The sequence below is a fragment of the Eudoraea sp. genome (assembly GCF_039969275.1).
In the GTDB taxonomy this organism is placed as follows: Bacteria; Bacteroidota; Bacteroidia; order Flavobacteriales; family Flavobacteriaceae; genus Eudoraea.
The window spans coordinates 519,042-576,712 of the sequence record NZ_JBDVOC010000007.1 but is presented as its reverse complement, the minus strand read 5'-3'; the positions used below and the strand labels follow the sequence as shown (position 1 = coordinate 576,712).

Below are 57,671 nucleotides of genomic sequence, written 5' to 3'. Positions count from 1 at the left end.
GATGATTTTTCTTTAGGAGATTATTAATGAAGAAGTAAAATTGGGATTAACTGAAAAGCTATTCTATGATAAAAGTCATGAAGTTTACAAGCTTAATCAGTTAACACATTGATAATAAGAAACATACGATTTTATCAACAAAAAAATGTTAACAAATTAATTAAATATTTTCTATCAATAATTTTTAATTGTGCTGTCCATTGTACGAGCCAAAGAGGGGTAGCCATGAAGTAGAGCAAGCTCACTTCATCGCAGAAATGTTGGATATATTTTGTGGTATCTACTTACAAAATATAATAAAAAGTTCATTTTGAGGTTATTATACAGGTGAAAAACCCGAATCAACCATAATTTAAAAACAAATAATATTATGAAAAGAATAAAGATCGCAATTTTAGCCATAGGAGTACTTGGATTTACTGCCTGTAGTAGTGATGATGATGAGGTAGTTGAGAACTGTGAAACATGTTCCCTTACTATATTAGATGAAGAAGTTATTAGTGAATATTGTGACAACGGAGATGGTACAGTTACAATAACTACTGCCGGTGTGGAACAAACAGAAGAATTAGAAGGAGCAACCTTTGATCAATTCATTGCGGCCTTTGAATTATTGGGGGCTACTTGCAACTAATAAAAAGAGACCGCTGAAGTAGAGCAAGCTCACTTCATCGTAAAGAGAGATAAAAGTCCAGCTAAATACTGGACTTTTTTGTTTTTAATGACCCTCTGCGAATACAAAACATTATCAGAAGATGACCAATGGGATATCGAATTCTCAAAATATAGCTCCTTTATTTATTTCCCCTTAACATCATACTTTCTTTGTAAATCACCCCAGCGTTCCTTGTGGATTTCCTTCATCAAACCAACATTAATCAGGTCAAAAGCGGGGTGGTTCTTCGGTAGCATAAAACTTTGGTAGTTCTCTTTCAAAGTAAAGGGCAGTAGTTTCACCTTTTCATCTAATGAAAGCCGATTGATGTAATATTGCAAAATAGTCCGGTCGTATAGCAGTACATCATTTTCTTTTTTGGCAAGTGCTCTGAGGGCAAGAATTGGCGAGGCATAAGTCTTATGGATAGGGATATTCTCTTGCACTAAATAGGACTCTCCATTGGTAGCACCCACTACGGAAATATTTTTCACCAACCGAATATCCTCGGAATTTTTTATGTCGGTTTGTAATCCGCTTATAGTTAGAGTGGAAGCTATGCCAGCAGTGAAACTCGAAATAATGATCACTGCAGTAAACATCCAAATAATGGCAATCGCTTTGCCCATATTCGACTTGGGAGCTTTATCGCCATATCCCACTGTTGTCATGGTTACCGCTGACCACCATAGACCGTCAAACAGGCCTAACAGACCAGGACGGAATTGAAATTTATTGTGCCTTCGTTCAACAAGCCATAGAAAAAAACCAAAGACAAAAATTACAAAAATGAGTAACAGTATAATTTCCAAAAAAGCCAGTGAGAAAATATTACTGACAAAAACGGTTAAGGGGGAGCGATTTAAGTAGGGAATAGCTACTCCAATACTGGAAATGAAATAGGGCTGCGTCATGTCAAATTTATTAACCCGCGAATCATTCACATCCATAGGATTAATAGTTAGATCGATATCCTGGTACTCAAGCCTTTTTAAAATACCGATGAAATCTGAATATAGTTCATATCGAAAAGTCAGATCGGCAGACTGTGCTATATTTTCCCATAACTCAATACTCAGGCCTTCAAAACTATTATCTTCTGTTTTTATTACAAAGGGTGGATTATGATAAATCCCTACGGTAAGTGTATCTCCTTGGGTAAAGGCCTGTAGGTTATTTACCCCCAACAAGAATATGATTAATATATGAAACCATTGATTCTTCATACCTCTTTCGTTATTTCCTCGTGAATGGAAAAGTGGATAAATTGGGCTAAAATTCTAAACATAACTAAATCATTAGGGTCGAAATGATTTTTCTGGATACTGTAGGCACATAATACGACCGGCTGATCATTTTCTAAAGTAAAAGGAATAAACAATAAGGAACTAAAACGGTAGGCAGCCTTTTCTTGAATATACATTGTATGCTCCTTATTGAAGTCGTTAATTAAGACTTCCTTACTGTTTTCCATAGCCCAGCATGTTAAACTGGTTTTGGTGTTGAAGGATTTGCTTCTAAAGGTATAACCACTTCGTTCCTGGTTGGAAAAACCCTTGTGTACGATTTCATTTTTTTCCTTAAATGCAATTTCAAAAGCGTTTATATCTGAAGATTGTTCAACAGCTTTACCCATCGCTGTGATAATATCGTTCCAGGATGCCTTTTTGGGAATTTCTTTGATGAATAGTTCAAGGGCATGGATATTCGAATTTGCATTTTCCAATTCTGCTTGCTGCTCTTCAAATTCCCGAATCTTTTGATGGAGTTGTGCTTCCTTCATCGCTAACTTTTCATTGGAGTATTTCAGGACTTGCTGTAATCTGTTGAAACGTCGCTTTACATAAAAACGAAAATAATAGGAAACGAATAAAACTAGCAGACCAATGGAACTATAAATAAACCAGGTTTGCAAATACAAGGGCAGGAATACGTTTAACTGAATTTCCAAAGGCTTACTCCATTGGTAACCTCCAGGTTGTCTGGCTCTTAATTCCAGGTAGTAATCACCTGTTTCAAATTGGCTTAGCCTTAACGAATTGTTATTTCCGTTTGATAGCCAGAGCTGTTGTTCCAACATGATCTGTCTATCTTCTTTGGAAAGCAGTCTGTATTGGTATTGAACATTTTTAGCAGGAAAGGACAAATTCGTAAAGTGCACGTTGAGATCATCATTATTTTTTATTTTTAATACCTCATTAAAGCCTTCATTAATTTCCCTTTGATTGATAATGATCTTTCTAATCCTTGGCGGATTGGAGTAGGGAAGGGTTGCCGCAGACATACGTGAGTATACCAGGCCTTCAGACGTGCCTGCCCAAAGGCGTCCCTCAGCATCTGTAGTGATACATCGGTAAGCACTAATAACTGCAGGTAAACCTTCTATTTCACCTAAAATGGTGGAAGTATTTTGTTGGTGAAAAACCAGTCCTTTAGTGGCAGTGGAGATCCAGATATTATTATTGGAATAATGTGTTACTCCTCTCACCTCTTCCTGACCTAAAATATCATTTTGTATCAGTGTAATTTTTTCAGCATCGTAGCGAAGCAAGCCATCTGTGGTAGCCAACCATACAACACCACGATCGTCAATGGTCAAATCATGGGCTTCAAAATTGAGTATAGCTGAAAAAGGAAGGTTAGGACTAAGGTTTACAAATCGGTCTTGATCTGGATCAAAGCGATACAAATAGCTTTCTTCACCTATACCTACGGCATATATTTCGCCCCGGGAACCTTCTTTGATTGCAAGAACCCTACTGGAAAAACCTTTAGTCTCATCATAATACTTGATTTCTCCTTTTGCATTGATCATTGCAATGCCATTAATGGGTTTATTCAAAGGGGCCTGGCAAAACCAAAGGTTCCCTTTACTATCCGGATAAAGATTGAAAATGGTCTCTCCTCGATCATGAAAATCATCATATCGTTTAACGATCTTGTTATTGGCATATTTTAATAATTCAACTTTTGGCGTAGCCGTTGTTACCCAAATGAATCCAGCTTTGTCCTGAGCAACCGCAGTTGCCTGCAAATTATCATAGATGGGCCTGGCGACGAATTCATCTTCATGGGGAGAGATTTCGTATAAATAATTAATGGGTGCCCAGGCTTTACCTTGCTTTCCCATTGAAATACTGATAGGATTATTCAAGGGTAAATTTTTAACGGTTTTGAAAAAGCGTTGTTGGAGCAGCCAAAGTCCGGTTTCCGAACCAACCCAAAGTTTATCATTATTACCTTTGGTATCTGTGCTTACATAAATTTCATAGATATGTCCAAAATCCAATTCTTGTACCCTGTGAGCTTCATTGGCACCATAAATAGTTTGAGGAGGATTGTCTAAATTAGATACTTTAAATAACTTTCCCTTCCGGGTCCCGATGAAGTATTGATCATTTTGATCCGCATACATAGCAGTAATCAGATCATCATCCAGCTCAATTGTTTTAGTTGGCCGGGGCTTATTTTCTTTAATGGTATAGACATGAATTGCATCGCTTCCCACCAGAAGGTAATCTTTGTGAATCAATAAGGTATTCCCATTTTTAATGTTCAGCTTTTTTTCAAAAGTATTAGTGGCTTTATCAAAGTAGAATAATCCATCCAATGGACTCAGCACCCAAATGCCTCCCTTTGAGTCTTCATGTATCGCAAGCTTTTGTGCTTTATTCGTTAAGGAAAATGGATAGGTTTTGAAATCTCCTTGCTGCAATCTCCCAATGCTGTGGTTGGATTGAGTAAGCCATATATCTCGATCATTACCCAGAGCAAAATCGTTGGGATAAAAAGGAAGCCCGGCCGTTTCGTCGATTGTGCCTTCTAGTAACGGAATTACCTTAGGTTGGTAGAGTAAATCGTCAATTTGATAGATACCCATATCATTTACGAACAGCAGCTGATCTTCACGTTTATGAATCTGATGAATGAATTGACTCTTGGTATGCATGCTATAATTGTCAAATTGGATTCCATCAAATCGATACAAACCATTTTGGCTGCCAATCCATATAAAGCCCTCCTGGTCCTGAAGAACAGTCGATACTTTGTCAAAAGGGGCTCCAGAGTCAGAATTGTATTGAACATAGCCATACTGTTGTGCAGAAATATGAAAAGATATGCCGCACAAATAAAGGCAGAGAATTACTTTGTTCAATTTTGTTAACATTAGAAACTAATATAGGAAAAAATTAACCTCTATCAGCATAAGATCTGTGATCATTCTTTCATTTTATCATTAGTTAATTGTTGATCAAAATTAGGGCCAACTGTGTTTTGTTACTCATCTTTTTTAATATGGATTTCTTCAATTTCTTTGCCCAAAAAATAGCCGACAACAATTCTATGGGTAATCATTTCAGAAAGCCCAATAAGCTGTTCCTGATTTAGATCAGAGATAAAAGTCCATCAGAAATGTTGCACTTTTTTTGTTTTTAAGGCACCCTTTTTTTTTGACTCTTACTCAAAAAAACAACTTACTTCATCCAACGTTTTTCTTTGAATTTTAGGCACATAAACTTCTTCATTGGCATATCCCACCGGAAAGAGAATATAGGCTTTTTCGTTCGCTGGCCTCTCCAATATTTTGGCTAAAAAATTCATGGGACTTGGTGTATGGGTTAATGTAACGAGTCCGGCGTTATGAATTGCGGTAATCAACATCCCACAGGCAATTCCAACGGATTCATTTACGTAGTAGTTGTTTTGTTTTTCGCCCTTTTCATTAAATTCATATGTTTTTTTAAATGCAATAATCAACCAGGGTACCGTTTCCAGAAATGGTTTATTCATATCTGTTCCAAGAGGTTCAAGGTCTTTTTTCCATCGTTCACTCATTCTGCCCTCATAACTTTTCTTTTCCTCTGTTTCTGCTGCTGCTCTAATTTTTGATTTCAGAATCTTATTGGAAATAGCACAAAACGTCCAGGGTTGTTTGTGAGCTCCTGAGGGTGCGGTGGAAGCCGATAGAATTAGATTTTCTATTACAGATTTAGGTACAGTTTTGTCTGAGAACATCCTTATAGAACGGCGTTTGTCTAACCATTGATAATAAGTTTTGCTACGGGCTAGCATTTCTTCCTGGGTATATTGATATGGTTGCTCAAAGGATATATGCTCATATCCATTGATTAAAACGATTTCTTTTTTAGTCATGATGCCATGTTTGGGTCGTTGTTATTGTCGGTGAATAGCCCTAATATGTCTTTTTTTTATTTACATCTAATCCAACAATAGTTCGATTTACAAAATAAATCGGTTTCATTTTCTAGTTCTCTCAACACCATTGATTTTAAAGGACCATGCATATTTGTTGCCGGTGGTACTAATGGCATCTTCAGGTATAATTATTAAAAGCCCTTCTTCTTCTGAGTAACTGTAGTTAAGAGGGGCACCATATCCGATTAGTTCTATTTTGCCGCCTTCGTTCGGTTTCACATATTTCAGAACAAGATCTTTTTTTGGAACTTTTAAAGAAATGGCATAAATAATCTGTTCTTCTCTTTTTTTCGTAAAGCGTATGTCGTCACCTTGCTTAAAATGTGTTTTAAGTTTTTCTGTTCCATATACTACTTCACCATTGGTACGAAGCCAATCACCAATTTCTTGGAGTCTTTCTAAACTCGGTTCAGGAATTTCGCCTTCCGAAGTGGGTCCTACATTTAAAAGATAGTTACCTCCCTTTGATGCTACATCAACCAAATTATGTATCATTACCTCTGCAGATTTCCAGTTATGGTCGTTTAATTTATAGCCCCAGGTATCGTTCATGGTCATACAGGACTCCCAATCAACATTGGCGGTCCCTTCCAATATCTCTTGTTCCGGAGTGCCAAAATCGCCGGCATAAACGTCATCTTCCTTATTCATGCCTTGCATTCCCTGTCTTCCTTTATCAACCCTATTATTGATGATTACACTCGGTTTCAACTCCCGAAGATATTGGTACATTTCCTGCCCCATTTCATGGGTATATTCGGGTATCCATTCCCCATCGAACCATATTATTTCAGGGTCATAATTCTCTAAAAGTTCCATTACTTGTGGCTTTAAATAATTGGTGTAATACTCCGGGAATTGGGAATTCATCTTTAGAGAATCCTGTGTGTTGTATTCAGGATAGTTGGGACCCTGGGCTTGTGGATGGTGCCAATCCATTATTGAATGGTAAACTCCAAACCTTATGCCTTCCTCCTTACAGGCCTCTGAAAGTGCCTTTAATATATCCTGGCCATATGGGGAGAAATCTACAATGTCATAATCAGATACTTTTGAATCCCATAGGCCAAAACCATCATGATGTTTGGAGGTGATCACCACATATTTCATCCCAGCTTCTTTCATTGTCCGGGCCCATTTTTTTGCGTCGAATTTCTGTGGATTGAACTGCTTTGCATATTCTTCATACTCAGATATCGGAATTTGGGCACTGTTCATTATCCATTCTCCGATATTATCCACTTCTTTACCATTATGAATTCCGGCAGGCACCGAATAGGGACCCCAATGGATGAACATTCCAAAACGAGCATCGCGCCACCATTTCATTCGTTCATCAAATGAATCGTTAGATTCTTCCAGGTAATTGATAGTTTTAACCTCTTCATTAGAGTCACTTTTTTTAGCTTGTTCCTTGCAGGACAACATCGCAATAATGATAAAAAACATCACTGGATAAAGAATGTTTTTAGTTTTATGGCTGCGTTTCAAAATAGGTACTTTCATCCAAAAATATTTTACAATGAACCTATCAAAGCTAAAATTTATTTTTAGGATTATCAACTTCTAAGAATCCTTATAGGGATTCTTTTTTATTTGCATCCAAAAGAATTAAAAACACATCCTTACAGGAACACTTGTGTTGCAAATAATATATTAATCATGATTCCAACCTCTAAGGCAATCCGGTTAATTGGAAGACAGCTAATAGCTATAAGATATTTTCTCCTGTATTTTATTGTTTATTTATAAAATGAAGGGATTAACTACCCCCTAAAGACGAAAGATCAGCAGATTTGGCAAAATCCCTTTTTTTTTTTATATTCAGATAAAGGATTTCAAATTATTTAATGCTGGTATTATGAGGAAGATTGTTGTTCTTATCGCTTTAATATTTTCATTTCAGGCACATTGCATAAATAGCCTGAATGAAATTTCCGGGGTTGTGACCATGGGAAACACTCCAATCCAAAATGTATCTGTTCAAGTTCAAAATAGCTTTAAAGAGACGTTTACAGATGAGAATGGTAAATATCTTATAACTGCTGAACCGTCTGAAGTATTGGTCTTCAATTATGCCGGTATGCAAAATGTAGAAATAGTGGTGGAAGATGTTACCACAAGATTAAACATCGAAATGAAAATAAAGGTAGAAGCACTAAAAGAAGTTGTAGTTGCCGAAAATAATATCAATAATCAGGATTACTTAAGGTTAGAATATGCGGTTAATAAGAATATCCTGAGTACCGCATTTGGTTATCTGGATGCAAACCGAGTAGGATATTCTATAAAATTAGTGGATGGGGATGATTTAAATCCGGGAGCAATAGATGTAATAACTGCATTGAGGGGAAGGGCTGCCGGGGTAAATATCTTTGGAGGAGAAGTTTATATTAGGGGAGGGGGACCTCAACTAGGAGGTAGAGCAATTCCTGCAATTTATGATTTAGACGGAATGGTCTTAAGGGAGCTTCCTTTTATAACTGTGGAAAATATTGACCGGATAGCGATAATTTCAGGATTAGCCGGTAGGGTGCGGTATGGTAGTATTGCCAGAGGGGGAGTGGTGGTTATAAATACTATTGGCTCTCCGATTAGGAGAGATTCTGAAACTGCAAAAAATTATGACAGGGCACTCATGCGTAATAATATTTATAATAATGATGCGGTAACTGAAAATCGTAGTAATGCAACCGGTTATTTGAAGGAATTATATTCATGCAAAGAAAATTTTGCTGCCAGGGAAGTTTATCAAAAATATTTGCTGAGATATGCAAACGACCCACATTTTATTATTGATACGTATTTATTTTTTCATGATACAGGGGATAAAGCTTTTGCCAAACTAATTTTGGAGAAAAATATAAATGTAGTAGAAAGAAATCCTATTTATGCCAAAGCCATGGCATTTGCTCTGGATTATACGAAAGAGCACTTTAAGGCCAAAGAACTGTACAAAAAGATTTTTATTTTGAGGCCAGAATATATGCAATCCTACCGGGATATGGCAAATAGCTATAGAGCAAATGGAAATTACAAAAAAGCTGCAAGCATGTACATTCGTTATCAATACTTAATAAACGAAGGTATTTTCTCCGATGATAATTCAGCTATTCAAAAAGTAATAGATGGAGAAATGAACAATCTATTTGTACTTCATAGCACAGATTTTATGGAGGATTCGAATGTAGTTGGTTTCACAAATTATAATAAGAATAAGGGCGAAACCAGATTATTTTTTGAATGGAATGACAGTGAGGCAGAATTTGATTTGGAATTTGTTAATCCGCAACAAAATAATTTTATCTGGGAACATTCGTTAGAAAATTCTTCTAAGCGCATCAAGAACGAGAAAATCGTTGGGTATTCTTCTGAAGAATTCTTTGTTGATGGGTCACTACCGGGAAAGTGGCAGATAAATGTTAATTACAGAGGAAATAAAAAATCATCTCCGGTCTATTTGAAATTAACCAAATTCACAAATTATAACACACCTTCTCAAAAAATTCATGTGTCTGTCTATCGTTTGACGTTGAAGGATGTAAATCAAAAATTAACTGATTTCGATAATTTAGTTACTCTCTCGGTTAATTAAGCAACTTTTTGTTGCTCTTTATTCTATACCCGAGCGCAAGCTTTCCTCTTACAAGAGTAAAAGCACCATTATTTCCAAAATCCAGATTGGACATGTTTGCAGAGACCCCCAGGCTTATATTGGTGTAAAAACGGTTCCATTTATATCCAAAAAGCGCCGATCCATTTAGTTTATAAAGCATAGGATTGCTCGGATTATAGGATGAGGTCTCTGTCTCTACATTTTTAATAGTTAGGCCAATACCTGCTTTTGCAGTAATCCCAATATAAAAGTTTGAGGGGAGTTTATAGAGGCTAACCAAACCACCTAGTATGCCAATTCCGTAATTAGTGAAATTGGTAATCCTAGCCTGTTCATTGAAATAAGGTTCAAACTCCATAGGAATAATAGAACTATCTGCAGAAATCTGATTATATACCAGGAACCCACCTATCCCAAAAGAAAATATATTCTGTTTTTGATCTTTAAGTCCTGATCTTAACAATGTCTGATTGTATTCACCGGCATTGAAAAGGTATAAATAATCAATGCCGCCAGCAATTGATTTTATATCTTCTCTGAAGACGGTCGTATTATTTACGGAATTTTCAACATTAAATCCATCATAGATCTGAAAATAAAAATCGATAACACTTTTATTAAATATAAAGCCACCTCGAAAGTCAAAACGATCCGTATTTTCAGTGTTTTCATCCTTTAAATTAAATGCTATATCGAGAATTAGCTTTCGTGTCGCTATTCCTACACCAACACCAAACAAGTTATTCGGAATATATTTCAAGGCAGCATTATCATTAGACAATTTAAATCCCTGCGCTCTAATATCTCCGAAGAGTCTAACAGACCAGTTCCGAAGATCACGATCAATAAGTAAGGAATCTATTAGATTTGTAGTTCGGACAGAATCTGTTTTATCTAAGTTCTGAGACCAGCAAAGTGCATTAATCAGAAAAAAAAGAGGTAGTAATAATTTTCTTTTGTTAACAAAACCAATCACTGTTTTGATTTTAATTTTGAAAATTATAAATCTCCAAAAGGAACTAATGCGTTGTGGTTTGTTATTGTCATCCATTAAAAAATCTGGAATAATCTAATATTTAGAATGTCTATTAAAGATACTTAAAATAAGTCGACTCTTTTAATTATTTTATTTCTTTAAGTTCCTGTTTCAAGAATTCTAATTATAAAGATGTAGTAGGTCTATTTGCCTTCGTAATTTGTAAACTTAGACGGCTAATTTCGTCTAATCTATTGTGCTATTACTGCTTCAATTTTGAGTGGCAATATCACTGAACTATAGTATAAGAAACAGATGAAAATAGATAAAATTGGTTTTGGGGGAGGTTGTCATTGGTGCACGGAGGCCGTATTTCAATCACTTAATGGAGTTGTAAAAGTAGAGCAGGGTTGGATTTCGGCAGTTGAATCAGAGGACTTCCACGAAGCCATATTACTACATTTTAATTCTGATATCATCTCATTAGGAGAATTGATAGAAGTGCACCTTTATACTCATAATAGCACCTCCAACCACTCCATGAGAAATAAATACCGCTCTGCTGTTTATACCTTCAATAAGTTGCAGTATCAAGACGCTGCTAATATCTTAAGACTGCTACAAAAAGACTTTGAAGACCAGCTAATCACCCATGTATATGGGTTTAAAGAATTTAGAATGTCACCCGAATCTTTTCAAAATTACTACCTGAAAAACCCAGAAAAACCTTTTTGCAAAACCTACATAGACCCCAAATTGAAAATGCTTCTTAGAAGATTTCCAAAGAACTTTATAGAGCCTACTCTGACACCAATACAAATTGGGGAGGAACAAAAGATCAAAAAATAAATTGGAGTTACCTGGTTGGGATTAAAAATTCCTATTTTTGTGCCCCTGTAATATTTTCATTTGCAGAAATTGGCCTCATAGTTCAACGGATAGCCCCGATAGCTATCGGGGGAAGTTTCCTAAACTTGCAGGAAGAATAAGAGAAAGTATTTTTAAATTCGCAAATTATAATTGGCCTCATAGTTCAACGGATAGAATAGAAGTTTCCTAAACTTTAGATCCAGGTTCGATTCCTGGTGAGGCTACGGATGAGTAAAACAGGCCTTTGAGTTAGCAAAGGCTTATTTTTTTGAAATCGGATTAGAATAACCTGGTTACTTGTGGTCCGGTTCAAAAATAAAACCAACTGCATAGCAGTTGGACTTTTGTATTTTCAGTGCGAGTTGTTCTCAGGAACAGCGAAGCTATCTCCTGGTGGGGCTACTATCTTCTTTATTAGCTCGCAGTTTCCAAAATCTTACTTATATTAGTATACATGGAGTGATCTGTGGCAGACACTTCGTGGAACACCTTCTTTTTTCGCTTTAGAAAAAGCTTCATAAAGGACTTATATCGCCAACATATATGAAACTAACCTCTGAACAGGAACAACAATTAAAGCAGGTATACGAAGCTTATTGGGCCCAGTATTTGAAGGGCAATGTTAAGGCTATGGAAGACTTACTCGACAAATCCTATACCCAGGTTGGCAGTGCTGAAAGCGAGGTATTTTCGACAAAAAAGCAAGCTGTTGAATTTTTGAGGAATACGATCGATGAAGTGGCCGGAAAACTGGAAATGCGCAACCGCATCACACAAATGGAGCAGCAGGATGCAATAGTGATGTTCCATGAACGCTGCGAACTATACGCATTGGATGGAAGGCAATGGGTTTTCTATTCCAAATTCAGAGCCACGACCCTATTGACTGAAAGAAAAGATGGATGGAAAATAATACATCAGCATTCTTCTTTCCCTGATTCAAAAACCGAAGAAGGCCAGAATGTGGCCATTGATAAAATAGCCGAAGAGAACAGGGAATTGCGCGAGGCGGTAAAAAGACGTACCGTTGAATTGGAGCAAAAAAACAGGGAACTAGCGATAGAGGCATCACTGGAAAGGGTAAGGGCCCGTGCAATGGCTATGCAGAACTCCGATGAGTTATCCGAATTGGTGGATACTGTTTTTAAAGAATTGACAAAACTTGATTTGGCACTTTCCTGGTGTATGATCAATATTATTGATGAGCCCACAATGTCCAATACAGTTTGGGGAGCAAATCCGGAGATTGGGAAAGCACCTGAATCGTATCACATGTTGTTTGAAGACTATCGTTTTCATCATGAAATGTTTAAGGCGTGGAAAGAGAAAAAAGATAAATGGGTTTTTGTATTGAAAGGGGCTGAAAAAGAAATTTATGATGCCTATTTATTTACCCAAACAGAATTCAGAAGAGTACCCAAACCGGTACAGAAAGAAATGCGTGCAACAAAACAATATGTCGCTTCTTTCACCTTCAGTAATTTTGGAGGCCTGCAAACCGTTGGCGAAGAACCTTTATCTGATGAGAGCCTTGATATTCTAAGTCGTTTTGGAAAAGTGTTTGATCTTACCTATACCCGATTTAATGATCTGCAAAAAGCGGAAGCGCAGGCTCGGGAAGCACAGATAGAAGGGGCATTAGAGCGTGTAAGGTCCCGTTCGATGGGCATGCAAAAGAGTGAGGAGCTCAAAGAGGTAGTAAAGGTAATCTTTGACCAGCTCTCCCACCTGAGCATCAATGCAGAGCATGCAGGTATTGTCGTTGATTACGAACCTAAAAAGGACTTCCATTTTTGGGTCGCTGATAATCAGGACATTCCGGCTAGGATAACAGTTCCCTACCTCGATTTGGTATGGGACAGACAATTCACAGAAGCAAAAAAGAAAGGCAAGGATTTTTTTACGACACAATTGGATTTTGAAGAAAAAAATAGTTTTTATAAAAAACTACTTCCTCACATTGAAGGTATTACTAAACAGGCACAGGATTTTTATTTCAGTTGTCCCGGACTGGCCGCATCAACCGTCATAGAAAAAGACATAGGTCTCTATATTGAAAATTTTTCAGGGACACCATATACCGAGAAGGAAAATGATATCCTCAGGCGATTTGCCAAAGTTTTTCAGCAGACCTATACCCGTTTTCTCGATCTTCAAAATGCCGAAGCCCAGGCACGGGAAGCGCAAATTGAAGTGGCTTTGGAAAGGGTGCGGTCTAAGGCCATGGCCATGCACCATACGGACGAATTGACCGAGGTCCTGGGCGTGTTGTTTGATCAATTCGATTTCCTGGGGATCAACCCCGTCCTTACCCATTTAACACTGTTTGACGAAGAAAATGAAACGTTTACGCTGCGAATCACAACCGGGGGAAAGAACAGGACCATTGCCGAACAACGCATCGATGTGAATGCGGTGGAAAGCTGGAAGCAATCATTTGCAAACTGGAAAAAGAGTAAACTTCATGCCATCGATTGTATTGATTATCCACCGGAAATATTGCCTGCTGTTTGGGAGTTGCTCGATGAAGTAATGAGTGCCCTTCCAGAAGGGCAGAAACTAAGTCCTTCAGATTTCCCGGAAGGACTCTATACCACCCAGGGACATTGCAAATATGGATTTATAGGGTTCAATCATACACGAAGGGCCACCGAAGAGGAAAGGGAGATCGTGATCCGCTTTGCCAAGGAATTTGGACGCTTGTACCAGCGCTTCCTAGACATTCAAAATGCGGAAGCGCAGAATCGCGAAGCACAGATTGAAGGAGCTTTGGAAAGAGTGCGTTCCAAGACCATGGCGATGCATAATAGTGGAGATTTAGAGAATATAGTTATTTCTTTATTTGATGAAGTAATGAAATTAGGTCTGGACAAATCTATGCGCTGTGGAATTGGTATTCTTGAAGATCATGAAGGTATGGAAACCAGATCAGTGAATTCTAATTCCGATGGAACAGTAGAATTAAGGGTTGGGATGCTAAACATGACAATACATCCCATGTTGGTAGGGCTTAAAAAAGCCTGGAAAAATGGAAGCAAAAGGTATTCATATAACTATACAACAAAGGATGTTAGGAAATATTACGAGGCACTCAATAAGGAACCTGGCTATCCATTTAATGCCAATCTTGAAACATTGCCAGATCGAGAATTTCATCAAAGTTTCTTTTATTCTTCAGGGATTATTTTTGCGTTTTCTAAAAATCCGATTTCAGAAGAATCATCTAAAATACTAGCACGGTTTGCTGCTGTTTTTGGACAAACATATAGAAGATACTTAGATCTACAAAAAGCAGAAGCCCAGGCGAGGGAAGCACAAATTGAAGCAGCTTTAGAAAGGGTAAGGGCCAAATCTATGGCCATGTATAAGAGTGAAGAACTCCCGGAAACAGCACAGGTACTTTTTGAGCAATTTTCATTATTTGGAAATATGCCAGACCGAATAAGCATTGGAATCTTTAAGGAAGAAGAAAAATTGATAGAGTTATGGGCCACGGATCAAATTGGGAGTCAGCTCGATCAGAAATATAGCGGTCCGATAGATGAGGCAACAACCATTGCTAAAATGCACAAAGCATGGAAAGAGGGCAATGATTCTATAGTAGTTGATCTTTCAGGCAAAAAATTAAAAGACTGGGTACGCTATATTAAAGAAGATATGAAGATGCATATCGATGATTCCCATATTAAGGGGAGAAGGGTACAGCAGGCTGCTTTTTTCTCCAAAGGCATGCTTCTTTGCACTACAAATGAACCTGTGGCAGAAGAGATCATGCAGTTATTGGTTCGTTTTGCCAAGGTTTTTGACCAAACCTATACCCGTTTCCTTGACCTGCAAAAAGCGGAAGCCCAGGCACGAGAGGCCATTAAACAAGCATCGTTAGACAGGGTTCGTGGAGAGATTGCCAGTATGCGGTCTGCCGAAGATCTTCAGCGTATTACGCCTCTGGTATTTAATGAACTTACTTCCCTGGGAGTTCCTTTTTTTAGATGCGGAGTCTTTATTATTCATGAAAAAGAGAAAAAATTAGAAGTGTATTTATCGGCCCCGGACGGTCATTCCCTGGGAGTATTGCATCTTCCCTTTAATGTAAATTCGCTCACGCAAAACTCCGTAGAAAACTGGAAAAAAAATGAAGTATACCATCAACACTGGACAAAGGAAGATTTTGAAGAGTGGACACAATCCATGATGTCAAAAGGACAAATACAGGATGTGACCATCTATCAGGATGCGGCCGCTCCACCTGATTCTCTGGACCTTCATTTTATACCCTTTACCCAGGGAATGCTCTATGTTGGCAATGCCACACAACTGCAAGAAGGTGATATTGATCTCGTGAGATCTTTGGCAGAAGCCTTTGCAATCGCTTATGCGCGTTATGAGGATTTTACCAAACTGGAAAAGGCCAAAGAAAGTATAGAAACAACACTTACCGACTTAAAACAAACTCAACAACAATTAGTGCAGTCTGAAAAAATGGCATCACTGGGAGAACTAACCGCAGGGATTGCGCATGAGATCCAAAACCCCTTGAACTTTGTCAATAATTTCTCCGAGGTAAGCGTGGAACTCATTGAGGAGATGCATGAAGAATTAGAGAAAGGTGACCTTAAGGAAGCTTTAGCACTCGCAGATGACGTGAAACAAAATCTGGGTAAGATTACCCACCATGGTAAAAGGGCCGATGGGATCGTAAAAGGCATGTTACAGCACAGTCGCAGTAGCAGCGGGCAAAAAGAACCTACCGATATTAATGCGCTTGCAGATGAATATTTTCGGCTGGCCTATCATGGTTTAAGGGCCAAGGACAAGGCATTCAATGCCACTATGAAATCTGAATTTGACGAAAGTATAGGTGAAATCAAAATCGTTCTTCAGGATATTGGGCGCGTGATTTTGAATTTAATCACCAATGCGTTTTATGCAGTGAATGAGAAGTCCACCTCCGCCAAGGCTCGTGCCTCCGCCGAAGCTTCAGGCGACGCGCGGGTGGGGGATAAGAATTATGAACCCACCGTTTCAGTCAGCACAAAAAAAACCGGGGATCAGGTTTTGATTTCAGTCAAGGACAACGGCAATGGTATCCCTAAAAAGGTTATTGATAAAATATTCCAACCTTTTTTTACCACAAAGCCTACGGGTGAGGGTACAGGATTAGGGCTAAGCATGAGCTATGATATTGTAAAGGCGCATGGGGGAGAACTGAAAGTGGAGACAAATGAAGGTGAAGGAAGTCAATTTATTATCATATTACCTGTTTAAATTATGAATGTAAGAAACGTATTCATTAGCATGATATTTATCCTTGTCTTTGCACCTTTAAAGGCTCAGGATACGCTTTTCGTTGATCCAGGCAAATTGGATAGTTTGAAGGTGCTTGTTTTTAAACGCAATCAAAATGATAAAGAAAAAATAAGGTTACTCAATGAGTATGCCCGGATGAGTTTTTATAATCAAGAAATTATTCAGGGTTTTTCCGCAACAATAGAGGCAATTGAATTGTCGGAAAAAATTGAATTTAAAGAGGGAGAGATCATGTATCATGAGACCTTGGCCGCCTTCTTGGGCCCGGAAGATATTGTTTCATATCATCATCAAAAGGCAAGGATGCTATCCACACAATTGAATCAAAATGATTCCTTTACTGAAGTCCAGCCTCCGGATGGCTATCCGACGCCTTATAATGAAATGTCTTATAAGAAACTGTTGAAGGCATTAGAACATTTCAAGGATGTTAAGAACAAGGAAATATTGGCAGCATTATATGACCATCTTGGTTATTACTACTATACTATAAATGATATTGATCAATTTAGATTAACATTGAATAGTATCATAGAGATTTATTCAGATTTGGAAGAATTTTATCCATTATTCCTCTATTATTCTATTTTAGGAAATGTAGCTATCGAAGAAAATGATGTTTTGGAAAAGGATATCATTGAAGCCAAAATTGAAGAATTGGTAGCGTCAATGAAAAATAAAAATGAGACAGGGCCATTAAATTTTCAATTGGCAAATTATTATAGAATTAACGGGCAAAATACGATTGCTATAGAGCATTATTTGCGGTGTATTGATTTTTTTGAATCAATTAATGATTATTTTATGTTGTCGGATGTATATAGTCAAATGTACCAACTGTATTCAGGTTTAGAGATGTTCGATAGAGGAGCTGAAGCGATTGAGAATAGAGTCAAACTATTGGTGGCACATAATTTACCCGCAGATATGTTTAATGCATACAATCAGGTAATGTGGGCCATGTACGATGCTAAAAATTACGACAAAGCGCGATATTATAATCAGCTTAAAAAAAGCATATCCACGCCGCTTACTGCCGAAGATTTCGTGGCAGATAGTTATAGCCTTGAAGGTCATATTCAAATGGATAAGAAACATTATGAGGTAGCCATTTCGCTAATTGAAAAAGCTCTTGACGTATCAATTAGGTTGAAAAGAGTCGGTAATGATGAATGGGAAGCCTATCGCATATCAACTTGCTATTATAATCTTAATGACCATGAAAATGCCCTAAAGTATGCTTTGCTAAGTCAAGAAGTTTTATATGAAGACAATATCAGATTAAAAAAGCGATTAAATTTGACATTTTCTGACATTTATGACGCGCTGGGAAACGAGAACCTGGCATATAAGCATTTAAAGATCTACAAGGATCTTATCAAAGAATCAGAGGATATTGATATTGCAAACGTTCTTATGAAGGCAGAAGTTCGATCGGTGATTGATAGGAATCAAAAGGAAATTGACATACTTGAAAGAGAACAATTTATAAAAGAGCAACAAAACAAAAATCAGCGCTTATGGATCATAAGTATTGCCGGAGCTCTTTTATTTGCCTTAATACTTAGCTCTATCTTATTTCGAAATAATAAAAACAGACAAAGGGCAAATCTAATTCTTCAGCAACAAAAGGAGAAAGTTCAGGAGACTTTGGTAGCGTTAAAAGCAACACAATCCCAATTAATACAATCCGAAAAGATGGCATCTTTAGGAGAGCTCACTGCGGGAATTGCGCATGAAATTCAAAACCCACTTAATTTTGTCAATAATTTCTCTGAAGTTTCTCAGGAACTGATGAAAGAAATGTATGAGGAGATTGAGAAGGGTAATCAGAGAGAAGCGCTGGAAACAGGAAATGATATTGAGCAAAACCTTGAAAAGATACATCACCACGGGCAACGTGCCAGTGAAATTGTAATAGGCATGTTGCAGCACAGTCGCAGCAGCAGTGGACAAAAAGAGCCAACAGATATCAATGTGCTGGCAGATGAATATTTACGGCTGGCTTATCATGGTTTAAGGGCCAAGGACAAATCGTTCAACGTAACTATGGAAACGGATTTTGACGAAAGTATAAGTAAAATCAATATAGTTCCTCAGGATTTCGGAAGAGTAATTTTGAATTTAATCACCAATGCTTTTTATGCAGTTTCTGAGAGAAAACTACAACAACAGGAAGGTTATGAACCCACCGTTTCAGTCAGCACAAAAAAAACCGGGGATCAGGTTTTGATTTCAGTCAAGGACAACGGCAATGGTATCCCTAAAAAGGTGTTGGACAAAATCTTTCAACCTTTCTTTACCACCAAACCAACCGGACAGGGAACGGGATTGGGATTATCCTTATCTTATGATATTGTAAAAGCGCATGGAGGGGAACTCAATGTTAAAACTAAGGAAAATGAAGGTACGGAATTTACTATTATTTTGCCGGCATAGGTCTGGGGGTCCCGATAGCTCCTTCTCCATAGTATTACGAAGGAGAAGCTATCGGGATGAAAGTAGAGACCAAAGAAGGGGAGGGAAGTAAGTTTATTATTCATATTCCATTTGGTAAAAGCAAGTATTAATAGCTTAAGAGCGTATCGACTTAATGATATAATTCTTAACTTACCTTAAAGCTTTATACAGATTATAATAATGGACTTACTTGAACTCAAACGTTTACAAGATCCTTTAAAGGAAAAATACAGAACAAATCCGAATTCTGCTTTGATAACCTTAAGCGCTACTGCCCGCTGTGGGGAGGGGGTTACATGTAAAATTGAAACTGGACAAATGATGGCAGAGGCTGGCTTGCACCCGGCCACTGGAGGTGATGGCCTATCGGTATGTTCGGGCGATATGCTACTTGAGGCATTAGCCGCGTGTGCAGGGGTAACGCTCAAAGCGGTGGCTACATCCATCAACTTTAGTTTTCAGGATGCCTATGTGCAGGTAGAAGGCGATCTGGATTTCAGAGGCACTTTATCAGTTGACAGAGATGCTCCTGTTGGCTTTAGGGATATTAGGTTGCGTTTTCAGCTCGATACTGTAGAACCCCCTGAAAAGATCAAAACGCTGATCAAATTAACGGAACGATATTGTGTGGTCTACCAGACCCTGATCAAAGAGAATGCCATCAGTGTTTCAATAAATAAGTCTTAAAGAAAAATCTTTCAACCCTTCTTTACAACCAAACCCACGAGGCAGGGAACGGGATTGGGATTATCCTTATCTTATGATATTGCCAAAGCGCATGGAGGGGAGCTGAAGGTAGAAACAAAGGAAAACGAAGGATCAGCATTCAATATTTATTTGCCCTTGTAAATTAAAGTAGTTTACCAAATGACAAAAAGCAAAATAGCGATATCACTATGTTTATTTATCATTAATACTATCGTTGCACAAAACCAGCCTATTGTAGATAGTTTAAAAACGATAATAAATCTGCAAAAACAAGATACCATTCAAGTGAATGCATTAGCTTATTTGGCCTATGAACAAACACAATTAGATTCAACGATAAAATACGCACGGCAAGGCCTGCGGCTCGCACAAAAATTAAATTATAAAAAGGGCGAAGCTGATTGCTTTTTTGTTATGGGAAGATCCAACGGTGATTTCAACTGGAATATAAAACAACGTCTGACGGCTTTAAGTATTTATGAGGACATACGAAATAACACCGGCATTGCATTCTCACATTTGTCTTTACAAGGAGCTTATAGGGAAGCACTTGATTACCAGAATGCATTAAAGCATGGAATTGTAGGTGAACAAATAGCTGAAGCGAATAATGTGAAGGGGGTATTTGTATTTGCGGGTCACCGGCTTGCTCCTTTATTTTCAGCGGAAATCAGTCAAACATATTTGCTTATGAATAAACTTGATTCTGCTTTGTTATATGCCCATAAATCTATAGACCAGAATGAACTTTTTAATGGCTCAAAATGGGGTTTTCCATTTTATCTTTTGGCAATAATTGAAACCAGGCAGCAAAATTATACCTCCGCCCTACAAAATTTCCGGTCGTCAATTTCACTATCAATCCGGAATGGATTTCCGCATGATACCTTACAGATATATTCCGGTATGTCAACACTATTTAACAAGACAGAACAGTTAGATTCAGCCATTTTTTATGCACAAAAAGTTAGCCGGTCAGGTTATAATCAGACGGAACTAAAAAATATGGCAGAAGCGCTGACTAATCTTGCGCATGGATACAAATTAAAAGGAAATAAGGATAGCCTATTGAAATATATGGAACTGAGCCATAATTTTAAGGATAGTATTTATAGCAAAGCAAAAAATCAGGAGTTACAAAATATTACTTTCAATGATCAATTGAAACGACAGGAAATTAAAGAGACGCAGCTTAAATATAAAAGCAAAGTGCAGCTATTTGCATTGGCCTTGGGTTTGTTTGTTGTAGTATTGATTGCAGGCATACTTTGGCGTAACAATCTTCACCGAAAAAAAGCCTACGCACTATTACAAACACAAAAGCAGGAAACCGATCTTCAAAAAGTAAAAGTTGAACAGGCATTTGATGAATTAAAATCCACACAGGCACAATTGATACAATCCGAAAAGATGGCGTCACTCGGTGAACTCACTGCCGGTATAGCCCATGAGATTAAAAACCCCCTGAATTTTGTGAACAATTTCTCGGAGGTGAGTAACGAACTGATCGTTGAGATGAACGAAGAAATAGAGAAAGGAGATCTGAAAGAAGCGAAAGCAATCGCGGACGACATCAAACAAAATCTGGAAAAAATAAATCACCACGGTAAACGGGCCGATTCTATTGTAAAAGGCATGCTACAACACAGCCGCAGCAGTAGTGGTGTAAAAGAGCCCACCGATATCAATGCACTCTGCGATGAGTACCTACGCCTGGCCTATCATGGCCTACGAGCCAAGGACAAGAGTTTTAATGCGAAGTTTGAAACTACTTTTGAAGAAGGTATTGGTAAGGTGAATGTCATTCCACAAGATATTGGAAGAGTGATTTTGAATTTAATCACCAATGCATTCTATGTTGTCACTGAACGGAACAAACTCGAACAAAAGGGTTATGAACCTAAGGTAACGGTATCCACAAAAAAAGAAAATGATAAAGTTATTGTTACAGTACAGGACAACGGCAACGGCATTCCCGATTCGGTCAAGAAAAAGATCTTTCAACCTTTTTTCACGACCAAACCTGTGGGGCAGGGAACAGGATTGGGGTTGAGTATGAGCTATGACATCGTGACCAAAGGGCATGGAGGCGTATTAAAGGCAGCTTCCAAAGAAAGGGAAGGAACCACCTTTACCGTGGTCTTACCCATTACAAAGGAAAATAAGAAACCTAAAAAATAAATGCGAATAAACAATAAACCATTAGACCTATGAAAATTTTAGTAGTAGACGACGAACGAGACGTACAATTGTTGTTTCAGCAACGATTCCGAAAAGAGATCCGGAAAAACGAACTTACATTTGTCTTTGCCTTTTCAGGGGAAGAGGCACTTACCTATTTAGGGGAGCACAATCATGAGGCTGTGCTCATCTTGTCGGATATTAACATGCCGGGAATGAGTGGCTTAGAGCTTCTGGAACAAATAAAGAAGAATTACGTAAAGCCCCCGCCAGTGGTTATGATGATTACGGCATATGGAGACAAGGAAAACTATGATACGGCCATGAAACTGGGGGCGGATGATTTCCTCACCAAACCGGTAGAATTTGGTATCTTAAAGGAAAAATTAAAAGCAATACTGTAATGGCTAAAATATTGGTGGTAGATGATGAGACCGATCTGGAAGTCCTCATCAAACAAAAATTTCGAAAACAAATACGGCAAAACGAATACGAGTTTGTTTTTGCCATCAATGGGATAGACGCCCTGGAGAAATTGGACACCCATCCCAATACGGACCTGGTGCTGAGCGACATTAATATGCCGGAAATGGACGGGCTTACTTTACTTACTAAACTCAACGAATTAAACCCACTATTAAAATCGGTGATGGTATCGGCCTATGGCGATATGGAAAACATCCGTACAGCCATGAATCGTGGAGCGTATGACTTTATTACCAAGCCCATCAATTTTGAAGACCTCACCATTACAGTGGAGAAGACCTTAAAACATGTACGGCAACTTCGGGAGACTCTAAAGGCAGTGCGGGAGAACAATATCCTAAAAATGTATGTGGATGAAAACGTACTGAGCTTTATGGACAGCAAGGAATATGAAGCTACAATTATGACCAATGAAAACATTGAGGCCACGGTGATGTTCATAGATGTTTGTGGCTTTACGGCTATCAGTGAGAGCACCGCGGCCGACGTGGTGGTGAATATGCTGAACACTTACTTCGATATTATGGTGAAGGAAATTATTGCCCAGGAAGGATATGTAGACAAGTTTATCGGCGATGCCATTATGGCTGTGTTTAGAGGGGAATATCATTTGGACCGGGCCATTGATGTTGCTTTAGCTGTACGTCAAAAAATCGGTAACCTTCCGAAACCTGAGGGAATTTCGAATTATACTCCGAAAGTATCTATCGGCATCAAAAGCGGTGAGATGGTCTCCGGGAACATTGGCTCATCGAGTTTAAAAAGGTTGGACTATACGGTAATCGGGGACACAGTGAATATTGCGGCCCGCTTACAGGATGCCGCCAAAGAAAACCAAATCATTATTTCTGAAGGTTGTTATGAGGGTGTTAAGGAATCTTTTCGCTGTAAAAAAGTGGGTAGTATTAGCATGAAAAATAAGGCAGCCCCGCTTACGGTGTATGAAGTTCTGGAATAGCCTATAAAATTAAATAATACCGGTTTAAACGACAGAGATAAAGGATAATTTCAATTTCCCAAATCTTCTTTACCTTAGCACCAAAGAAAAATTCCTTATGGAAAAACCAAAGGTCAAAAACGTATTTATACAGGGTGCAATAACTCCTGAATTTATAGCTGAGGCCATTGCTAAACACCAAACCAAGACTCAGATTGGTGCCCATGATATATTTTTGGGACAGGTACGGGCAGACCAAATTGAAGGAAAAAAGGTTGAGGCTATTGAGTATTCTGCTTATGAAGAAATGGCTAACCTAAAATTTCATGAGATCAGGGAGGCTGCTTTTAAACGCTTTGACTTAAGTTGCATGCATATTTACCACAGCACGGGTATTGTTAAGACAGGCGAAATATGCTTGTTTGTATTTGTTTCCTCGCCTCACCGAAAAGAGGTGTTTGAAGCTTTGCATCATGTGGTTGAGGAAATTAAAAAGCAGGTTCCTGTTTTTGGTAAAGAGCTATTTGAGGACGATTCTTACCAATGGAAAGTAAACAGCTAAAGATGGTAGATATTACACATAAAAAAAATACACTTAGAACTGCTGTTGCCCAGGCAATTGTTCACGTAAGTTCTAAAGATACCATTGAGGCCATTCTTAACAAAACGGTACCCAAAGGTGATGTGTTTGCAATGAGCAAGGCAGCAGGTTTATTAGGGGTAAAGAAGACCTCTGACCTGTTACCCGACTGCCACCCTTTGCCCATTGAGTATACAGATATAGATTATGAAGTAGAAGGCCATCAGATTAAAATATTGATTACCGTAAAGACTAATTATAAGACAGGTGTTGAGGTTGAAGCCATGCACGGGGCCAGTATTGTGGCACTGAATATGTATGACATGCTTAAACCAATAGATAAGGGAATTGAAATAAGTTCTATAAAACTACTCCAAAAAACAGGGGGTAAATCTGACATCAAGAATACTTAGAAAGAACTTATTTTCTTACTGCCCAGATTTCATACATGGGTCCACCCTTGCTGTTTTTCCCTTTATGATGCCAGTCATCACCTTTTATTTCATAAGTGAAATTAAGTTTTGCACCTACCCTGGCATTATCACGGGAAAAAAATTGGATATTTTCAGAATAAATCCCATCCTTTGAAGTGTATGTTCCGCCTCCCGTACCGGAAAATTTAAAAGTTTCCGTATCATAGGCAATCCATTGAAAATGTCCATCCGATAAAAACTTCATTGTTTTTCGAGAATTACTTTCTCCGCGTCTTTCCTGCCCTTCATCGGGGCCACGTGTTGCAAAAAGCCACTTGCCATCCAATGGCTGCTTGAATTCAGGGTCTTTCTTAAAGGTTAGATTACTATCCCCAATTAATACCAAACCTTCTTCAACAATTTCTACAGGTAATTCTAAAGATGTGGTAGTATCCTCCTCATAACTAGAATTAAATTCAAGTTTCACAGTTAAGACATCATTCTCTAATTTATAAAAACCACCAACGGTTTTAACAAAGCCTGCGGGCGATTCTGAATAAATTGTATGAATAAAATAAGCGTTGTCTATTTTTAGTTCATGAGTAAGGCTGAGCCCGTTAAGACTGTCCTGGGCATGATATACTCCGGGAGAGATCTGAGCCTGTATACTTGCCAAAGAAAATACCGAAAAGAAGATAATAATCCATTTCATAATTGATTCTTTTAAGGTTTAAAAATACGGATAATTCCTTTGTAATGAGTAGTTTGTCTCAATTTGAAAAAAAACATTTAAAAATTTTGAGAAGGCAGGTGCTTTAACATTTCTACCGTGGTATTTTCAAGGTCGAACTGCGGTTCCCATCCCCAATCTTCTTTTGCTTTAGAATCATCGATGCTTCTTGGCCAGGATTCTGCGATTGATTGTCTGAAATCGGGATTATAAGATATTTTGAAATTTGGGATGTGTTTTTTTATGTTAGCGCTGATATCGGCTGGTGAAAAACTCATTGCCGCCAGATTGTAAGAGGATCTCACAGTTATTTTTTCAGGATTACAATCCATAAGTTTAATTGTAGCCCTGATAGCATCGTCCATAAACATCATGGGAAGTTTTACATCCTCACTCAGAAAACAAGAATAGCTACCCTTCTCAAGGGCCTCGTGGTAAATTTCAATAGCATAATCGGTAGTACCTCCCCCGGGCAGGGTTTTCCAACTAATTAGCCCCGGATACCTTACACTTCTTACATCTACCCCAAATTTATGGTAGTAATAGGAACACCATCTTTCACCAGATTGTTTGCTTATACCGTAAACAGTACTGGGCTCCATTACGGTACTTTGAGGAGTATTGTCTTTTGAGGTGTTTGGGCCAAATACAGCTATACTGGAAGGCCAGAAAATTTTTCCAATTTTTCTTTCTTTGGCCAGGTTTAGTACGTTGAAAAGTGAATTCATATTTAAATTCCATGCCCTTTCAGGAAACTTTTCAGCTGTTGCACTCAACATAGCGGCCATTAAATATACTTCCTCAATTTCATGATACATTACGACATCCTCTATGGCTTCATAATTGGTGGCATCAAGTAATTCAAATGGCCCGGAGTTCATCAAACTTTCGCTGCCTTCTCGAATATCACTGGCAACAACTTGTTCATTGCCGTACAATTCTCGTAAGGCCAGGGTCAGTTCTGTACCAATCTGCCCACAGGCTCCTAAAATAAGGATGGATTTTTGCATAGATAGGGAGTAAATATAATTCCTTGGTAAAGATAGCTTTTATTAAAATTTGTACATTCGTCCTATGAGAAAATTGTTTGTTTTTGGGTTAACATTCTTACTATTGTTTTCCTGTGGCAACAATCAAAGGACCGAACAGAGTATTGAGACAGTGGAGCTGGAATTTGATGTTCAGAAACTACCAAAAAAATCAATATTAAATAGCGGCGCCAAAACAATACTTGAGACATGGGCGGAATTTAATGACCTGGATATCGCTTTTGATGGACTTTACGCTGTTGAAAATTATGAAGAACTTATTCTGCTCATTGATGAGTTTATAGAAAAACAAAATGCACTGGCTGTTTCCACATACCCTGAAACTTTTGATAAACCACAGGTAAAAAGTCGGCAGAAAGTTTTTAAAACTTATATTTTAAAAGTAAAGGCAACCCTTGAATACCGTAAGAATCCATTGGAATCAACTATAGAAATGGTCAATGCATTTAATGACCTCCGCAATCAATTCAATGTTATGGTAAATTATAATATTGACACAAAAATGATTTTAGATGAATAAACTAATAGTGATTATTTTAATGTTATGTACCGGGCAATTGATTGCTCAGGGAGACGAGAGGAAGGCAGTAAATGAACTGATTAATACATGGCATAAGGCGGCATCTGAAGCCGATTTTGAAACCTATTTTGGGATTCTTGCCGATGACGGAGTTTTTATAGGAACCGATGCGTCAGAAAATTGGCAAAATGATGATTTCAGGGCATTTTCAAAACCCTATTTTGATCGTGGCAAGGCCTGGAGCTTTACTACTATTGAACGAAATATTTACATTAATGAATCTGCAAATTTTGCCTGGTTTGATGAATTATTGGATACCCGAATGGAAATTTGCAGAGGATCTGGTGTGCTTTCCAAAGAAGATGGGAAATGGAGAATAAAACACTATGTGCTTTCCATTACTATTCCTAACGAAGACGTAGATGTAGTTAGTGCTATAAAGAAGGAAAAAGACAGCTTATTCATGTTAAATAAGAAACTCCGCTAGCAGTTGGGTTTATAGTGTGGTTAGGTATTGAATTATTATATTATGAAAATGAACAGAATCTTTCTCCCTTTTATTTTTCTATTTATCTTATCAATGGGTTGCAGAACGGAACCCAGGGAGCAGCAAATAGATTATTATGCCTCGCCATTATTTGTAGATGTTCAAATGCAAGGCTTGTTTGAAGATTCCAAGACTTTTGTAGATCTTGTTCCAAGGGATTCTTATTACGCACTAAATAGGAAATATGAGAAGCAAAGACAAGATGAGAATTTTGATCTTAAAGCTTTTGTTGCGGAAAATTTTAGCGATAAGTCTACGGCCACACTGACCTTTACAACAGATACAACCCATACTATGTATGAACATATTAGTAGTATCTGGGGCAAATTAACCAGGGGACCGGATTCTGTAATTCCTTATTCCTCCAGGATATCTTTGCCTTATGAATACGTCGTGCCCGGAGGGAGATTTAAGGAGATTTATTATTGGGACAGTTATTTTACCATAGAGGGTTTGCTAGTAGATAATCAGGAAGGTATTGCCAGGAATATGGTTGATAACTTTGCTTATTTAATAGATACCCTGGGCTTTATCCCCAATGGTACCAGGAACTATTATTTGAGCCGTTCACAGCCGCCTTTCTTTACACTCATGGCTACCGCATTAGCTCGTAAAGACAGTATGCTTTTAGTAGAATATTTACCAATGATTGAGAAAGAGTATGATTTTTGGATGGACGGTAAAGATGTTATAAAGGAGCCATATGAGGCTAACAAGTATGTGGTTAAAGTAGGGGATGATTCATTCCTCAATCGCTATTGGGACAGTAGTGTTACACCACGCCCGGAAAGCTACAAAGAAGATTATCATTTAGCGGATGACCTTTCAACGGAAAAGGAGAAAACAGATCTGTATGTTAATTTAAGAGCGGGAGCGACTTCCGGCTGGGATTTTAGTAGCCGTTGGTTTGCCGAGGAAGATTCCTTTGAGTCAACTAATACGGCAAATATATTGCCTGTAGATCTCAACTGCCTGCTTTATTTTATGGAGAATCAAATAGCTAAAGTCTATAATTTAAAAGGGGATAAGCAAGCTGAATCCCTGTATCGGAAAATGGCACTGAAGCGGAAAGAATTAATTCAGGAAACCTTTTGGGTTGAAGAGGAACAATTTTTTATGGATTTTGAGTTTAAAACGAAAAGTAACACAGACGAATTTACATTAGCAGCTACTTTTCCTTTGTTCTTTAATATTGCAACAAGAGAACAGGCAGAAGCGGTAAAAGAAAAATTAATTACTGAATTTTTAAAGGATGGAGGTCTTCTTACTACTTTAAAAAATACAGGGCAACAATGGGATGCACCAAACGGGTGGGCGCCATTGCATTGGATGGCTGTACATGGGCTGCTTAACTATGGGTATAAGGCAGAAGCATTGGATATTATGAAGAGGTGGCTGTCTATTAATGAAAGAGTTTATAAAAATACCGGAAAGATGATGGAAAAGTATAATGTGGAGGACACAAGTTTACTCTCCGGTGGAGGTGAATACGAGACTCAGGACGGATTTGGCTGGACCAACGGGGTGGCATTGGGATTTAAGGCTTTAGTGGATCAAATGGAAGCGCAGTAAAGTTTTGTAGTTGGTGCATCTACATCGCATAGGGCATATAATTAGGCCCGGAATAGCCTTATTTATAGTGTAAACCTTCCTCTTATTCCCCAATAAATTAAGTTGTTGACGGACTCATTTAGAGAAGGATTAATTACCCATTGCAAATCGGGGGTAATTGCCAGATGTTCTGTTAAATTAAATCTATAATAAACTTCAAATGAATACTGGTCCCGGAGACCAGTTGGTTTTGCCCAGTTAAATCCAATATTTAGGATATCGTGACTTTTAAATCTGAATCCATTTCCAAAAGCAACATATTTTTCGGCAAGCGTATTAGTTCCTTTTCCATTTGAAAAACCAGCTCTAAAAAATGGAATGTATTTCTCTTTGAAATACCAATGTGATGAAAAAGAAACGCCCTGTCCCGTATCAATTCCATTTGTTGAATCAGAGTTCCAGTATGTTAAACTTATACGTTTAAAATATCTTTCAGAATATGATTTAACATATCCTACCTCGATCGATTTAAATAAATTTCCTTCAAAAAATTGATTGCCGACATTCAAAAAATCACCCTCATTAAAAGGATCACCAAGTACATCAAAAACACCTCCCATAACATAAATATCTTTTTTCGTTGTTGGGAGAATACTAACCACGGCACCCATACCCTGATTCGGCCAATTAGCTGTTGGAGAAGAAGAAAACCCGTAACCAAAGAAATTAGTAAAAGGATTAATCATTCCATAAAAATTGAAATAATTAGTAGGGTCCAGTTTTCCAATAGCAAATTTCAGCTGTTCTTTGAACAATGTTTGCTGATAATAAAATTCAGAAATACGAAAAGAAAAACTATTAACCTTTGTTGCAGGCAACAATATTGAACCTGTTTCAAACCCTAATAACATTGGCGGAATTCCAGAGCCTATGGTATGTCTTGTTTCAAATTTTATTGAAAAAGTTCCTGTATTTCCAGATTTCTTTCCAATTGGAGACCAACTAATAGGAATATCTAATATTCCACCGCCCGAACTGGTTTGGCTGGAATCGGTAATACCAGATGATGCCCCCAGATAAACGATGGTATAGTTTATTCCGAACTCCAAATCGGTTTTATTATTTATTTTTTTCTTGGTTTCAAACCAGGGCTTGAAAACCCGAATTGGAATTCTGAAATAAGATTCTTTAACCTGATTTTCAAATACTAACTGAGCCTCTATGCTTGTGGGACCACCTAATTCGTTTTTACCCTTGTATCCCGAATAAGTGGAATCGGTCAGTATTCCAAATCCAGAACTGGTTGAATCAGGAATCTTCTGCCCAAAAACATTGATAAGTGTAAACACTAAGAGCGCAAGAGAAATAAAGAATTTTCTTTTCATTTCAATAATATAAAATAAGTGAAATAAAAAGTTACTTCCCTTATTTTATTTAAAGTCTATCTAGTTTAATATTTCATCAAACCTGGATAATTCTATCTTAATATTAGCATTATATTTTTTATCAACTGCTTTAGAATCTTCAATAAGTTGTTCAAACTCTGTTTTCATACTTTGTGTTACCGGACCCTCAGAATGATCTAGTATTCCGCTCATGAAAGACATCTTAAATAATATGGTTGCAGGTAAATTAATTACTTCAGCCAAAGTTCTGCCCGTAGACACATAACTAGCTTCATAATCTGTTACCAGAGCAGTAATCATTTCAGCCTGACGTTCTGCCTTTTTAATTTTACCCGAACTAGCTCCTTTGGTTTTGAATGCCTCAATTTTTGAAGCGATCTCCTCTTTAATTTTCAGCGCAGTAATAACATTTTGTGTTGAACTTTCTGCAGCATTGTACAATTCCAGCCAGAATGAATATTTAGCTTCTGCTTGTGCCTGAGTATAGGACTCTTTTGGATTCATAAACACTTTGAATGATTGTGTTTCAACAACGCCATCTACGGTTAATCTGGCCTGGTATTCACCGGGAGGGACAATTGGTGATATTGCAGTTGGAGGCCTATTAGGAACTGATGTAACCCGGTTAATGCGCATATCCCAAACAAATTTATTGAGTCCCGAATTAAAATTTTCATTAGATGCATAGTTCAGGGCCATTACTTCCTTGTTATAGTTTCGGATTAGGTTTCCATCTTTGTTAAGGATTTCTACGGTAATTTCTTGGGGTTCTTTGGTTAATTTATAATACAATACAGCCCCAAGTGATTTAGGGTCTCCAGCATCAATAAACTTGCGTTTCCTCTCTCCATTTACAGGTTTGAATCCTAATTCGTAATAAGTTAAACCCGGACGCATATTTTGAACAAAATAATTTTTCTTAACTCCAGGGTCACCACCTGGTAAATAATCCATCCACCAGTTGTAGCCAAATCGGATATGATCTGAGATAGAATAAAGGTGAATCTTCTTGGAAGCTATGGCTGTACTACTTTCTCGTAATGGTGTGATATCATCCATAATCCAGAAACCACGACCGTTAGTTGCTATGACCAGATCTGCATCTTTTATCTTTATGTCAACGACCGGTACTGCGGGTAAATTGGCCTTGAGTTTGTCCCAACTTTGGCCATCGTTTAAGGAATAGTAGATTCCGGTTTCTGTTCCTGCAAATAGTAAACCTTTACGTCCCTTATCCTCCCGGACTGTTCGTGTTATTTGATCTTGAGGGAAATTTGAAGATAAATTTGTCCAGGTTTTACCATAATCCGCTGTTTTATATAGATAAGGGCTGTAATCGTTATAGGTATTGAAATTCGATATGGCTACATATGCGGTAGCGGGATCATGCGGTGAGGGCTCAATTTCGTATACCTGCGAATATTCTGGGCAATCGGTAATTGAAATATCTTCCCAGTTCTTCCCCCCATCTTTTGTAATATATATTTTTCCGTCATCTGAACCTATCCAAATCAAACCTTCTTGCAATGGTGATTCATCCATTCGCTTAATAGTGCTATAAATTTCCTGTCCGAAGTATTCGGATAGCCAAGGTGTTCCGGTAATTTTCTGACGTTCTTTGATATTATTTGTCAGGTCCGGGCTTATAACCTCCCAATTTAATCCTTCATCGGTGGACTTGAACAGTACATTGCCGCCTAGGTATATGGTTTTGGAATCATGAGGCGATAAAAAGTATGCCAGGTCCCAGTTAAAACGGTATTTAAGATCGTAGCCATTTAATCCAAATAATGGTACTGGCCATACCGATCGCACTTCATTTTGTCCTGTTGCCAGGTTGTTCACTGTAAAAGGGGCTCCACTACCCATGGGAGCACCACCGGATATATTGTATACAATGTTTAAATCATCAGGATTTGGAATAACGCTACTTATTTCGCCATTACCAATTATAGTTGTTTCATAGCCTGAGATTCCTCCCCATCGCGAAGCACTTGGAATCTTGTAGGCTAAAACATCCTGGCCACTACCATATACATTATAGGGAAAATCATTATCTACATTTACGCGATAAAATTGAGAGTTTTTTTGAGTATACTGGCCCGACCATGTTTTACCTCCTGTAATACTTACCTGACATCCACCATCATTGGAGCCAATCATCCTCATTGGATCTTTAGGGCAAATCCAAATGTCGTGAAAATCATCTTTTATACCAGGCTCTAAAATCCAGGTTTTACCTCCATCCTTAGACATAAACATACGGTTATTAGGAGACCACAATTCGTTAGCATCGTGAGGGCTCGCATAAATGTGACTGTAGTAGAAGGGACGACCTATGATTTGGAAAAAGTCTGAAACAAATTCCCAATTTTCACCTAGATCGTTTGAAACATATAAACCCGGTTTGGTTTCAGAATCAACTAATGCATATACTTTTTTGCTATCAGCTGCCGACATTGTAACGCCAGCCCTTCCTCGCCCTCCGGGTGGTAAGCCTTCGTTATAGGTGATTTCTTTCCAAGAATCACCACCATCGGTGGATTTCCATATGCCGGATTCAGGACCACCAGTTTTTGGCCCCCAGGCTTTACGCTCAAATTCCCACATCACAGCGAAGAGTTCATCTGGATTCGAAGGATTCATCACCAAATCAATTGCGCCTGCGGTCTCACTTTTATAAAGCACTTTTTTCCAGGTTTTCCCCCCGTCTTTCGTCCGGAATACACCTCTTTCCGGGTTAGGCCCAAAAGCACTACCAAAAGCAGCAACAAAGACAATATCAGGATTGGTAGGATGAACGCGTACTTGTGAAATATGTTTGGTTTCTTTTAAACCCGCATTAGTCCAGGTCTCACCGTTATTTATTGTTTTATAAACGCCATCTCCCCAGCTAACATTACTACGCATCTGCGGCTCTCCGGTACCAACATAAGCAATGTCAGGGTTAGATTCGGAAAATTCCATTGCTCCAATACTACCATATTTGAAATCTTTATCACCAACAGGTTCCCAATATAAACCGGCATCTTCAGTTTTCCATAATCCATTACTGGCTCCGTGGTAAAATGTGTTGGGTTCTGCTGGGTGTCCGATAACAACGGATCCTCGATTCCCAATAATAGGCCCGATAAAACGCCATTGCAGTGCGTCCATGTTTTCATTTACCTGGGCATTAAGAAGATTTGGTGCAAATGCAATCAGAATAACAATTAAGTATAATCCTTCCTTCAAATAGTTTAAGATTGTTTTTCTCATATGCCTCTAGTAATAAATAATTGGTTCAGAATATAAAAATAGTGAAGTTAAAATAATTTTGGAGTACTGTGAAAGTTTGACGAAATTTCAAGACTTATTAGGTAGTAGTTTTCAGAAAACAGTTATTTAGTATCATGGCCAAGTCGTTACTTTTCATACCAGACATTTCTGGTTTTACCAAATTCGTACAGACCACTGAAGCAGCACATAGTCAGCATGTTATTGCGGAATTATTGGAGGTGCTTATAGAGGCCAATACGGAGGAGCTGCAGCTGGCCGAGGTTGAAGGAGACGCGCTTTTTTTCTATCGCGAAGGAGAACTCCTTTCACAGGAAAAATTGCTCGCCCAGATTGAAACCATGTTTACGGCATTTACGGGGCATCTCAAACTTTTAGAAAAGAATAGAATATGCCCGTGTAATGCCTGTGCAACAGCTCCAAAACTGGAATTAAAAATTGTTGCACACTGTGGAGACATAGAATTTCTACAGGTACAGGGCAATAGAAAACCTTTTGGCAAACAGGTAATAGAAGCGCATAGGTTACTTAAGAATTCTGTTGAAAGTGATAATTATGTGCTAATAAGCAAAGAACTATCTTCTGATATTGAGCTTCCTATTTATTATTACAGTAAAGTGTTCAGATTTAAACAAGGTAAGGACACTTATGACCAAAAAGAAGTTGAATATATATATTCTTTAATTGATAGTAGCAAACTAAATATAATTGAGTATTCCACAGCCAAGGAGGTAGTATTAGATAAACCGCCCGGCATTGTTTTAGACAGAGATTTTGCAGTAGCTGCTGAATCTCTTATGGAGTATATTACCAACCTTTCATATCGACATCTTTGGGTTCATGGAGTGGATAAATTTGAGTATAATGAAAATGAAGTTACCAGACTAGGTTCAGAACACGTCTGTGTAATTAATAATAAGCATTTGAACTTTGTGGCGGTAAAGAAAAAAGTTAAGCCGGGAAAATTTGTTTATGGTGAAATGACTAAGAGTATTCCCATTGCAGATACAGTATATCAATTTTATACTATAAGTCCAATTTCAGAAAATTCCAGCAACTTGAAAATAGAATTATATTGGGAAACTAAATCTTTATTAAAGAAACTACTAATAACACTCTTTGCTAAAAGAGTGTTGGTGAAGAACACGAAAAATGGCTTAGATTTATTGTTTAAACTAACTGAAGAAAGGCGGGCTATGATCTCGTCTTAATAAACTACTATTTATTATCCCTTATTTCATAGTATTAAAAAAGCGGGCAACAATAGCCCGCTTTAATGTTATTCTCGTCAGATTACCTTAATTCTGTTTTTCCGCAGGTTCAACCTTCCTCGATTCCAGTGCCTGCTTGCTTAGGCTTGCAAGACTAAAATTAGGAGCAATTTTTAATGCTTCGTCAATGGTCGCAATGGCCAGATCTATATCATCCTTATTCATATTGTATTGAACAAGACCTTTTAAATGATAAAAGGCTGCTTTTAGAGGTACTTCATATGGCTGCTGTCTTTCATAGAAAGCGTATTTCATATCATCTTTGGAGTTAAGGATACCATATTCTATGTTGACGTTAGCTCCTGTATTATCCCCTGTCTGAATCATTAGGTCTGAAAGTTCATAGGCCAAATAGGGACTGGGTTGCCTGGAATACAATGCCTCAAACTGTTCAAGGGCTCTTTTTGGTTGGTTCAAAGCTTTTAAGGAAATAGCCTTTACCTGTATGGCAAGATCGGAATCTGTATCAATCTTTTCAATGCCAATGGTATTTAAAGCCTGCAGATGCTGATTGTTATTGGCATAAACATATGCAAGGGTATCCCTCCTTTCAACGGAAGGAGAAAGTACATTTAAATGAGTCAAAGCATTGATTATACCACTTATATCCGACTGTTTTCTCATTTCCATATAATATGCCTCATAATGCTTTTGAAGCTCTGAGTTGGTTTGTGAGTAACCCCCGTAAATGTATCCTAAACCAGTAATAAGAATAAATATAAACTTCTTCATTATCGTATAAATTTTGTGCGGCAAAACTAATACATTTTTTTTGGTCTTTACCTAAGGAAACTCTTAAAAGTCAATAAGATGGAATTTTTTTATGAATAACAATTTTTATTTGACCCTTTCGGTGTCATTTTTTTCGTCCGGTTTCCGTATTAGCAGGCACTTATAAAAAAAGGATGCCCAAGGCATCCTTTTAATATGGTGGTCTTTAGTTCTGAATTACTTATGCCAGGGTTAGTTCTTCTTCTTTTTTGGTATAAGAATTTAATAACCAGGCATAAAATGCAAGACTCCTGTTATCCTTGTCTATACAAGATTTTAGAAATTCACACAAATTATTAAAAAACAGATTTGTGTATAATGTAGGTAGTCTCAAATTGATTTTTTTAGGATCATAATCCTTTTCATTCATTACAATATCCATTGCTATTCTTTTCCTGTGATAATCAATAAACACATCTGTGGCATTGTAATGATTCTTGACAATTGCCTTGTGCAGGCTCTGAAAGTTTTTGGTCATCTTACATTTTGCACAACTTCGGGAGATGAGACTTTCCAGTTCCATTAAAATCCTCCCCTTTAATTTTGTATTTTCCATGACATTTTAGGATTTAATGTTTATATAAAGATACGGATTATCGATAAAAAGCTGAAAATCAACGCTATAAATTAACCTTTTATCGATGTTTTTGTTGTAAAAGTGCTGGTAGTTGTTGTGAAATGCTAGTTTATTCCGGTATAGAAGAAAACATTATTATTAAGAAAATTCCTACTAATGACAATTTTTCCACTTTTTTTAGATTCAGGGTTCAAATATTGAGGTTTGGGAAGCATATTTTTAGCTGCCATTTCGCAATAATATTCTCTTTTCAAAGGGTGTTCCGGATAGACACCGTTAAAGATTTGGTTCCACCAATTGTTTTCAGTCACTGTTTTTATAAGATGAATACAATCATCTAAATGTATTAGGTTAACAGGGTCATCCCCATTGGTCAATCCTTCTTTACCGGATAGCATGGTAACCGGATGTCTGTCTGGTCCTATAAGACCACCAAATCTAAGGATGGTAGTTTGAAGCGATTTGTCGTTTTGAAAAACCTTTTCAGCCTCCAATAATTGCCGGCCAGATTCAGTTACAGGCATGGGAAGTGTGTCCTCTGTTACCTCACCCTCAACAGCTCCATATACCGAAGTACTACTCACAAATACTATTTTTTTTACGCTTGATTTTCGTATCTCATTGAGCAAAAGATTCATTTTGAGAACATAGTTCTCTTTGTTGTTAGCCCGGAATCTGGGAGGTACATTTAATATAAGGGTATCAAGCTGGTCCAGAAATTCTGTAATTGAGCCTGTAACGCTTTCCTCACCTAAAATAACCATAAAGGGCTTTATTCCTTCCTGCTCTAAGGTATCCAGTTTATTCTTATTGGTAGTACTTCCATGTACATTATAGCCGGCTTGAATCAGAGATTTGGCCAGAGGTAACCCAAGCCATCCGCATCCCATAATTCCTATAGTATTTTTCAAAATCTAATCGTTTTAATCAATAAAACAGCATCATTAAGTACAAAGGGCATAGGAATGGTTGCTTCCGGTCTTTCGGGTATAGTAAATGAAGGATTATCTAATAGATCATTAGAGGACTCGTATAAGGTTAGTTCTAAATGTTCGTCCTTAGGAAAGCTTAGCTGTAATTCTGTATAATCATTATTACTTATGAAATGTGTAATTAATTTACCTCCCTTCCTATTTTTAAGATAGTAATCGGATAATGTAACATTGTTCACTTTCGCCTCTAAAATATCTAATTCATTTATATAGATCTCCAACCGATTAACGTCTCGTTGTGGGGTAATACATAGCTCTAACATACGTTTATTTCCAATAATCGTATCAACCTCAACCTCAATATTTGGCGGCAAAATATCTTTAATTGGGGCGTTGGCCATATAGGTAAATCCGGTAGCGTATTTACTACTTATATCAAAAGCTGCAAGACTATCCGGCCTTTTTTTGGTTTCCCCCAGATATTGAGATGTCCATGCGGAGAGTTCATGCTCATAAGTAGCCCACTTCGCTCTATTTTGATCTGTATTTAGCACATACAATAGACTTGTAGGTTTGGCATTTTCAATTGTAAAACCCGAATTTAGATGGGCAGAAACCATAAAACCAAGGAATAATAAAAAAAACATATAACCAATACGATTCTTGTACCTGTACGCCATGAAAACTGGAAGCAGTAGCATAAAAGTTAAAGTACTTAAGACCGTTGCGGTGATCATCATTTTTAATCCCAAACCAATTGGAAATAATTTAATAAAAGGGCTATAAATCCAAATCGCCGGCAGAGCTAGTAAGACAAGAATGTACAGGTTGGGTTTATCCTGATTCAAGCCAATCATAAAAGATCCTAATAGTGCGTACAACGGAATAATAAAAAAACTGGCCCCGGGAAGATAAATCCCTACTGCCCAACATATTAAAAACCAAATAATTATTGGTCCTACCAATAGATTTGAGATAGCTATTTTTCTAAATCTATGATAGATCCAAAAACAGGTGCTAATAGAGAATAAAACAAATGCCAGAATGTAGGTATGACCATTATACGTAAAACCATGCAGGATATCTTTGTACTGAGGATAAATCCATTGTAAAACGGACCAACTATACCATCCAATAACACCATTTACAGTTATTACTATTATTAGTGGCAGAAATCCTTTCCCAATTTCCCTTAGATCTAGACGCTTCATTTTAAAACCGTAAAATAACAGGCCTAACATCATCGCAAAACCCAAAAAGAACATGGGCCAAATCCATTCAAAAGGATAAGATACCATCTTATAATAAGGCAGGTTAAAATATACATAGTCATTTAAACTCTTCATATTAGACAAATCTACCTCGCTGAAATGTTGCAAAAGTGGCACTAGGTAGCTTCCCTGATGAGACAAAGTGTTTCTGTCTAAACGCTCATAATTATCACGGGCGGTGTGATAGTCATAATGATCATCTATAAACGCAAAGTTGAAACCTTCAATATCGCCATCTTCCCTAAAAACAGTAAGGTCCGTATCATTGGGCAGCAATTTATAAATACTGTAGTATAAAGAATTTCCCACAGGAAAATTTGGATCTGCTTTGATAAATTCTTCAATCAGTTTTCCATTTCCCCTATTGGTTTCCATAAGCATAATTCCGGGTCCTCCGCTACCCCTTGCCTCAAAATTTAAAACCAAACCAACTTCCTTTGCCCAGGGATGATTATTTACAAATAATTCTGCCCCATTAAGCCCCAGTTCTTCAGCATCGGTAATAAGGATAATTATATCATTTTTAGGTGTTTTCCCACTTGCCAAATAGGATCTGACACCTTCCAGAATGGTTGCTACTCCACTACCTGCATCACTTGCTCCAAAAGAAGAATGCGGACTGCTATCGTAATGTGAAAGTAACAAAACTGCCTTTCCCGGCTGAGAGCCCTTTATTCTGGCAATGATATTCTCCGCTTTACTGAAATTACCCCAATCTCCATCGGTATATCCTTTCTGAACTGTGGTTTCCAAACCCAATTGGGTTAATTGATCAATAATATATTTTTTTACTGTTTCATGTGCTCCAAAACCTACGCCATGGGGCTGTTTAGAGATGGTTTCAACATGTTTTAGGGCTCTGTCTGTAGAAAAAGTGGTTAGGGACTGATCTGCATCCTTTTTATAAGTGGGCATTGCAGTATCAAAACTAAGGTAAATAGCCAATAGAATCAGCAGAAAGGACACTATTTGGGCATATGTCTTCATGTTATAGAATTATCAGATAAAAGTATAAAATTATGATAGTTTAGTCCATTTTGGCGAATATATTTAAAAATTAAGCAGGAAAAGTGTATATTTAAGATTAAGCTAATTTTAGAAAAGGTATGGGAATAAAGAGTTTTATGGGCCGAAGAGCCAAAGAAGGATCCAAAAAGGAGTATGATGCTCCCATCTTGGTGGAGGATTATATGACAAGAAAATTACTGACTTTTAGTACAGATCAGTCCATACTCGAGGTAATGGAATCTTTTGCCAAAAATCATATTTCCGGGGGACCGGTTTTGGATGAAAATGGGTTTTTAGTAGGAATTATTTCGGAAGCCGATTGTATGAAGGAAATATCAGAAAGCCGTTATTTTAACCAGCCCATTCTCGATAAAAGCGTAGAGCGTTTTATGACTAAAAATGTAGAGACCATACCTCATGACATGAGTATTTTTGACGCTGCAGGAGTTTTTCATAAAAACAATCGCAGACGATTACCGGTTTTAAAAGATGGTCTTTTAGTAGGCCAGATAAGTCGTAAGGATATTGTGATCGCCGCTCTGAAACTTACCAGTCATAACTATCAATAATTTTCAGAATTTAAGTAGTAGAATTTAATTTTCGGATACTTTGACGCCGGTTATTTCTATTCGCGTTTAACGATCATGTAATAATCATTATCCAAAGGAAGATAGCCAAGATCGTATACAAAGTAATAGGTCGTACCTTTTTTTGTAGTATATAGATTGGTTATATAATCAAAATCGAAGCCTTTATCCATAAGACGGGTCTTGGTTGTGCGGGTTTTGCCATCCTTTAAGGCAAAACTATCTAAGACCCTGTAATTCTTTCGAAGTCTGTTATTTATATTTCTTACCAGGTTTTTACTATCCTTGTTTAGTTTATTATTATAGGCATTGCGGCAATAGTCCGAACAGTATTTTTTATCTACCCGGCCTCTGATTATTTCCCCGCATTCGAGACATTTTTTTTCTTCCTGATGTTCCATGTGTGGTTAAAGAAAAAGTTACTCCCTATAATGATGTGAGTAAACTAAACTACTACAATATCGTATTTTCCTAGCAACCCTACAACTCCATCTTTTGAGAATTTAGCTTTCCTAAGGCGATTTTTCTCAGGGTCAATTTTATAATTTATTGCTTTGCTTAAATCAGCTTGCTCCAGATTCGTTTTCTCAAAAATGGCCTTATTTAAATCGCATCCTTCAAATCGTGCGTTGCTGAGGTTGGTCTCTGTAAAGTCAGCTTCAATTAGTTTGCATTCAGTAAACTCAATATTTTTAAGCTGTAACTGATAAAATGAAGCCAGGATCAATGAACAATGATCGAAGGAAAGTGAAAGCAAAATGGGATTACAATGTTCAAAGTGAAGGCCGGTCAGTTTACAGAAAGAAAATGAAACCTCATTAAATACAGAATGACTTATATTGGCATTGCTCAGGTTGCAATGTGTAAATTGACATGCAGTAAAATTTATATTATCGAGGTATGCATCAGCAAAAGCACAGCCTTCAAAAATACAGTTTTCGTATTCTGCCTTTTCCAATCTCACTTTAGTGAAATCCTGATCTTTGTACGTTATATCTTCAAAAAATGATTTGTTCATAACAAGCTATAAAGGGGAATAACTATGACAAAATGTGTATTCCTTTTCGCTCTGGTTAGCAATTTATATTACCACCCTTATGGTTTACTCTTGCAGTATCAATGCAGGTAGCCCAAGGTCTGTATACATCCTGTTATAGGCAGCCATCTCCGTATTCACTATAGCTTTTTTCTCATTCTCATAGGTTTTCCAGTCATCTAATAAATCGGTTAACCTTTGTTTGGCCCCTTGCGTAACTTTCGGATCTGAGTTGTCTACAAATCCTTTCAGATGCATTAATTGGGCATTTAGCTGGTTATTGTAATTAATAACATCCTGAAAAGTTTTCTGATTGGGCTGGATAAGATTTTGTTCCCAGCTGTCTATACGTTTTATCAATTCCTTTCCCTTTTCCAACAGATCAGTTGCAACTTCATTTTCTTTAAGTAGCTCTTCATAAGTTTTTAATTGTTTTTTTGCCGATCGTATTTGAGTCACAGATTCATGAATATTCTTGATCGTATTTTCAATCTGATCCAATACCGATTGTTGTTCATCAAAATCGGATTTGGAGGCCTTAACTTTTGGATTGGGAAGAATGGTCACTTCCGTTTCGGCTACCTTGTCGTCCAAAGACAATCGCAGGACATAGGTCCCGGGAGCCACTCTGGAACCTGAATAATTTCCATAGACAAATACTTTATCTACAGCTGGGAGTGTTTCTTTCCTAAAATCCCAGGTAAATCGGTTATACCCCATTTTTGAAGACAAAACCGCCGGCTTGGAAGGTCCTCCCGGCCATGTTTTAAAATCTTTTTGATTTTTATTGGTAATGGTTCTGATTAGTTTTCCATTTCGAAGCACCTGTAATTCTAAATTCAGGCTATCCGCATCCTCGTTCAGATAATAATCAAAAGTAACTCCTTGTTTCGGATTTTGTCCGAGTCCGGGAACTGGTTTTTCAGAACTTCCGCCAAAGAGTAAATGAGTGTCTTTGGGTTTAAAGATTGCAAAAGCAGTATTATTTATTGAGCTATTCTGAACCGCCCCAAGATCGTCCAAAATCCAGAACGACCTGCCGGCGGTAGCAGCTACCAGATCATTATCCTGAAGTGCGAGGTCATTAATGGGGACCACGGGTAAGTTTAGCTGAAAGGGCTGCCAGTTTAATCCATCATTAAACGAAATATACAAGCCGGTTTCTGTGCCCGCATATAAAAGTCCTTTTCGCTTTGGGTCTTCCCTTACTACCCGCACAAAGGTATGCTCGTCAGTAATTCCGGTCACTATTTTTGACCAGGTTTTACCATAATCTGCAGTCTTAAATACATAAGGCTTTAAGTCCATAAACTTATAGCGCATCACTGTCACATAAGCAGTAGCAGCATCATGCGGAGATACCTCAATGCTATTGATTATACCTTCCGCTAAACCTGGGGGCGTAACGTTTTCCCAATTTTGGCCTTCATCTTTAGTTATGTGTATAAGACCGTCATCACTTCCGGCCCAAAGGACACCTTTTTCATGTGGGGATTCAACAAGATACATCAGGGTGTTATAATTCTCACCTCCTGCAGCTTCATTGGTGTAAGGCCCACCTCCCGGGCCCTGCCTGTTTTTGTCGTTTCGGGTCAGATCGGGACTTATTACAGACCAACTAATACCCCCGTCTGTAGTTTTAAAAACTACGTTCCCGGCATGGTAAATGGTACTACGGTCATGTGGAGAACTTATAATCGGGGCGTTCCAATTATAGCGAAATTTGAAGCTTTCCGGGGCATTCCCCAGAGCCAATTCCGGGTATTCTTTAATTGGTTTGCCTTCCCTGGAGGCTCTAATCCATTTTTCAATAATCCCCTGATAACAGCCACCGAAAACTATTTCAGGATTGTCGGGATCAAAAGCCAGATAGGCACTTTCACATCCGGCAACAGAGTACCAGTCCTTCCAGTCGATCCCCTGATCATTGGTTCTGCTGGCAATAGCTATTGCAGAATTATCCTGTTGACCACCATATACATTATAGGGCACCAGATTGTCGGTTATGACCCTATAAAACTGAGATGTTGGTTGATTTTGTTGTGTACTCCAGCTTTTACCCCCATTATTAGAAACATTGGCCCCACCGTCATTAGAATTGATCATTTTACGATTATCCAGAGGATTAACCCACAGATGATGATTGTCCCCATGTGGAGTAGGTACCGTCCTAAATGTTTTACCGCCATCGATCGATTTTGTTACCGGGGCATTGCATATATATACCAGGTTTTCATCCTGAGGATCTGCAAATATTTCCATATAATACCAGGAACGTGCAATATTTATACGGTCTTTATTTACCTGTGTCCATTTTTTACCAGCATCATCTGACCTGTAAACTCCACCTTTTTTTCCTTCGGCTTCCAACACTGCGAATACTCGTTCCGGATTGGCGCGTGATACAGATATGCCTGCTTTTCCAAATTCTTCAGGAAGGCCTTCTTTTAACTTATTCCAGGTAGTCCCTCCATCTGTGGATTTATAAAGTCCGGAATTTTTACCCCCGGACTCCATGGTCCATGGATACCTGCTGTGTTCCCAGAATGCGGCATAAAGAATTAATGGATTTTTCATGTCCATAGACAGGGAAGAGGCTCCCGATGTCTTGTTTACAAAAAGAACTTTTTCCCAGTTTGCACCACCGTCTGTTGATCTATAGATTCCCCTATCGTCCGATGGACCGTATTGAGCTCCCTGGGCTCCGATAAAAATAATTTCCGGATTGGACGGATGAATCACCACATCTGAAATATGACGAGTTTTATCCAGACCGATATGCTTCCATGTCTTACCGGCATCAGTAGATTTATAGACCCCATCTCCCATAGAGGTCATTACCCCTCTGGCAGCGTGTTCGCCCATGCCGGCTACAACTATATTTGGATTGCTTTCTGAAACTGCAATTGCACCAACAGTTCCGGTTTTCAAAAACTCATCAGAAATATTCTTCCAGCTGATACCATCATCTGTTGTTTTCCATACCCCACCTCCGGTGGCACCCATATAATAGGTCATAGGCTGACCAACAACTCCACTGCTTGCTACACTCCGGCCGCCTCTGAATGGACCAATATTACGCCATTTCAGTCCATGATAAAGCGAATCCTGAACTGTATATAGTGGAGTACTTGTTTTCGTTTTTCGTTTTTGAGCCTGAATGTTTATAGGGACCAAGAGCAGACCGAGAATAAAAAGTTGGATTGTTTTCATAATAAAAAATAAGTGGTAAGATAATAAATGTTTATTTCAATTCTTTATAAATTGTTTGGATCTCCTGTGTTGTCATAGTTCCTTCATATATAAGGAGGCTATACTTTAAAATGGTTGGATCTGTAGTAGAGACTGAGACAGCTTTTCTACCCGGATAAACACAATTCTGCATACTTTCTTTTTCTCTTAAGATCCAATTTTCTTTTTCGCCAGGAGAATCCTGGTGGGAGAGTATCACGATTCCCGAACGGTTCTCCTTATTGCTTAATGAGCCAAAAATATTTATCCATTTTCCTGCCTCAACGGCATTATTTTCAGGCACTACTTCACCTTCATTGGAAGTAAATTGAATATCTTCAGGAAGTTTCATTCTAATGGAAAAACCCCCATAGCCTTTTTCATCATCTGAACCGCCTATTTTCAGATTCTTTTCAAGAGCTAAAAGTGATATTTTAAAACTTATAATACGATAGTTACTCTTTCTGGGGTAAATGCTAATGGTTGTATTTTCTAACAGGAAGGGTTTTTGATTTCCTTCCTGATTTAACCAAAGTGGAGATTGCCAATATGTGGCGGCCATTAGCTTTAGAATGTCGCCGTCCTCGGAACTTTCAATGTCACTAATATTCCAGGAAAAATCTCTGCATTCCCAGGAATCACCTAGTTTAGCATTTCCGATAAATACCTGATGCCATGCCCAAAAAACACCCCTGTGATGGGGATGGTCCTCTGGAAAATCTTCAGTGAGCACAGAACCATCAAGTCCATGGAGTGGATGGATATAGTTGTTTCGCGAGAATTCTCCGTTGATGGATTTGGGTTGTTTTTGATAAAAAAGAACACTTTTATCACCCTCTTTTATTTGTATTCCTGCCTCAGACTCCGTAAAAGTTAATTGGGCTAATCCGAATAATGGCAATAGCAAGAACCCGATAAAATATGGGCAATTAGATTTTAATTTATAATAAAAAGGCAGCTTAGTCATCTACAGCGCTAAATACCATCTGCCGGAATTTCCAGGCTGTATTATCGTTTGAGGTGCCCTGTGTTTGTTTCATCAGGATACCAATGACCTGCTCCTCAGGATCGGCAAAATATTGAGTATTAAAATAACCGCCCCAGTCAAAAGTACCTTCACTGCCCAAGCCGCCAGAATCCTCTCCTTTTTGATTTACTACCCCAAATGCCAATCCGTAATTCTTAGGGCCGTCTTTCCAAATGTCGCCAATTTGGTTTGCCATTATGCTTCTTACAGTGGTTCGGCTAAGTAACCTAACTCCGTTTAACTCGCCCTTATTCAGATACATTTGGAGAAAGGTTGCGTAATCTTTTGCGGTACTGGAAAGACCTGCCCCACCGGAAAAAAACCTTTTGGCACCTTTAATAGGATAATCTGTATCATAAAACGTAACCGGGTATTTTTCCCATTCCCCGTCAACTTTATGCTGAACATTTACCAGGCGGTCATGCTTCTCTTTTGGTAAATAAAACCAGGTGTCTTTCATGCCTAAAGGATCAAAAATCCGGGTTTTGAGAAACTTATCAAAGGGTAAGCCGGAGACTACTTCAATAAAGTAACCAAGAACATCAAGACCTTCGCTATATGTAAATTTTTCACCTGGAGTATGATGCAATGGAAGCCCGGCGAGTTTTTTAACGCTTTCTTCTATGGATATATCCTCAGTAGTAAAAAGATCGGTAATACCGGCCTTGTGATAGATTGCTTTGAATCTTGGATCACCGTCAATTACGCCATAACCTATGCCTGAGGTATGTGTAATTAAATGTCTGATCGTAATTTCTTTCTCTGAAGGAACACTGGTGTATGTAGTATCTGTTTCATTAAAAGTATCAAGAATTTTGACATCTTTAAATTCGGGAATGTATTTGGAAACCGGATCATCCAATTTAAATTTTCCTTCTTCCCAGAGCATCATTACCGCGGTTGAAGTTATGGCTTTTGTCTGAGAGGCGATCCTGAAAATAGCATCATTAAAAACCTTTTTACCTGATGAATTATCGGCCAGACCATAAGCGCTATGAAATACTATTTTTCCATCTCGAGCAACTAAAGCCACTGCTCCCGGAATATCACCATCCTTTACAGCTTGTTTAAGCATGACATCTATTCGCTTTAACCGTATATCAGACATTCCAACAGTTGCCGGGGAAGCAGGAGTAAGGTCTGGTGAAATTTTAACTGATGGGGTTTGGGCAAAACTTATTGCGGTAATTGCCAAACAAAAAAGGAGGTTGATTTTTCTCATAATTTAATTTTTATCTTGTCCGCCAGCTCTGTCCGGAGAACGGGGAGTTGGCCATTCTTGTTTTCTTCCTGTTTTCAGACTTGTTGGAAGTGTAGCTTTTTCCCTGGATGTTTTTTCAGGGTCCTCACAGGCCATGTATGTAAGGATTGCAGTAAGAATTGCATTATTACGAACATCGTCAAAAACGATCTTGTCATAGGTGTCTAAATTGGTATGCCAGGTATAATCGCTATAGCTCCAGCTTAAGGAACTGAGTGAAAATGCCGGAACCCCCTGAGCCACAAAAGAAGCATAATCAGATCCTCCCCGGCCCGGTGATCCCGGGTAAGTGGTTTTAATATGGCCGCGTATGTCTTGCGGAACGGCCTGGAGCCACCGTCCCAGATAATCATAAGCATGCAGGAACCCCTGTCCGGACAATTTAACGACCCGTCCGGTTCCATTATCCTGATTAAATAAAGCCTGCAGCCCTTTTACGACTTCCGGCCTGTCTTCAACAAAGGCACGGGAACCATTGAGTCCTTGTTCCTCACTGCCCCAGAGACCAATAATAATGGTGCGTTTAGGTTTAGGATATATTTTTTTAAGAATTCGTGCTGTTTCCATCATGGTAATTGTGCCTGTACCGTTATCGGTTGCTCCAGTACCGCCATCCCAGGAATCAAAATGAGCGGAAAGAACAACATATTCATCAGGGAATTCTGTGCCTTGAATGGTAGCTACGGTATTAAAAGTAGGTACCCTTCCCAATTCTTTGGATTTGGAAACTACTTTTAATACAGGTTTGTCGTCGTTCTCTGCCAATCGATAGATCATCCCATAATCTTCCAGGGAAAGGTCTATGACTGGAATTGTTTTGGTGTTAGCGCTAAAAATTTTATTGGCCCCAAAACCTTCGGACCATCTGGATTGGATTATTCCTGCCGCCCCTGCTTCTTCCAGTGCTTTGTTGATGGTCCTGCTGTTATATCGGGTATTTCTGATTTGTTGATACCAAGCCTTGGTTTGAGTTTTCCGATGGGCTTTCATTTTTTCAAAAGATTCCTCGGTTGCGAATTCTTCCCAATTATAATCCGGGCGTCCTGTAGGCTGATTCATAGAGACTGTCACAAATTTGCCTTTGACATTAGGGAGCCATTTTGCAAAGGCCAGTGAATCTTCCACTGCAGGGAGGTTTATTACTTTCGCGGTAATTCCCGCATCTGAAGTACTCGGGCTCCATGCCAATTGTGTTCCTCGAAGTGATACCACTCTTGGGGAAACCATATCTATGTGCGTAATGCCCCGTTCCCAACCCCGCCAGGTGCCCCATTCCTCATTTCGGGCATATATCCCCCATTTTTTAAAGGTAGTTACGGCCCAGTCATGCGCGTTAGTCATCTGGGGGGTGCCTACCAAGCGGGGGCCGATAACATCCATTAATTCATGAGCCAGTTGTTCTAACTGAGAATTTTCAATAGCCTCTTTTTTAAATTTGTCCACTACTTCTTCTGTGGACTGGCCAATCAAATAAGTAACATTCAGAAAGAGTGAAATAAATAGCAGGGGAAGTTGTCTAATCATATTATAATGGGTGTTTTATGAATAGTAGACTAAGATAGGAATAAAAGTTTTTAATTAAGTACGGGTATTCGTACTCTGGCAGCTTTACATCGGAAATAGGATTACTAAAGGCTCTCAAAATCTTAAAGCCTTGACATTTTCCTTAAGGTAATCTAGTCATTAACTTATGTGGAGTAATGCAATTATTGAAATCCATATGATTTTTTAAGCTATGTAAAATATTAGTAATCAGTATTATAAATAAGTACAAACGACTACAAAAGATTACAAACGAAAATAAATACTTCCTAACCGAGTAACCCTAAACTGCTGTTCTATGTTTGCAATGTCGGAGTATAAGACCCGATAGTATTAACTGTTTAATCCTTAAAATTAGAAATTATGAACGCACTTAGAAACAAAGTACAGTTGATTGGAAACCTGGGGCAAGACCCTGAAATTGTTAACCTTGATAATGGCGGTAAACTGGCCAAATTTTCCGTAGCTACCAATGAGATTTACAAAAACAGTAAAGGAGAAAAGGTGACGGACACCCAATGGCATAATGTGGTAGCCTGGGGTAAAACCGCTGAGATTGTGGAAAATTATCTGGCTAAGGGTAACGAAGTAGCCGTAGAAGGTAAACTTATTCATCGCTCCTATGAAAATAAAGAAGGTGAAAAAAGATATATTACCGAGATTAAATGCAATGAATTAGTGATGTTGGGAAAATAAAGTTTGGCACTAATTGGTTAAAACCATAATTTATTTTACCATGAAAAAGAGGATCTAAAAAGATCCTCTTTTTTTTAAGGTTGTGGGTCTGCAGCTGCACTTTCAACCGTTATCTGTTGTACATCCCTGTCAAATAAGTAAAGCCCGCTTTTGTCATTCCCAATAAGGCTAATCTTATCTAAAATGGTGCGCGCAAGTGCTTCTTCTTCCATCTGTTCTGCAACATACCATTGAAGAAAATTATGTGTAGCATAATCTTTTTCCTGCAGGGCTACATGTACCAGTTCATTGATGCTTTTAGAAACAAAAATTTCGTGTTTATATAAATCTTCAAACATCTTTTGAAACGAATCATAAACAGCTTTGGGTTCTGTTAATGCCGATATAGCCGCCTGGCCGCCACGTTCATTTACATATTTAACGAGTTTCAGCATATGCATTCTTTCCTCATCGGACTGTTTATACATAAAGAGAGAAATTCCTTCAAGCCCTTTTACCTCTGCCCATGAAGCCATAGACAAATAAACCTGTGAAGACTCCGCTTCGATCCTGATTTGGCCGTTCAGGGCTTTTTCCATATTTTTTGAAAGCATGATAAATGTTTTAATCAAAGTTACAAAATATAGCTACTAAGGACTTTGTAAAACACTAAGATTTTACTCCTGTTCGTCATTTTTTTTTAAGCTATTAGTTATCTCGCCATAACAATCAAAGTCAGGCCAATTATGTAGACTAATAGCATAATATTTAGAAGAGTAGGAACTCCTTTTGGAGCACCTTTAAATTCTTTCCAGACAAAAATACCCCATAAGGCAGCTACAACGGTAGCTCCCTGGCCAAGACCATATGAGATTGCGGGTCCTGCCTTATCTGATGCCAAAATGCTAAAAGACATACCAACGCACCAAATAGCTCCGCCTAAGAATCCCATTAGATGGTTCTTGCTACCTCCCGCAAAATAGTCCTTAAAACTCACGGGTTCCCCTTCAAATGGTTTTTTCATCAGAAGGGTATTGAAAATGAAATTACTGGCCAGGATTCCGATGGCAAAAATAAAAACTGCAGTATACGGACTTAGTTTTCCATCAATGGGATTTGTAAATTCAGGAAACATGGAATTAGCCACATATTTATAGAAGAAACCCATTAATAAGCCTGCAATTATTGCAAGAACCAAGCCTTTTGTTGGAACTTTGTCCTGACTTACCGAAAGTTTTTTATAGGCATTTGCATTGAGTAGCATGGCAATTACAATAAGCCCAACTCCTCCAAAAAGCATAGTTGGATTCCCAACAGGAATATCCAGATAATTTACAACTACACCTATGACTAATGCAAGGCCTATTCCAACAGGAAAGGCTACAGACATGCCGGCAATTGTAATTGCCGCAACAAGGAGAATATTGGCTGCGTTAAACAAGATTCCTCCTAAAAAAGCAGAACCTAAATTTTCAGAGCTTGCCTGGGCCAGGTCTTCCAAAAAAGGACGCCCAGCATCTCCAGAACTACCTGCGGTCAAAGCCAGAAGCAACGAAAAAACTACAATGCCAAAAACGTAGTCCCAGTAAAACAGTTCAAAACGCCAATCGGGAGAAGCCAGTTTTTGTGTATTTGCCCATGAACCCCAGGCCAACATGGTAATTATACAGAAGAAAACAGCTATTGGGTATGATTCTATGATAAACATATTATAAAAGATTAGTTGATTTCATTTAGATAAGGGGCAGAGGTCTGTGCTCCCATTTTGGTAACAGACATCGCTGCCGCCTTATTGGCAAATTCGATGCTTTCTTTCCAGGGCATTTTTTGCGCAAGACATACCGCCAGGGCTCCGTTAAATACATCCCCGGCCGCCGTGGTATCTATTGCATCCACTTTTTGCGCTTTGGCAGTAAAATTTACCTCACTATTCATAAAAAAAGCACCCCTGCTGCCCATGGTTATTAGAACATTTTTAACGCCTTTTTGGAAAAGAGCTTCACATGCCCTGCTTGCTGATGTTTCATCTACGACTTCAATCCCTGTGAGAATCCTGGTTTCTGTTTCATTTGGCGTAATAAGATAGAGTTCTTTAAGAATGTCATCTGACAGTTCCTGAGCAGGTGCCGGATTAATGATCAACTTTTGCCTATTTTCCCTGCAATAGCTTGCTAAATGCCCTATCAACGGTATGGGTGTTTCCAATTGTGTTAATATGATATCAGCACCCTGAATCTGATTGGATACACTTTCCAAATGTGTTATTGACAACAGATTATTTGCCCCTGAAGCAACAACAATTTCGTTTTCACCTTCAGAATTTACAGTAATTAATGCAACGCCTGAAGGTTTACCTTTTGCAATTAAAGCCCCATTAATGTTTATCCCTTCCTTTTTATACCCTTCAAGGGCATTTTGACCAAAAATATCATCTCCTACACAACATATAAAATTTATCTTGCCTCCTAAACGTGCAGCAGCCACAGCCTGATTAGCACCTTTCCCGCCAGGGAACATAAAAAAATCGCCACCTAGTATAGTTTCTCCCGGTTCAGGAAATCTTGGGGTTTTTACGACCATATCGGTATTAGAACTTCCTACGACAACAATTTCTGACATTTCTATTTTTTTAATTGGTAACTGGAACAGGGTTCTTAAGGCTGCTGTAGAAATCCTCCAGGATTTCTTCCTTTTTAAAGTTTTCCCAAACAGCAATTTTACGTTTATTATCTGGCCGCTCAATCCATTCATTATTAATAAGTATGGGTGCAGGAATAATTTTGCGTTCCCCCCAGCTTTCATTTTTCAAAATTGCAACAGCAACCATATCAAAGAGAGGTCTCGAAGGTGGATCTCCGTGGTAGTCTATATATTCAAATAGACTTACGGAATAATCTCCAAAAGTTGAAAATTCACCTCCATGTCTTCCCGTAATTGGTTCTTTTGACTTAGGTCCCAGTCCGGGCATTTTCTGATTAATTTCTTCCTTGGTTACCTTTACTGCATCAGTGCCGGACGGTTTGCCATAGCGCACGGTGACCATTTCAAAAGGAACATTACTATTAAGAACATAATTCATGGCAATAGTGTCATTGTCCTGGTTATATTCACCGGGTTCCGGATAGTTAGATCCTAACCATACTATTTTGGTTCGTTCGGCAAAAGAAGGATCCTTTTTTAATGCCAATGCAATGTTTGTTAGTTTACCCACTGCGATAATAACCACAGAATCTTTTTTGGTTACTTCCAGGATGTGATCAACACCTTCCTGGCCGTCATATTGCTCCGGATCCCACTCATTAGTAATGTCACTAAAATTACCATTAGCCCCTTTTAACAAAGCAACTTCATTGTTTAAATTGCACAATTTCATCACACGTAAAGCTTCATCATAATGACCCTGTATGTCACCGCCGTTATAGGTAGCATTTACGGTTACGGCCTCTACTTCAAAGGTATCCCCGTTAAATAGTAAATAAGCAAGAGCGTGCTGGTCGTCCAGCTCATTATTGGCATCGGAATCAAAAATAACCTTTAGTTTAGAAGGTGTTTTGATGGTTTTGGCATCCATTTTTTTATCTTCTTTTTTTTCGGTACAGCTGCTTATAGAAAGAATTAGGATTCCAAAAATAAAAATTGAAAAAATGAGCAAAATTTGCTTTTGTCCTATATTCATGGTTGGGTTCTTGTATTCAGGGGTTAAATTACAAAATAAGTTGGAAGGTGAATGATAGGATTATATCATCCATTTCCAATATTCAGAAATATATTTGCTGCGCTATTCGAAACGTATTGGCATGAGCTTCCACAATCTTTTTAATATCAGGAGAGTATCCTCCGCCCATGCTGCACTGAACGGGTATTTGCAATTGATGGCAGCTTTCCAGCACTAATTCATCACGTTTTCTGCAGCCATCTAAGGAAAGAGACAAGGTACCTAATTTATCAGATTCCAGGATATCTACTCCGCAAAGGTAGAAGATGAAATCGGGCTTAAATTCTTTTAGAATTTGAGCAAGGTTTTCTTTTAAGACAGCGAGGTATTCCTGATCTCTGGTTCCTTTTTTTAGTGCGATGTCCAGGTCTGATGTCTCTTTTTTAAACGGATAGTTATTGGCTCCGTGCATAGAAAAAGTAAAGACTGAGGGGTCATCCTGAAAGATTTCAGCGGTACCGTTCCCCTGATGCACGTCAAGATCAATAATAAGAATCTCACTCGCAAGATTTTTAGATTGGAGATAACGTGCCCCGATAGCCTGATCATTTAACATACAAAAAGCTTCACCTTTGTTGGAAAAAGCATGATGTGTGCCACCGGCAATATTCATTGCGATGCCCTGTTTTACCGAATATTCACAGCCTTTCATTGTGCCATGGGCTATGATGCGTTCCCTGTCCACCAATTGTTCGCTAAGCGGGAAACCAATTTTCCGGGCTTCTTTATAAGGAATTTTGAGATTGAGCAGATCATAATAGTACTCGGGATCATGTGCGGCTACCAGGTACTTGTCATTCGGAATTGAGGGTTCAAAAAAATTTTCTTGAGTACAAGTCCCTTCATGTATGAGTTGCTGTGACAGAAGCTCATATTTGATCATTGGAAAGCGGTGACCTTCCGGTAAAGGGTGATTGTAAATGGGGTGATAGGCTATCTTCAGCAATATCTTAATTTATGGTCTCTCCGTTTTCAACTCCTTTTTCATCTGTATTGAGAAAAACTAATTTCCCTTCTTTGTTTTCAGTCATTAAAATCATGCCCTCACTTTCTACTCCCCTAAGTGCTCTTGGCGCCAGATTCACCAAAACGGTTACCTGTCTTCCTATGATTTCCTCAGGAGTAAAACTTTCGGCAATACCGGAAACAATTGTACGGGTATCAATTCCGGTGTCGACCTTTAGAACCATGAGTTTCTTGGTTTTGGGCATTTTTTCGGCTTCTAAAATAGTGCCCACACGCATATCCATTTTGGTAAAATCCTCAAAATTTATAGTCTCTTTTTGTGGCATAACAGTTTTATTTTCTGATTCGTTGACTTTTTTTGTAGCTTCCAGTTTGCTTAGTTGTGCTTGAATTTCCTTGTCTTCTACTTTTCGGAATAGCAATTCAGGTTCCCCTATTTGGAGACCTTTTGGCAGAATGGTTTCTTTTGTTGGAACATCAGACCAGGAGAGCACAACAAGATCAGAACTCTGAGAAGAGGTGCTTTCCGCGATAGACAAAATTCTTTTCAATTTTGACGAAGTAAAGGGCAAAAAAGGTTCAGCCAGAACGGCAAGGGCAGCGGCTATTTGTAGTGCAACAAACATAATGGTTTGCACTCTGTCTTTATCCTCTTTGATCACCTTCCATGGCTCTTCGTCTGCCAGATATTTATTACCCAGACGTGCAAGATTTAGTAATTCCTGACTGGCCTCACGAAAGCGGTAACGTTCAATGGAGTCTGAAATGATTCCGGGAAATGTTTTTAGGGTCTTTAAAGTATCTTTATCAACTTGTGTAAATTGATTTGGCTCCGGGACAAGGCCATTAAAGTATTTGTTGGTAAGCACCACAACCCTGTTTATAAAATTTCCAAAAATGGCAACCAATTCATTGTTATTTCGTGCCTGAAAATCTTTCCATGTAAAATCATTATCCTTCGTTTCCGGTGCATTTGCCGTAAGGGTATAGCGCAAAACATCCTGCATATCGGGAAATTCTGCTAAATACTCGTGAAGCCAAACAGCCCAGTTCTTTGAAGTTGATAATTTATTCCCCTCCAGGTTTAAAAATTCATTTGCCGGAACATTTTCCGGTAAAATATAATCCTTATGTGCCTTAAGCATACTGGGAAAAATAATACAGTGAAAAACGATATTGTCTTTTCCGATAAAATGTACCAGTTTGGTGTCTTTTGCCTTCCAGTATAATTCCCAGTCTTTTCCTGTTCTGGCGGCCCATTCTTTGGTAGATGAAATATATCCTATGGGCGCATCAAACCAAACGTATAATACTTTCCCTTCACCACCTTTAACGGGAACAGGAATACCCCAGTCCAGGTCGCGTGTTACGGCTCTTGGTTTTAACCCATCATCTATCCATGATTTGCATTGGCCATAAACGTTAGGTTTCCAATCGTTTTTATGACCAATTATGATCCACTCTTTTAAAAATTCTTCATATTGGTCTAAGGGCAGGAACCAATGTTTGGTTTCTCTAAGGGTTGGCACGGCTCCGGAAATTGTCGATTTCGGATTTATAAGATCTGTCGCATTAAGCGAAGAACCGCAGTTTTCACACTGATCTCCATAAGCTTCTTCGTAACCACATCTAGGGCAGGTTCCAATAACAAATCGGTCTGCAAGAAATTGCTGGGCTTCCTCATCGTAAAGTTGAGCTGTTACCTCCTCCAGGAAATCACCTTGGTCGGATAAAGTTTTAAAAAAATCACCGGCTGTTTCGTGATGAATTTGGGCAGAGGTACGTGAATAATTGTCAAATGATATTCCAAAATCTACAAACGATTTTTTTATAATACCATGGTATTTGTCAATAATCTCTTTCGGGGAAACTCCTTCTTTTTTGGCCTTCATGGGTATGGCCACGCCATGTTCATCACTCCCGCAAACAAAGGCCACATCATTACCGTTTAACCTGAGATATCTTGCATAGATATCTGCAGGCACATAGACTCCGGCCAGGTGCCCAATATGAATAGGGCCGTTTGTATAAGGCAAAGCTGCAGTGATTGTATATCTGGCAGGTTTATGTGGGTGTTCCGACATGGAAAATCAATTAAGGCACAAAAATAACTATTATTTCAGACCAAACACCAAGTACCCCGGAAAAAGAAAACCCCCGGAACACCAGATCCTTTTGTAAGGGATTACCGGTGTCCGGGGGCAATTATGCAAAGTAGGGGTAACCTAAGTTACCATTATCGATTTAGACATTTTCCTGTCTGAAACTTGTATTCTATATATGTATTTGCCTGTAGATAAATGCGAAGGTAAATTTTCCCTTATATTGATTTCGGTAGAACCTTCCGCCATAATCTGATTATAGACAGTTCCAACATTTTGTCCCAGGATATTATATAATTGAATATCAACATGAGCAGTAAAAGGCATTTCTAAATAGATATGTGGTGTGCTACTAGTGGGATAAAATGGTTCGTGAACTATTGCTTCAAGCAATTCCGGAGTTGGATCTTCTGCAACCGGATCTTCGGGCATTGGAGGGGTAGGAGGACCTTCACTATATACAATAGGGGGGAATTCCACTCCACTACAATTAAAGCCAAGATCAACCGGCGCATATGGGTGATCCAGTAAATGCTGCTCTACCAATGGTATTGGGACACACAGCCATTCTGCAAGGACCGTGGCATACAGATCCCTAAAGTCCATAGTATATTCAAGGTTTCCACGCCCATTAGGACTATCCAGGGAAGGGTGTTCCCCTACAAAGGCACTGCCATTGAGCCCTGAACCGAAAAATAGGGTTGGGGCAGCCTTACCATGGTCTGTACCATTTGAACCGTTTTCAAATATTCGTCTTCCGAATTCGGAAAATGTCATACTCAATACCTTTTCATCTTGTTGTGTAAAAGCAATATCCTCATAGAAGTTATTGATAGCAACAGATAAATTGGACATCAAACGCTCATGGGCAAGTGGCTGATTTCCATGGGTGTCAAAGCCTCCCATTGAGATCATGTATACTTTTGTACCTAAATTTCCTTTTATCAGTCTTGCCAAAAGGGCTAACTGCCTTGCAAATCCATTGTCCTGATATTGAACCTGATTTTGTCCTCTTTCATACGCTTCATGGATAAGTCCGGAGTATTCATAAGTGGTGTTAGCCACTCCTCTTAAAAACTTAAGCTGATCTCCGTACATACAGTTATTAAACAAACTGTCATCCAGGCTATATTGAACTCCCGATTCTGCAATTTCTTCCAACTGATCGATATTAGAAGTAACAAACGCATAGTTGGTTTCTTCACCCTGGAATACCAGACTACCAAAATTTCCAATTTGAATAGCTGCAGGTGATGCAGGGGGATTTACCAGATAATCAGGGTAAATATTTTCAAAATATCGGCCCATCCAACCTGTATTCAGGCCATCAAAACCGGTAGTTGTTAAATCGGTATTCGCATAAATATCAGATCCTGTAAAGTGAGATAAACTTTGATTTTCATAACCTACACCATGAACCGCTTTTACCTGGCCGGCGCCCCACATGGGCTCCAGTGAATTCATATAAGTCGGGATTCCAAACTCATCGGAAAGTTTAAGGATCTTACTTTCTGGAATATAGATATTGGGTCTTGCATTGGCGTAAGTATCGTACTGCTCAATTGGTATCACCGTGCTCAATCCGTCATTACCGCCTGAAAGACGTATGAGGATCAAAATACAATCTGTATCAGCATTGGCAATGGCCGCGGTCAGTGGGGAGGGTGCAGATGCGGACAGCATATTACTGCCTAGCATCATAGAACCAGACCCGGCAATGCCCAACGCCTGTAAAAAGGATCGACGGCTCCAATACTTATGTTCCTCGTCGTGTCCGTTGTTGTTTTTTATATTAATAGGTAGATGATTATTACACATAGTCGTAGGTTTTATTTTAGTTGAAACTCAGGTTGTCTGGATAAATGCATAAGCAATAAGAATACTTGTGAAGGCACTTCCGGGCTAACGGAAAGCATCCATAATCCAAGTCCACCAGGAATATAATCTGAACCGTAATAGTTTTCCGGGACATCTTCAATTTTGAAAACATCCATTGCATTTTCAAAATCCTGGGGTGTAAGTAATCCTATTGGTGTAAATTTATCTACTATGGCGCTAACCACAGTTTCGGGATTACTTGTATTGCTATCAGCAGCACCAACCGCATCCATAGCCAGGGTACGGAACTGCTGAGGGTTATTCTGGTAAAACATTTCCAGATATACTTCAGCAGAGAGCCATCGCCCTATCATAAAGTTGGTGTTAATCCATGTC

45 protein-coding genes and 1 tRNA gene (1 of these 46 only partly in view) are annotated in these 57,671 nt (G+C 38.5%); 19 read left to right on the top strand and 27 right to left on the bottom strand.

Annotated elements, in window-relative coordinates:
* The first annotated feature begins 370 nt into the window (after nt 1–370).
* A complete protein-coding gene (locus ABJH90_RS07090; protein WP_348137918.1) occupies nt 371–634 on the top strand; it encodes a hypothetical protein in 264 nt (87 codons plus the stop codon).
* Nucleotides 635–798: 164 nt separating this feature from the next.
* On the opposite strand, the gene ABJH90_RS07085 is transcribed toward ABJH90_RS07090, so the two are convergent.
* From ABJH90_RS07085 to ABJH90_RS07070, 4 genes are all read right to left on the bottom strand, one after another.
* The gene (locus tag ABJH90_RS07085; RefSeq protein ID WP_348137916.1) at nt 799–1,881 is read right to left on the bottom strand and encodes a transporter substrate-binding domain-containing protein; all 1,083 of its coding nucleotides are present in this window, start codon (nt 1,879–1,881) and stop codon (nt 799–801) included.
* Nucleotides 1,878–4,823 (bottom strand): hypothetical protein, encoded by a 2,946-nt coding sequence (locus ABJH90_RS07080; RefSeq protein WP_348137914.1) that lies wholly within the window; start codon nt 4,821–4,823, stop codon nt 1,878–1,880. Before ABJH90_RS07080 ends, ABJH90_RS07085 begins: the two co-directional genes overlap by 4 nt.
* Nucleotides 4,824–5,113: 290 nt before the next feature.
* The gene (locus ABJH90_RS07075) at nt 5,114–5,809 is read right to left on the bottom strand and encodes a nitroreductase family protein (protein ID WP_348137912.1); all 696 of its coding nucleotides are present in this window, start codon (nt 5,807–5,809) and stop codon (nt 5,114–5,116) included.
* A 105-nt stretch (nt 5,810–5,914) separates the two neighbouring features.
* Nucleotides 5,915–7,378: an alpha-L-fucosidase gene (locus ABJH90_RS07070; RefSeq protein WP_348137910.1), complete on the bottom strand. Its 1,464-nt coding sequence runs from the start codon at nt 7,376–7,378 to the stop codon at nt 5,915–5,917.
* Nucleotides 7,379–7,733: 355 nt separating this feature from the next.
* Here ABJH90_RS07070 and ABJH90_RS07065 point away from each other — a divergent pair, with 355 nt between their 5' ends.
* Nucleotides 7,734–9,467 carry a carboxypeptidase-like regulatory domain-containing protein gene (locus tag ABJH90_RS07065; RefSeq protein WP_348137908.1) on the top strand — a complete coding sequence of 578 codons (1,734 nt, stop codon included), beginning with the start codon at nt 7,734–7,736 and terminating at the stop codon, nt 9,465–9,467.
* On the opposite strand, the gene ABJH90_RS07060 is transcribed toward ABJH90_RS07065, so the two are convergent.
* On the bottom strand, nt 9,460–10,464 hold the full coding sequence (locus ABJH90_RS07060; RefSeq protein ID WP_348137907.1) for a DUF4421 family protein: 1,005 nt from the start codon (nt 10,462–10,464) through the stop codon (nt 9,460–9,462). The two genes, ABJH90_RS07065 and ABJH90_RS07060, sit on opposite strands and share 8 nt — an antisense overlap.
* Before the next feature lie 315 nt (nt 10,465–10,779).
* On the opposite strand from ABJH90_RS07060, the gene ABJH90_RS07055 reads away from it, so the two are divergent.
* The 11 genes from ABJH90_RS07055 (at nt 10,780) to moaC (ending at nt 24,406) form a co-directional block, all read left to right on the top strand.
* On the top strand, nt 10,780–11,313 hold the full coding sequence (locus tag ABJH90_RS07055) for a peptide-methionine (S)-S-oxide reductase (RefSeq protein ID WP_348137905.1): 534 nt from the start codon (nt 10,780–10,782) through the stop codon (nt 11,311–11,313).
* A 173-nt stretch (nt 11,314–11,486) separates the two neighbouring features.
* Nucleotides 11,487–11,558, top strand: a tRNA-Arg gene (locus ABJH90_RS07050).
* A 319-nt stretch (nt 11,559–11,877) separates the two neighbouring features.
* On the top strand, nt 11,878–16,599 hold the full coding sequence (locus ABJH90_RS07045) for an ATP-binding protein (RefSeq protein WP_348137903.1): 4,722 nt from the start codon (nt 11,878–11,880) through the stop codon (nt 16,597–16,599).
* A gap of 3 nt (nt 16,600–16,602) precedes the next feature.
* Nucleotides 16,603–19,080, top strand: coding sequence for an ATP-binding protein (locus ABJH90_RS07040; protein ID WP_348137901.1), 2,478 nt, complete (start codon nt 16,603–16,605; stop codon nt 19,078–19,080).
* Between the two features lie 201 nt (nt 19,081–19,281).
* Nucleotides 19,282–19,788, top strand: coding sequence for an OsmC family protein (locus ABJH90_RS07035; RefSeq protein WP_348137899.1), 507 nt, complete (start codon nt 19,282–19,284; stop codon nt 19,786–19,788).
* Between the two features lie 6 nt (nt 19,789–19,794).
* Complete coding sequence (locus tag ABJH90_RS07030) at nt 19,795–19,950, top strand: ATP-binding protein (protein WP_348137977.1); 156 nt, start codon at nt 19,795–19,797, stop codon at nt 19,948–19,950.
* A gap of 18 nt (nt 19,951–19,968) precedes the next feature.
* Entirely contained in the window at nt 19,969–21,990 is a 2,022-nt protein-coding gene (locus tag ABJH90_RS07025; protein WP_348137897.1) for an ATP-binding protein, read from the top strand.
* Between the two features lie 29 nt (nt 21,991–22,019).
* Complete coding sequence (locus tag ABJH90_RS07020; RefSeq protein WP_348137895.1) at nt 22,020–22,394, top strand: response regulator; 375 nt, start codon at nt 22,020–22,022, stop codon at nt 22,392–22,394.
* Nucleotides 22,394–23,434, top strand: a complete 1,041-nt coding sequence (locus tag ABJH90_RS07015; RefSeq protein ID WP_348137893.1) for an adenylate/guanylate cyclase domain-containing protein — start codon at nt 22,394–22,396, stop codon at nt 23,432–23,434. Before ABJH90_RS07020 ends, ABJH90_RS07015 begins: the two co-directional genes overlap by 1 nt.
* Nucleotides 23,435–23,531: 97 nt before the next feature.
* Nucleotides 23,532–23,975: a molybdenum cofactor biosynthesis protein MoaE gene (locus ABJH90_RS07010; protein WP_348137891.1), complete on the top strand. Its 444-nt coding sequence runs from the start codon at nt 23,532–23,534 to the stop codon at nt 23,973–23,975.
* On the top strand, nt 23,957–24,406 hold the full coding sequence (moaC, locus tag ABJH90_RS07005) for a cyclic pyranopterin monophosphate synthase MoaC (RefSeq protein WP_348319748.1): 450 nt from the start codon (nt 23,957–23,959) through the stop codon (nt 24,404–24,406). The genes ABJH90_RS07010 and moaC overlap by 19 nt, the downstream gene beginning before the upstream one ends.
* Nucleotides 24,407–24,413: 7 nt before the next feature.
* Here moaC and ABJH90_RS07000 read toward each other — a convergent pair whose 3' ends face one another.
* The gene (locus ABJH90_RS07000; protein WP_348137887.1) at nt 24,414–25,118 is read right to left on the bottom strand and encodes a hypothetical protein; all 705 of its coding nucleotides are present in this window, start codon (nt 25,116–25,118) and stop codon (nt 24,414–24,416) included.
* 77 nt (nt 25,119–25,195) lie between these two features.
* The gene (locus tag ABJH90_RS06995; protein ID WP_348137885.1) at nt 25,196–26,146 is read right to left on the bottom strand and encodes an NAD-dependent epimerase/dehydratase family protein; all 951 of its coding nucleotides are present in this window, start codon (nt 26,144–26,146) and stop codon (nt 25,196–25,198) included.
* A 64-nt stretch (nt 26,147–26,210) separates the two neighbouring features.
* Between ABJH90_RS06995 and ABJH90_RS06990 the strand changes: the two genes are divergently transcribed.
* Genes ABJH90_RS06990 through treF form a run of 3 tightly spaced genes read left to right on the top strand, consistent with a single transcriptional unit; the run spans nt 26,211 to nt 28,824 of the window.
* Nucleotides 26,211–26,705 (top strand): hypothetical protein, encoded by a 495-nt coding sequence (locus ABJH90_RS06990; RefSeq protein WP_348137883.1) that lies wholly within the window; start codon nt 26,211–26,213, stop codon nt 26,703–26,705.
* Complete coding sequence (locus tag ABJH90_RS06985) at nt 26,698–27,192, top strand: nuclear transport factor 2 family protein (RefSeq protein WP_348137881.1); 495 nt, start codon at nt 26,698–26,700, stop codon at nt 27,190–27,192. Before ABJH90_RS06990 ends, ABJH90_RS06985 begins: the two co-directional genes overlap by 8 nt.
* A 48-nt stretch (nt 27,193–27,240) precedes the next feature.
* On the top strand, nt 27,241–28,824 hold the full coding sequence (gene treF / locus ABJH90_RS06980; RefSeq protein WP_348137879.1) for an alpha,alpha-trehalase TreF: 1,584 nt from the start codon (nt 27,241–27,243) through the stop codon (nt 28,822–28,824).
* Between the two features lie 62 nt (nt 28,825–28,886).
* Here the strand turns inward: treF and ABJH90_RS06975 are convergent, their stop codons facing one another.
* The gene (locus ABJH90_RS06975) at nt 28,887–30,188 is read right to left on the bottom strand and encodes a carbohydrate porin (protein ID WP_348137877.1); all 1,302 of its coding nucleotides are present in this window, start codon (nt 30,186–30,188) and stop codon (nt 28,887–28,889) included.
* Nucleotides 30,189–30,248: 60 nt separating this feature from the next.
* On the bottom strand, nt 30,249–33,467 hold the full coding sequence (locus ABJH90_RS06970; protein ID WP_348137875.1) for a hypothetical protein: 3,219 nt from the start codon (nt 33,465–33,467) through the stop codon (nt 30,249–30,251).
* A gap of 134 nt (nt 33,468–33,601) precedes the next feature.
* Here ABJH90_RS06970 and ABJH90_RS06965 point away from each other — a divergent pair, with 134 nt between their 5' ends.
* Nucleotides 33,602–34,696, top strand: a complete 1,095-nt coding sequence (locus ABJH90_RS06965; RefSeq protein WP_348137873.1) for a DUF2652 domain-containing protein — start codon at nt 33,602–33,604, stop codon at nt 34,694–34,696.
* Between the two features lie 87 nt (nt 34,697–34,783).
* On the opposite strand, the gene ABJH90_RS06960 is transcribed toward ABJH90_RS06965, so the two are convergent.
* The 4 genes from ABJH90_RS06960 to ABJH90_RS06945 all read right to left on the bottom strand — a co-directional run bounded on the left by ABJH90_RS06960 (nt 34,784) and on the right by ABJH90_RS06945 (nt 39,294).
* Complete coding sequence (locus tag ABJH90_RS06960) at nt 34,784–35,488, bottom strand: hypothetical protein (RefSeq protein ID WP_348137872.1); 705 nt, start codon at nt 35,486–35,488, stop codon at nt 34,784–34,786.
* Nucleotides 35,489–35,708: 220 nt separating this feature from the next.
* Nucleotides 35,709–36,083, bottom strand: a complete 375-nt coding sequence (locus ABJH90_RS06955) for a hypothetical protein (protein WP_348137870.1) — start codon at nt 36,081–36,083, stop codon at nt 35,709–35,711.
* Between the two features lie 125 nt (nt 36,084–36,208).
* Nucleotides 36,209–37,015, bottom strand: a complete 807-nt coding sequence (locus ABJH90_RS06950; RefSeq protein WP_348137868.1) for an SDR family oxidoreductase — start codon at nt 37,013–37,015, stop codon at nt 36,209–36,211.
* Nucleotides 37,012–39,294, bottom strand: a complete 2,283-nt coding sequence (locus tag ABJH90_RS06945; RefSeq protein WP_348137866.1) for a M28 family peptidase — start codon at nt 39,292–39,294, stop codon at nt 37,012–37,014. Before ABJH90_RS06945 ends, ABJH90_RS06950 begins: the two co-directional genes overlap by 4 nt.
* Nucleotides 39,295–39,413: 119 nt before the next feature.
* Here ABJH90_RS06945 and ABJH90_RS06940 point away from each other — a divergent pair, with 119 nt between their 5' ends.
* Nucleotides 39,414–39,884, top strand: coding sequence for a CBS domain-containing protein (locus ABJH90_RS06940; RefSeq protein WP_348137865.1), 471 nt, complete (start codon nt 39,414–39,416; stop codon nt 39,882–39,884).
* Nucleotides 39,885–39,940: 56 nt separating this feature from the next.
* Here ABJH90_RS06940 and ABJH90_RS06935 read toward each other — a convergent pair whose 3' ends face one another.
* The 6 genes from ABJH90_RS06935 to ABJH90_RS06910 all read right to left on the bottom strand — a co-directional run bounded on the left by ABJH90_RS06935 (nt 39,941) and on the right by ABJH90_RS06910 (nt 47,981).
* Nucleotides 39,941–40,303 (bottom strand): hypothetical protein, encoded by a 363-nt coding sequence (locus tag ABJH90_RS06935; RefSeq protein WP_348137863.1) that lies wholly within the window; start codon nt 40,301–40,303, stop codon nt 39,941–39,943.
* 44 nt (nt 40,304–40,347) lie between these two features.
* Nucleotides 40,348–40,920, bottom strand: coding sequence for a pentapeptide repeat-containing protein (locus ABJH90_RS06930; RefSeq protein WP_348137861.1), 573 nt, complete (start codon nt 40,918–40,920; stop codon nt 40,348–40,350).
* Between the two features lie 84 nt (nt 40,921–41,004).
* Nucleotides 41,005–44,151: a glycosyl hydrolase gene (locus ABJH90_RS06925; protein WP_348137859.1), complete on the bottom strand. Its 3,147-nt coding sequence runs from the start codon at nt 44,149–44,151 to the stop codon at nt 41,005–41,007.
* Nucleotides 44,152–44,182: 31 nt separating this feature from the next.
* Nucleotides 44,183–45,136, bottom strand: a complete 954-nt coding sequence (locus tag ABJH90_RS06920) for a DUF6807 family protein (RefSeq protein WP_348137857.1) — start codon at nt 45,134–45,136, stop codon at nt 44,183–44,185.
* Nucleotides 45,129–46,418: a serine hydrolase domain-containing protein gene (locus tag ABJH90_RS06915; protein ID WP_348137855.1), complete on the bottom strand. Its 1,290-nt coding sequence runs from the start codon at nt 46,416–46,418 to the stop codon at nt 45,129–45,131. Before ABJH90_RS06915 ends, ABJH90_RS06920 begins: the two co-directional genes overlap by 8 nt.
* A gap of 3 nt (nt 46,419–46,421) precedes the next feature.
* Nucleotides 46,422–47,981, bottom strand: coding sequence for a M20/M25/M40 family metallo-hydrolase (locus ABJH90_RS06910; RefSeq protein WP_348137853.1), 1,560 nt, complete (start codon nt 47,979–47,981; stop codon nt 46,422–46,424).
* Nucleotides 47,982–48,362: 381 nt separating this feature from the next.
* On the opposite strand from ABJH90_RS06910, the gene ssb reads away from it, so the two are divergent.
* A complete protein-coding gene (ssb, locus tag ABJH90_RS06905; RefSeq protein ID WP_348137851.1) occupies nt 48,363–48,695 on the top strand; it encodes a single-stranded DNA-binding protein in 333 nt (110 codons plus the stop codon).
* 74 nt (nt 48,696–48,769) lie between these two features.
* Here the strand turns inward: ssb and ABJH90_RS06900 are convergent, their stop codons facing one another.
* The 8 genes from ABJH90_RS06900 to ABJH90_RS06865 all read right to left on the bottom strand — a co-directional run.
* Nucleotides 48,770–49,288 carry a ferritin gene (locus ABJH90_RS06900; protein WP_348137849.1) on the bottom strand — a complete coding sequence of 173 codons (519 nt, stop codon included), beginning with the start codon at nt 49,286–49,288 and terminating at the stop codon, nt 48,770–48,772.
* 98 nt (nt 49,289–49,386) lie between these two features.
* A complete protein-coding gene (locus tag ABJH90_RS06895; RefSeq protein ID WP_348137847.1) occupies nt 49,387–50,382 on the bottom strand; it encodes a GRP family sugar transporter in 996 nt (331 codons plus the stop codon).
* Nucleotides 50,383–50,393: 11 nt separating this feature from the next.
* Complete coding sequence (rbsK, locus tag ABJH90_RS06890; RefSeq protein WP_348137845.1) at nt 50,394–51,293, bottom strand: ribokinase; 900 nt, start codon at nt 51,291–51,293, stop codon at nt 50,394–50,396.
* 10 nt (nt 51,294–51,303) lie between these two features.
* Entirely contained in the window at nt 51,304–52,350 is a 1,047-nt protein-coding gene (locus ABJH90_RS06885; RefSeq protein WP_348137843.1) for a nucleoside hydrolase, read from the bottom strand.
* An 82-nt stretch (nt 52,351–52,432) separates the two neighbouring features.
* A complete protein-coding gene (locus ABJH90_RS06880) occupies nt 52,433–53,335 on the bottom strand; it encodes a histone deacetylase (protein ID WP_348137841.1) in 903 nt (300 codons plus the stop codon).
* Nucleotides 53,336–53,339: 4 nt separating this feature from the next.
* Nucleotides 53,340–55,439: a methionine--tRNA ligase gene (metG, locus tag ABJH90_RS06875; RefSeq protein ID WP_348137839.1), complete on the bottom strand. Its 2,100-nt coding sequence runs from the start codon at nt 55,437–55,439 to the stop codon at nt 53,340–53,342.
* Between the two features lie 141 nt (nt 55,440–55,580).
* Nucleotides 55,581–57,275 (bottom strand): DUF1501 domain-containing protein, encoded by a 1,695-nt coding sequence (locus ABJH90_RS06870; protein WP_348137837.1) that lies wholly within the window; start codon nt 57,273–57,275, stop codon nt 55,581–55,583.
* An 11-nt stretch (nt 57,276–57,286) separates the two neighbouring features.
* Nucleotides 57,287–57,671 carry the final stretch of a DUF1800 domain-containing protein gene (locus tag ABJH90_RS06865; protein WP_348137835.1) on the bottom strand. The gene runs 1,124 nt beyond the window's last position, so 385 of the gene's 1,509 nt are visible here — the last part of the coding sequence; its start codon lies off the right edge, out of view; its stop codon occupies nt 57,287–57,289.

What these genes read in the sequence shown, in the direction of transcription:
- ABJH90_RS06955 (WP_348137870.1), bottom strand. Translation starts at nt 36,083, where the DNA reads ATGGAAAATACAAAATTAAAGGGGAGGATTTTAATGGAACTGGAAAGT.
- ABJH90_RS06975 (WP_348137877.1), bottom strand. Translation starts at nt 30,188, where the DNA reads ATGAAAAGAAAATTCTTTATTTCTCTTGCGCTCTTAGTGTTTACACTT.
- ABJH90_RS07040 (WP_348137901.1), top strand. Translation starts at nt 16,603, where the DNA reads ATGAATGTAAGAAACGTATTCATTAGCATGATATTTATCCTTGTCTTT.
- ABJH90_RS06920 (WP_348137857.1), bottom strand. Translation starts at nt 45,136, where the DNA reads ATGACTAAGCTGCCTTTTTATTATAAATTAAAATCTAATTGCCCATAT.
- ABJH90_RS06990 (WP_348137883.1), top strand. Translation starts at nt 26,211, where the DNA reads ATGAGAAAATTGTTTGTTTTTGGGTTAACATTCTTACTATTGTTTTCC.
- ABJH90_RS07075 (WP_348137912.1), bottom strand. Translation starts at nt 5,809, where the DNA reads ATGACTAAAAAAGAAATCGTTTTAATCAATGGATATGAGCATATATCC.
- ABJH90_RS06885 (WP_348137843.1), bottom strand. Translation starts at nt 52,350, where the DNA reads ATGAATATAGGACAAAAGCAAATTTTGCTCATTTTTTCAATTTTTATT.
- ABJH90_RS07055 (WP_348137905.1), top strand. Translation starts at nt 10,780, where the DNA reads ATGAAAATAGATAAAATTGGTTTTGGGGGAGGTTGTCATTGGTGCACG.
- ABJH90_RS06915 (WP_348137855.1), bottom strand. Translation starts at nt 46,418, where the DNA reads ATGAGAAAAATCAACCTCCTTTTTTGTTTGGCAATTACCGCAATAAGT.
- ABJH90_RS06945 (WP_348137866.1), bottom strand. Translation starts at nt 39,294, where the DNA reads ATGAAGACATATGCCCAAATAGTGTCCTTTCTGCTGATTCTATTGGCT.
- rbsK (WP_348137845.1), bottom strand. Translation starts at nt 51,293, where the DNA reads ATGTCAGAAATTGTTGTCGTAGGAAGTTCTAATACCGATATGGTCGTA.
- ABJH90_RS06910 (WP_348137853.1), bottom strand. Translation starts at nt 47,981, where the DNA reads ATGATTAGACAACTTCCCCTGCTATTTATTTCACTCTTTCTGAATGTT.
- ABJH90_RS07070 (WP_348137910.1), bottom strand. Translation starts at nt 7,378, where the DNA reads ATGAAAGTACCTATTTTGAAACGCAGCCATAAAACTAAAAACATTCTT.
- ABJH90_RS06970 (WP_348137875.1), bottom strand. Translation starts at nt 33,467, where the DNA reads ATGAGAAAAACAATCTTAAACTATTTGAAGGAAGGATTATACTTAATT.
- ABJH90_RS07015 (WP_348137893.1), top strand. Translation starts at nt 22,394, where the DNA reads ATGGCTAAAATATTGGTGGTAGATGATGAGACCGATCTGGAAGTCCTC.
- moaC (WP_348319748.1), top strand. Translation starts at nt 23,957, where the DNA reads ATGGAAAGTAAACAGCTAAAGATGGTAGATATTACACATAAAAAAAAT.
- ABJH90_RS06940 (WP_348137865.1), top strand. Translation starts at nt 39,414, where the DNA reads ATGGGAATAAAGAGTTTTATGGGCCGAAGAGCCAAAGAAGGATCCAAA.
- ABJH90_RS07090 (WP_348137918.1), top strand. Translation starts at nt 371, where the DNA reads ATGAAAAGAATAAAGATCGCAATTTTAGCCATAGGAGTACTTGGATTT.
- ABJH90_RS06895 (WP_348137847.1), bottom strand. Translation starts at nt 50,382, where the DNA reads ATGTTTATCATAGAATCATACCCAATAGCTGTTTTCTTCTGTATAATT.
- ssb (WP_348137851.1), top strand. Translation starts at nt 48,363, where the DNA reads ATGAACGCACTTAGAAACAAAGTACAGTTGATTGGAAACCTGGGGCAA.
- ABJH90_RS06965 (WP_348137873.1), top strand. Translation starts at nt 33,602, where the DNA reads ATGGCCAAGTCGTTACTTTTCATACCAGACATTTCTGGTTTTACCAAA.
- ABJH90_RS07085 (WP_348137916.1), bottom strand. Translation starts at nt 1,881, where the DNA reads ATGAAGAATCAATGGTTTCATATATTAATCATATTCTTGTTGGGGGTA.
- ABJH90_RS07045 (WP_348137903.1), top strand. Translation starts at nt 11,878, where the DNA reads ATGAAACTAACCTCTGAACAGGAACAACAATTAAAGCAGGTATACGAA.
- ABJH90_RS06930 (WP_348137861.1), bottom strand. Translation starts at nt 40,920, where the DNA reads ATGAACAAATCATTTTTTGAAGATATAACGTACAAAGATCAGGATTTC.
- ABJH90_RS07080 (WP_348137914.1), bottom strand. Translation starts at nt 4,823, where the DNA reads ATGTTAACAAAATTGAACAAAGTAATTCTCTGCCTTTATTTGTGCGGC.
- ABJH90_RS07010 (WP_348137891.1), top strand. Translation starts at nt 23,532, where the DNA reads ATGGAAAAACCAAAGGTCAAAAACGTATTTATACAGGGTGCAATAACT.
- ABJH90_RS06985 (WP_348137881.1), top strand. Translation starts at nt 26,698, where the DNA reads ATGAATAAACTAATAGTGATTATTTTAATGTTATGTACCGGGCAATTG.
- ABJH90_RS07000 (WP_348137887.1), bottom strand. Translation starts at nt 25,118, where the DNA reads ATGAAATGGATTATTATCTTCTTTTCGGTATTTTCTTTGGCAAGTATA.
- metG (WP_348137839.1), bottom strand. Translation starts at nt 55,439, where the DNA reads ATGTCGGAACACCCACATAAACCTGCCAGATATACAATCACTGCAGCT.
- ABJH90_RS06935 (WP_348137863.1), bottom strand. Translation starts at nt 40,303, where the DNA reads ATGGAACATCAGGAAGAAAAAAAATGTCTCGAATGCGGGGAAATAATC.
- ABJH90_RS07020 (WP_348137895.1), top strand. Translation starts at nt 22,020, where the DNA reads ATGAAAATTTTAGTAGTAGACGACGAACGAGACGTACAATTGTTGTTT.
- ABJH90_RS06870 (WP_348137837.1), bottom strand. Translation starts at nt 57,275, where the DNA reads ATGTGTAATAATCATCTACCTATTAATATAAAAAACAACAACGGACAC.
- ABJH90_RS06900 (WP_348137849.1), bottom strand. Translation starts at nt 49,288, where the DNA reads ATGCTTTCAAAAAATATGGAAAAAGCCCTGAACGGCCAAATCAGGATC.
- ABJH90_RS06925 (WP_348137859.1), bottom strand. Translation starts at nt 44,151, where the DNA reads ATGAAAACAATCCAACTTTTTATTCTCGGTCTGCTCTTGGTCCCTATA.
- ABJH90_RS07035 (WP_348137899.1), top strand. Translation starts at nt 19,282, where the DNA reads ATGGACTTACTTGAACTCAAACGTTTACAAGATCCTTTAAAGGAAAAA.
- treF (WP_348137879.1), top strand. Translation starts at nt 27,241, where the DNA reads ATGAACAGAATCTTTCTCCCTTTTATTTTTCTATTTATCTTATCAATG.
- ABJH90_RS07065 (WP_348137908.1), top strand. Translation starts at nt 7,734, where the DNA reads ATGAGGAAGATTGTTGTTCTTATCGCTTTAATATTTTCATTTCAGGCA.
- ABJH90_RS06995 (WP_348137885.1), bottom strand. Translation starts at nt 26,146, where the DNA reads ATGCAAAAATCCATCCTTATTTTAGGAGCCTGTGGGCAGATTGGTACA.
- ABJH90_RS07025 (WP_348137897.1), top strand. Translation starts at nt 19,969, where the DNA reads ATGACAAAAAGCAAAATAGCGATATCACTATGTTTATTTATCATTAAT.
- ABJH90_RS06960 (WP_348137872.1), bottom strand. Translation starts at nt 35,488, where the DNA reads ATGAAGAAGTTTATATTTATTCTTATTACTGGTTTAGGATACATTTAC.